The organism is Desulfatiferula olefinivorans (assembly GCF_054657895.1).
Window position 1 is genome coordinate 57,672 of sequence record NZ_BAAHXV010000014.1, and the last position, 57,671, is coordinate 115,342.

Sequence of the window (57,671 nt, forward strand, 5' to 3'; positions counted from 1 at the left end):
GACTATGAATCGCTTGAAGAAACGGCATATCTTTTGCGATCACCGAAAAATGCACAACGTCTTTTAGAGTCAATAGCCCAATTGGAAAATGGGAAGGGGCATGAAAAGGAGCTTATCGATTGAAGCTCATTTTTTCGGACCACGCCTGGGACGATTACCTCTTTTGGCAAAAAACCGACAAACACATTTTACGCCGTATCAACAACCTGATCACAGATACAATGCGTAACCCGTTTGAAGGCATGGGTAAACCTGAGCCTTTAAAACATGCTCTTTCCGGGTATTGGTCCCGACGAATAACCGACGAACACCGCTTTATCTACAAAGCCTCTGAAAATGCAATTGAAATTGCACAACTCAGATACCACTATTGAAACGAATTTCCTCTTCATTCAGCACCCTTGAAACCATCGACCCCGCCGCCGGGAAACCGGGGCTGAACGATTCGCGCTCATCGACCGTGCGGCGACTGAAGACATCCGCCGCGTTTGACGATGGTCCGGCCAGACAAAAATCCGGTTCCCCTGACCACAATGTGACGTTGAAAGTGAGAACCGGAAAGCCGAGCCTATATTTTTTCAGGGGCTGGTGAACCCCGGCCATTTGTCAAGAATAAAGTTTTGACACTGGTCTGACTCTATCGAATTTCAAAGATCTCTCTTATTCCGACGATTCGGATTTATCTATGCACGAGCAAAAAATGGTTGCTGAAATCGATCTGCTATTCTAAAGCACTCTTTCCGCCCATAGTTTAAGCTTCGTCAGATCCGACACCCAAAAGTCAATACAACCTTCAATTATTGGATTGTGCCCCCAAGGTAGAGCAATACGGGCATCTGATTTGAAGCCGATAATATGAATGCCTATGGCTTTTGCATACCCTAATTCGACACATACGCCTTCATCTGGCACCCTGCCGTCCAATACTGCGAGCATGAAATCTGAGGTTTGTATGGCAGCTATATCTTCTTGAAACGCCTGTCGAATAGCGGATTCTTTAGCACAATTAAGGCTCGTAATTTCATCCTCAATAAGTATTCCGTCTCGTTGAGGCAAATACACCTGAAAATATGGCTCCAAAACTTCACAAAGCTGCAGATTAAATGCTCTCTCCATAGGACTAAATAATGGGGATGCTATATAAATTTTCATAACGTACAATCCTGCAAGGATTTGCAAATCAATTGGAAATTTAGTTCTCTATATTCTGCAAATAATATTTCTGATAAAATTCGGCCCACCATTTCTCGTATAGTAAGGTTTGTTGTATCAATCACTGTAGTCTCAGAATCTTTCCAAAAATCTTTTAAAATATTCTGTTGCTGCTCAAGAAGTTCCGAAGTGTATGTTTTGTGGCGATTTGCCAATCGCGTTTTCAAAACAGACTCGTTGCAGATTAAGACTATTAGATGCCCTGGTGCAATTTCTTTAATTGGACTATTTTCTGGAACCATGGCCGCTATCAATTCACCGGCTCTCTTGCTGCATGAGCTACTTTCAGCAATGAAATAAAGTGGGTCTAATGGGCTACGGTCAATCACACTGATACCATGAGATGCCTTGCTGATCCGACGGTTTTTCTTTCGAAATTGTTGATTTATCCAAATATCAATACCACTGCGTTGATCTGGACTAAGTTCCTGATGTGGTTTCGGTAGAAGTGGGTGCTTTCGATCCACCCACTCGTCATAGCTATCAATGCTTCTGATCTGTTCTATGGCAGTGGTTTTACCTGAGCCTACAGCACCAGTAATGTAGTAACGAAAGATTGTGTTGACACCCTTAGGTTCATCGTCGCATTGGGAATCGAATGTATCTTGATCCATCATTACATACTTAACGAGGGCTTTGATCTGCTCTGTGGTTAAAAACAAAGTTACAAGATTGTAAATCGAAAAATTAGCGTCGACTATAGCTTTCTGTTCCTCGATCGAAGGTTTCCCTTCATTACACCAATGGATATAATAATGAAAAGACCCGGGGGCGTTTCGCGCTGAAATCCTCAAAAGATGCTTAAGTGTCGTATCGTGTAATGATAACCCAAGAAATAGAAGTGTGGTCTTGGACATGTGATTGAGCAAGCACGAATAATGCCCGCCCCCCACATCAATCAACTGATCAGCATATTCTTGTTCGAGGAAAACTATATTATCGCTAAATCCGTCTGTTTTTCGTAGCGGCAAAAAACCATTTGGGTGATAGATAACACCTCTATTACGACGAAATTGAGTGGACGGAAGCCAAACTACCTCAAAGCCTTTATCATCTACTCCAGGCTCCACCTGTTCATTAAAAAGATATAGCATTCGTTCAATGCTATCATCAAAGTTGTAGTTAACTGTCATCGTTGATTGTTTAATTAACGGAAGCAAATCCCAGAGATATGGGTGGGCTTGGAGTTCCAAATCTTCAACAATGGCATCTCTATAAAGGCATTTATGAACGATATCGAGAAATCCGAACGAGGCGCGACGATAATCAACCACATCATCACCTGACTTGCCATGGGCTTCCAAAGATTGCTTGTATTTTTGAAAAAGGAACTGAGCCTGGGATGTCAGGCTTTGAGAAACTTCTAATAGACGTGTACCTTGTATTTTCTCATTCTCTGCAATCCTTTTAATAAGCTCTACCCACGTCGGAAATTGAAAATCTGTACTTACCCCTGCCCCAAGACATAGGCCTAGCATGTTATCCCGATGAAGACGTTGCCTCAAGTGGAGAATAAGCCTTATATTTTCAGTTAAAAACGACATAAAATTGCCTCATAGAAAATACGCCTGGGTCAGTGGCACTTGGAGCTCAGCGGAAAGCGTCACCTGAACCCAATTGTTAGCCCTTAATATTCACAATATTTTTAATTAATTTAGATATTTCCATTATTTTTTCTTCATATTCTTCTTTAATCTCACTGAATGGAAATTCGAAATCAAGCTTATAAGGATGTTTTGTAACGAACGCTACCGCATGCAAAACTGCTAAAACACTACATACTGAGGCGGTGAAATGCTGGCGTGGACTTGATGACTGTTTCTTCCATGATCCTTTCAATGAATTACAACGTTCGTTTATGGGATGGGTGTTGAAGTGAATTGGTTTTGGGTTATGTCCAAAATCGTTTCTAATTTTTCGCAATAAATTCAGTTCATCTTTTATTGTTTTACTAATTTTACCAAGTAAAAAAACCATTTCTATTTTTGAAGAAAATGTACCAAGGGGTCCATTAAATGAAAAAATCTTTTCATCAACTTCCGGAGTATCTACCAAGCATTTCTTTAATAGTATTTTCAATTCTTCTTCTAAAAAGGATATTGCAAGCAAAGCACATCCACGATCTGATTCTAAATCAAGAGCCGATCTAAACTCCGCAACTACTTCAAATTGATTATCTAAATATTCTTCAAACATTGATTCCCTTAGGGCTACAGTATTGACAAATGATAATCTTCCATCTATTCCTACGTCATAAACAGCTTTCCATGTATTGCGCGATCAATGGGGCAAACGTGGAAAAACGGTCGGATACTCTCCATGTTTGCCAACAAACTGATTTAGCAAACGCTTTTCCATCTATTCGAATATTCGGGCCAAAACATGGACGATCCGCTAATTCCCGGGACACGTTTTCTGAATCACCGGCTGCACCGACGAATGCCGTGAACCAAGAAACGTGTTTCAGACCCTCACCTGTTTTGCTAAAAGCACTGACCGTGTGAACCCACCCCTATTGCTTGCAGGATTAAAAGTGAAATCCCAATGTCATTAACTTAACGATAAATGTCGTTGTATCAGATGATGGGCACGCGTTGCTTTGCCCATCCTACAATTGTGTCGTCCGTAGGATGGGCAAAGCGCAGCGTGCCCATCAGGGGCTTATGTTACCGGCATTGAGTAAAACTCTTAACCCGATCAGTCGAATCCTGTCCATGATTATTTGACGGGTCCTTCATTTTATTTGCCCTGTGAAATCATGAAGATGGCTTCGGTCTATGTTTTTGGGGGTTTTTCGTTTATGAGACAAATTCCGACCGGTTTAGTGGGAATTATGGAGGACGGGTGTTTCAGGGAATTGTTTGCTCGCCGGTACCTTTTTTTCATGGGGTTGTCATTTACATATCAACGGCCATGCCGGTGACGGGGACGACCGGGCATTCCCGGGTGCGGCATGAAGGCAATGGGACCTCTCCCGAGAAAACCTTTTTTTCCGTATCCCAAAACCTCATCTCTGTCACGGCATGGGGCGTTGCCGTTCGACATGCCCCGGCATGTCCGGCGATTCTCTGTGTCTTTGTGCCTCTGTGAGAGCGGATAAACCGGCGTCGCCGAAGGGGACGGCCTATGTAATTTCTCACGGAGACACGGAGACACAAAGACACAAAGGGGGTGTCGTGTGCTTGCGCGGTGTATTTCCTGCCGGCTATGAATCATGCGATTGCCCTGCCCGCAGGGCAATCGCATGTATGATCTTTAAAACACATGGGCCTTATTCTGCGGGACGGATCATGCCGTTCACGTTTACGGTCACGAGCACGAGCACGTTCACGATGCCGGAAGGCAACACGTAAATGCAACCGTCAAATGGTTCAATCGGCGTGGGATGAGACGGTCGAGCCGGTCTCGGCCTGCCGTGCTCGTGCTCGTGAACGAACAGTACATGCGATTGCCCTGGCCCTGCCCGGAAAAGCGATTGACAAGGCCGGGAGGACTGCATTATGAGAGGATGCTCCCCGGGGAAAACCGGACGTGCCGGAAGATGCCGGGGGGGTGGGGATCGGCGGAGGCCAAGGGCCGGAGACATCGGGGCCGGACCCGCCGGTACGGACGAACCATGAGGTGCGCAGCGCCATGACCGACAGCCGAGTTTCCACATCCGAACCCCTTGCCCGTCTCGGCCGGTTTCGCCTGACCTGTTTCATCGGGCTGTTTCTGGTTCTCAGCGTCGGGACGCCCTGGGTCATTTTCAGACAATGCACGGAACAGGCCGCATCCTGGACGTTTCGCCTGCCCCCCTGGCCCTTCCTGATCGGGGCCGCGGGCCTGCTTGCGGTGTATTTTACCTGTGACGGCCTGCGCCTTCATCACACCCTCAAAGCCCTGGGGCATTCCGTTTCCGGACGCCATATGGGGCGCCTGGTCTTCATCAACATTTTGTTTTCAAACATCACCCCCATGGCAGGCGGCGGCGGCTTCGCCCAGATCTGGTACCTGAGACGGCACGGCGTTCCCCTTGGGGCGGCCACGGCGGCCACCACCCTTCGCACCGTTCTGGCCATGCTCTTCATTTTCATTCCGGCCCCGCTTCTGCTTCGGACCATGCCTTCACTCAAGGACAGTCCGCTGACACAGGGCCTGACCGTTTCCTTTGCCGTCTTCGCCTGTCTGGGCCTTGCTTTGTTTTTCCTGATGATTTTCAGAATCGACGGATTCATCCGGATCATCGACCGCCTTCTCCGGATTGGGGTACTCGGCCGACTGATCGGACCGTCACGCACGGATCGCCTGCGGATTGCCGTGCGTCGCGAACTGCGTCTTTTTTCCCGGGGGATACGCGACTACCTGACCGGGCCGCGGCGTCATGTGCTTTTGTCCGTGGTTTATACGGCGGTCTTCCTTATGACGTTTTTTTCCTTCCCCGCCTTTCTGATGTGGAGCCTGGGGTATCCGGTCGATTACCCGGCCGTGCTTTGCCTGATGATTGCGGCGACCTTTGTCATGTATTTTTCACCGACACCGGGGGCCTCGGGCATCGCCGAAGCGTTGTTCACGCTCTTTTTCGCGTCGATGATCCGCCCCGGCGATCTGGTGCCCGTCATGGTCGGCTGGCGCTTGATGACCATCTATCTGGGCATGCTGATCGGCGTGCCGGTGACCGTCGCGGAAATGGCCCGGCGGAAAGGACGTCATGGCGCGTAAACGGCATCACCTGAAACTGCTTTTTTATTTCAACATCGCCATTGTCGGCCTTCTGATCGGCATCAAGGTCTACCTGCATGTTTTCTCGCAGGACTTCGAGGCGGTCCACGCCGACCAGATCGAACGGATCGAAGCCGCGCTTTCTGGAAAGAGTTCCTATCGGTTCATCGTCGTGGGCAACATCAACAATTCGGTGGGAATTTTCGAGCGGAAAATCCTCCCGCTGATCAACAAAAGCGGCGCGGATTTCATGATCTCCGCCGGCAATGCCGTGAGAAACGGCGGCGATGACAAGTACCGGGCCCTTTACGGCACCCTGTCCCGCCTTTCCATTCCCTATCTTCTGACCTTCGGGGAAAACGAATACAGCGCCATCGGAAGTTTCAGGTTCTACGATCATTTCGGCCCCTACCATTTTTCCTTTTCAGCCGCCGGCAGCCGGTTCATCTTCCTCGACAGCACGGGGAAAACATCCTGGGCCTGGCAGTACCGCTGGCTCGACGAGGAACTGGCCCTTTCAAACAACCACGTCTTCGTCTTCAGCGGACATCCGATCAAGGAGGTGGACCGCACGGGCGTGTTGGATTTCGACAACCGGTATCTTCTTGACGAACGCGCCCGGGACCGGTTTGCCGCCCTGATCGAAGGCGCCGGGGTCGATGCGGTGTTCTCATCCAACCTGCCCCTGTTTTCCAGACAAACCGTCGCCGGAACCGACTACGTGGTCACCGGCGGCGCGGGGGGCTTGGTCCTGAACAACGACCGGAGCTATTACCATTACATTACGGTGGACGTGGACAAGGACCGGGTGGTGATCTCCCCCGAGCGCCTGTCCATCGGCCAGCATCCCGTTTTCCGGACGCTTGAAAGCCTGTGGTTTTTCGTTCATTCCCTGGTCTACGTGGGGTACATGAATTTCCTGCTTCTGATCAGCGTGCTGATCATCGTCGCCATCTGGTTATACGTTCAGATTTTCACCGAACGGGATTACTACCCCAATTTCGACCTGGATATCGAGCCCTTTCTCAACCGACCCCTCAAGGTGGCCATGTTCGCCAACACCCTGCTGCCCTTTGTGGGCGGGGTGCCCGTGTCCGTCGATCGCTTGAGGCAGGGGCTGAAAGCCATGGGCCACAAGGTTCTGGTCGCGGGTCCCCGGTTTCCGGACACGCCCGAAACCGATCGGGAAAACGACACCCTGCGCCTGCCCCTTCTCATCCCTTTCCGGGAAACCAGCGATTACCCCATCGTCAACATCTTTTCGCTCCGGCTGTTCCGGACCGTTTTTGCCTTCCGGCCCGATATCGTTCACCTGCACCATCCGTTCTGGCTGGGGCGCATGGGACTGTTCATCGCCCGGCGTCTCAAGGTTCCCGCGATCTATACCTACCACACCCGGCTTGAGCATTTTTCCCATTTCGTGCCCCTGCCCGAGGCCCTGTTCCGGAACCTCATCTCCCATCGCCTGATCCGGCGGTTCGCCAACCGCTGCGACGGCGTGGTGGTGCCCACCGAAGCCGCCGAAGATTATCTGCGGATAATCGGCGTCAAACGGCCGATCTTTGTCCAGCCCACGGGCATCGACTACGACAGTTTCGCCCGGGTCGACGAAAGGGCCGTGGCCGCCCTGCGCACCCGCCTCGGTTTGAATGACAAGCGGATTGTGATCAGCGTCTCCCGCCTGAGCCGGGAAAAAAACATCGGCTTCATTTTAGACGCCGTCCATGAACTGAGCAGGCGCCAGAGCACGCCGTTTACCCTCTTGATCATCGGTGACGGGCCCGAGCGGGAAGCCCTCGACGAAAAAATCCGGGTCCTGGGCCTTGAAAACCGGGTCCGTCTGCTGGGCGCCGTCTCGCCCATGGACATCCCCGTTTATTACCACCTGGGTGATGTGTTCGTCTTTGCATCCCGCGCCGAAACCCAGGGCATGGTGATCCTCGAAGCCATGGCCGCCGGGCTTCCGGTGGTGGCCGTCCGCTCCTCGGGAATCGACGAATTTGTCCAGAACGACATGAACGGCTACAAAACCCGGCTGAACCCCGCCCTCTGGTGCGAGCCCATCGAGCGGCTTTTAACCGACGAAACCTTACGAAAAACCCTGTCCGACAACGCCGGGCGATTCGCCCGTTCCTACAGCATCGAACGATTCGGCTACGACATGACCCGCGTCTACGCCCACATCTTCTCCGCCCGCGTCAAGCACCCCCTGCCCCAGAAACGTCATCACAAAGACGCAGGCAAATGAGCGGCGGATGAGCACCCCGCCATCATCCCGACAAAACAACCGCATGTGACCGGATTGAAATACGAAACCGGACACATGCCCGCCATTTTTAAAAACGATTGCATTATTCATTCTTATGATTCATTATTTGATAAATCATTCATGAATATCCATGTGAGGTTAAACCATGAGAGCAACATTAAATATTGAAGACGCCCTTGTCGAAAAGGCATCAAAACTGACCGGAATACAAGAAAAAACAGCCCTTGTTCGAAAAGGGCTGGAAACCCTGATCAGCCTGGAAAGCAGTAAGCGCCTCGCCGTGCTTGGCGGGAGTGAGAAAAACATTCAAATGCCACGGCGCCGACGATCGGATTTGTAGCATGATTCTTGCCGATACAAATGTCTGGATCAAACATTTCAGGGAGTCGGATGCCGAGCTAATTTCCCGCTTGAATGTTGGTTTTATCGTTTGCCATCCCTTTATCATTGGAGAATTGGCGTGCGGGAACTTAGGGAATCGGTCTGAAATTCTGACTCTTCTTCAGGCACTTCCCTCAACACCTTTTGTTGAACCATCTGAACTGTTAGCGTTTATTGAAAACAAACAATTGATGGGCCGAGGACTCGGATACGTCGACATTCATTTATTAGCCGCTGCAATAATAGGCAATGTTTTTCTCTGGACTTACGATCGCCGTCTAAACGAAGCCGCTGAAGAACTGGGTATTTCGTATCCACGGACCTGACCCGCCTTTTTTCCCCATATGACGACAACAAAAACGCAATCATTCTCATAATCATCATTCATACATAACGCCGTCCGTCCTGACGCCCCTACCGTTTCCCCTTCACCAACGGGAAATCCATGCCCCGGGAGTCGACGACGGGGAACTGGGCTTCCTGACGGTAGCGCAAGGTCATCTCGGGCAGGGTTTCCTCGATGTAGGCCATGAGTTTGCGGACCGTCACGGGGGAGTCGGGGCCGGCGGCCCTGCCGCTCAGGCCTTCGAGGAGCGTATGGGTGAACACCCCGTGCCCGAGGTCCGTCACTTCGGCGGCGAGCTGATCCCTGGTCGAGGCGGCCACCACATGGACTCCGGCGGCCCGGGACAACTGGGCCAGGGCCTTGCGGTCCTCGAATCCACGGAAGGCTGTCAATGCCGCCCCGGCCTTGCAGGCGTCGATCAGAACCAGCACCTTGCGGGCGGTGATCGTCCGCAGGGCGTCGGCCAGATCCCCCGACGACAGGGCTTTGTCTTTGATCCAGTCTTCCCGTTCGGGATAGATCAGCTCATGGGGCAGGAAATACCAGGCGTCGCCTATGTTTTCGCCGTGCCCGGCCAGATAGATCACCACCGCGTCCTGGGGTTGGGTGAGCGACAGATCGTTCATGCGGGACACCAGGGTCTCGCGGGTGGCCGTCTCATCGTACAGACCTGAAACCTCAACGGTCTTGAACAGCTCATCGCCGTGCTCTTTGAAAAAATCTGCGACGGCCCGGGCGTCGGGCACGGCGTAATTCAGGTTCAGGGCCGGATTTTTATAACGGTTGATGCCCACGGAAAGAACGTAAAGGGTCGACTTTTTTTCCGAAGCGCGCAGGAAAACCGAGATATCCGCCGGGGCGGATTCAATCCGGTCACGGCTGAACCCCACGGCACGAAGGGCGTTTTGCCCGCTCGTCAGGGTGAGGGTATAGGTTTTCCTGACAACCGGATCATCCTCGGCCTTTGTTTTCAAAATGGCCCGGCGATCCTCCCCCACGGCTTTGCCGTTGTGGTAGAGTCTGATCCCGTCGATCCCGCCGCCCATGTCCCGGGCCGATACCGTGACGGTGATCTCATCGGTTTTGACCTCGAGCTGATCTGCGGGCGAATCAATGGCGACCGCAGGCGGGAGCGACACCCCGGAACGGATATCGTCTGTGACCGTTTTTTTCTTTCCGTGAAGAACCGCCGCAACGTACGCCGGATCATAGAAGGTTTCGGCAAACTGATCGATACTGTAGACCCGGTTCCCCACCCGGACGTTCACATAGCCGGCTCCGTTCACCGAGGCGCTGAAGTGGCCGTCCGGGGTGACGGCGATCCACTCGCCGTCTGAAAATGCGACGAACCGGATGACCTCGGCCCCGGTTTCGGGGTCCCAGAGCCGCGTGGTGCCGTCATGGCCGGACGAGCAGAGAAACCGCCCGTCCGCCGTCACGGCAAGCCGGGTAACCGTGTCGGTATGGCCTTTAAAACGGGGGGTGACCTTTTTTTTGTTCACATCGATGTGATACACCGCGTGATTGAGGGTATCGGCAAAAAACAGACTCCCGCCATCGCGACCTGCCGTCAACTGTTTGATGTCGTTGTAATAGTCAATGTAAGTCGTCGCATAATCCTCCCGGACGGTCCCCTGGAAGCCAAAGGAAAACGAATACGTCTCCGTCAGCGTGTCAAGGTCCGTCCCGCGGGCCTCACCTATGGTGTTGGAGGTGATCGACAGCGTGTGCAGGGTTTTTCCGTTCCTGCCGAAGGCGCCCAGGGCGTTCTTGAAGGTTTTCACCAGGGCGCCGGTGTCGGCATCGACCAGAAGTGTTTCCCGAAGACCGTTCAGGACCAGGAAGAAGCGTTCCGACGGATCGGTGGCGATGGACCGTATGTCGCTGAAACCCAGACGATAATGCTTAATCTCATCGCCCGTTATTGAATCGCTGATGATCAGACTCCCGCCTATCGCCCAGGCGATGCGTCGGCCCTGATTCATCCACACCGGAGATTGGGCATGAACACTCATCGGTTCTTTGGGGTACAGCGTGACGAGGTGGGAATTCCCGACCGTATCCCAAATCGACACACAGGCGTTTCGGGTTTCCATGTCCCAGCCGCTGAACGCCGCCTTACGCCCGTCCGGACTGACGGCCGCATCGTTGATCAGGTGGGCCGGGGCATCGATGACCCGTTTGACCATCATGCCGTTTCGGATATCCCAAAAGGCCGCCATGCGGCTGTTTCCGTAGGCGGCCACCAGCGTATCGTCCGCCCCGGTCAGGCCCAGGGCCACGACCTCTCCGCTATATCCGCCGAAGGCGTGACGCCGTGTGCCTGACTCCAGATCCCACAGACCGGGCCGGGGAACCTGATCGCCGACCAGGGCGAAACGGCCGTCGGGGCTGAACCGGATGGACTCGACCCAGTCATGGATCCCCGTCGTGATCGAACGGATCTTTTTTCCCGTTGCAAGTTCGATCAGGTGGGCCTGCATGTACCCGCCGAACAGGGCGTAAGTTCCGTTCGCACTGATATCGATGGCCGAGGCCTCAACATTCTCGAGAGAACGGATCAGGTCCCCGGTCAGCATATCCCAGACCGTGACCGTGCTTTGCCCCCAGTCGCTGGAAAAAAGCGCCCTGCCGTCGGGCGTGAGGCAAAGGGCCACGGTCCACACATGGCCGGTGTTCATGGAAAGCGTGTTCTCGCCGGTCTCGATGTCCCAGACCCGGATCGTCGTCACCTTCCCGGCCTTATCTTCATCATAGCCTCTGTAGGCAGCCACGACGTTTTTTCCATCCGGGGTCAGAACCAGCTGATACACATCACCGTAAATTTCGGTCGGGTACTCCCGGAGCACCCGGCCCGAGGCGATGTCCCACAAGCGTATCAGGCCGTCGTTGCCGCCGCCGAGCAGACGCTTTCCGTCCGGAAGAAAGACCACGGGCGCCCCGTTTATCACATCGATGGAAAAGGTCTGCACCACCTTGCTCGTTATCATGTCCCAGATGGTGATGTTGGAGCCGCGGTTCCGACTGCCTCCGGCCAGATACCGGCCATCGGGGCTGACGGCCAGATAGACCGCCTCGTCCCGGCACCGGAATATTTTCACCTCACGGCCCGATTCCGTTTCCCAGAGCCGGATGGTCCTGTCCTTGCTGCCCGTCACCACATGATGACCGTCCGGGGTGAAGGCGGCCACGGTGTTGGCCGTGTACCCGTCATCCGTATGCCCCATCTGGACGAAAATCTCCGGAACCGCATCGACGCCGTCTGCGGCGGCCGATTTGATGAGAACGGATTCCTGCGGAATCGACACCGCCGCATCGGGAACATAGTCCTCCAGTCTGGTTTTTTTCCCGCATGAACCCCACGCGATGACGAAGCTAAGCATCGCCGCCATGAAAACGCCCTTGAATACATTCACCTGTTTCATAAGGGAACCTTTCAGCATGTTCACGCCAGATGATTGATAAACGCCTGGGACAAATGATTGAAATCTTTTTGGGGAACACCGCATTCGGCATAGACCTTTTTCCATTGAGACAAAAAAAGGTGCTTAAGGGTGTCGATCAATACCCGGGCCTCGTCGTCCGGAAGGCCGAACACCCCGGCAACGCTCAGGGCATTTTCAAGGGTGGCATTCCGCGATCCATCCTTTCCCACGCCCAGGGTCAGCGTCCGTCGCTCGCCCGGGCCCATGTCCGGCTGGGGAACGATGTCAAAGGCCGGTGAAAGGGTCCAGCCCGTCCCAGGCACATACAAAAAGCCGTGATTCCTAAGATGATCATCGGAATTGTTGCACAAAATATTGAACACCATCCGCCTGAAAAGCTCGGCCAGATCGCTCCGAAGACGGTCCGCAGCCAGGTATTTGCGCATCTGGGCCGCCATATCCTGATACGATCCCCCATCCATCTGGCTTGTCCCCAGAAGCGTGGCGGCGGAGATGTAATGGATACGGCCGCAGTCGGGGTCCCGGTCGAACCTGCGGATCAGGTAGACATCGCGGTTCCTTACGGAAAGTGTGCGGGTTTCGGGAACGTTAATTCCGCACATCCCTGCAAGGCGCATGGTTGCATGCTCGATCCGACAGGTGCTCCAGCCTTCCAGCTCCCGGCCGAACTTGACGATCCAGGGCTGCCCCTCGAAAACAGTCGGCGCCTTGGGCTGAGCCCCTCCGAGCGAGGAGCCGCGGAATAGAAAACGACGGTATTCCGGTGGAATATCCCGATCGTCGATAAGGTAATCCGACACATGAATCATCTGTTCGAGATTCAGGGAAACGCCGTCCGGCGGATAGTTTTTCCAGCCGGGATGAATGGGGGCAGGACCGTCCTCCAGCCGTTTCCCGAAGGCCACCGCCCCCACCCGATCGTTATTGGGAATGGCGGTCAGATAGTTGAATTCCGTGGGTTTGGAAGGCTCCGCCGCCCGGTCGAGCAGATGCCTTCCCCAGCTGTCCGGCGCCGTATCCCTCAATCCGCCAAAAACCGCCGTCCCCTGAGGGGTTCGGAACAGGCCGGGGCCCAGGGGCAGCTGAACCGGATCAAGGGAAACGGCATCGGGCCGTTCCAGGTATTTTCGACCGTATTCAAATTCGGAGAACACCGTGCGGGTATCTTCATGAACCGTCAGGTATCCGCAGGGCACCCACCTGCCGCCGAGAAAAATAAAAACATAGGCGCTATCCGTTCTGGCCATCCATCACCTTTCCCGTCAGAAATCCATGTCCACGGTTTTCTTCTTCCGCACGCGTTTTTTCCGGTCGAAGGCTTCCTTTTCAATCACGGCCCCCACATGATCGGCGGAGGGGTCGGCCAGCTTCACCAGATCGCCCTCCATACCCAGAACGAGCAAGGCCGATGCCACAACGCCGAATCCCACCGAGGGCTCACCGTTTTCAAGCCTCTGAAGGGTCTTGCGCGTCACAAACATCCGGTCGGCCATCTCCTCCATGGTCATCCCTCTTTTCTTCCGTGCCAGACGGATCTGCGCCCCCACTTTTTCCACAGCCGTCGTCACCGTCAGGGGAAGGCCCGAACGACTTGCTGAATTTCGTGCCATATATGCCACCTTAAAATTAGTTTATGGGTATTATATAACCCAATATTAGCCAAAAGCCAAGTCCGTTTTTCCCCGACGACCCACCCATCCAAAACATCATGCATCACGCGCTATTGTCGCCGTTCCAGAAAAACCGCACGACGCTTCCTGATAAACAGCCGGGCGACAAGGCCCGGCACGGTGCTGGGATCGCCTTTCCTTATGTGCTCGATGCCCTGACGGATCAGCCAGAGGGCGGTCATGCTTTTGAAGACAACGGCCGGACAGGCGATGTTGCCGCGTCGTCGGTACACGGCAAGCAGATACCGGGCGAGGGGTTTACAATTGGTCGCCTGAATGACCATGATGATGAGCGTCAGAAGACCTCGCGAGTAATTGCCGTAGTGGGAATGGTAGTACCAGGGATCCAGGTCGAAGGCCTTGGCCTTTTCGTAGAGTTCGGTGCCGCAGTACATCCGCAGGGAGTAAAGAATCAGGGTGAACGGCCCGTTGAGGGTCAACAAAAATTCAATGGAATCGACCATGTCCTTTTCCGTATCCACCAGCGGGTTATCGATGATCAGGTCGTAATAGGGAAAGACCATCCGGGGATAGGAGGAAAGCAGGTCATGACATTCGACAAATTTCGAGACCAGCGGGGGCCTCCGGTAGGATTTCAGGGTACCGGGGCAGGCCGACTGAAAACCGGTGCGGGTTCGGATCATCCCGGCCCGGACAAGGCAATCCAGCTTCTTGCGGGTCAGAAAGGAGGGAATGATTCCCATCACGGCAAACGGCAGTCCGATCTCCCGTTTGTAGGCGTCGGAAAACGCCTCGATGTAGCTTTCGTCATGAAAAATGAATCCGTCGTCGGGAATGCTCACAAACTGGAGATCCGGCGACAGACGAAGGGCGTGTTTCAATTCACCGATCACATACTCCACGCTGTGATACCGGAATCTGTCGTAGCCCTTGCCCAGCTTCTTGTAGCGGCTGTTGATGCAGTAACTGCATTCAAAGGGACAGCCGTGGCTGGTGAACACGGAATAATAACGGCCCATGTATTTTCTGAGCAGGCGCCGGTCCAGAGGCATCAGGCGGCTGCCCTGGGCGATGAAATGATTCTCCGGGCCGTAGTCGGGAAAGGGCAGGCTGTCGATGTCGGTGACGGCGGGTCGGATATCGTTCCGGATGATCGACCCGTCTTGCCTTCGGCTCCAGAGATTGGCGATCTGGGCATTATCGGGATCTGTGCACCACTCGTAAAGCGGCTCATACCCCTCCCCGACCACCACATGATCGGCCAGCGTAAGGGCGTCTTCGGGAAAGGAGGACGGATGGACCCCGCCCAGAATGATCGGTTTTCCCAGGGATTTCAGATGCTCGGTCAGACACCTGACCCGGTCCCTGTCCGTACTCATCATGGTGATGCCGATGGCGTCGCATCCGGCCGCACAGGCGCTGACGGCATCGAGAAGCTGCGGGTCGTAAAGCCCGGGCCGGTCCTGATACAGTACGATCTTCCAGATTTCCGCGTATCTGGGCAGGAAAATCATCGTGGTCCGGATGCCCCGGGCCTTCAGATACGCGGACAGGGAACGCAGTCCGTAATTGTCAAAACAGTCCAAAGGACTGATCAAAGCGATGTGCCTGATCATCGATCAGAGATGGGCGCCGTCGTCGCGGATGGGCCGGCCTGCCATGAAATCCAGAATCAGCCGGGCCACCTCGCCTGGTTTTTCCTCCTGGGGCACATGGCCGCATTCGGGAATGACGGCCAGCACCGAATTGACCAGATCCTGACGAAAGCGGTAACCCACGGTCTCCAGGGGAATCCAGGCATCGTCACGCCCCCAGATGATCAGGGCTTTCGTCTGATTGCCCCGGTTGGCTGCCATGACGGGAGATTCCTTGCTGAAATCGATGGACCTTGCCGTCTTGATCTGAACGGCCTGGGCGTTTTCCGTGCACAGCCGACGGTAATAGGCCTCGACCCGTTCGGGCGTGACGGTATCGGCATTGTAGCTGACCTCACGGAGGCTTTTCCGGACCAGCCAGCGCCCGAAAAACAGTTTGGAAAACACACCGGACATGGGCATCCGGGCCATTTTGATCGGGAACGGCAGTTTCATGGGATAGCCCCCGGCATCCAAAAGAACCATGGACGACACCCGCCCCGGATGCTCCCTGGACAACAGGGCGGTGATAGCCCCGCCCATGGAGTTGCCCACCACCACGGCACCGGTGATGTTCATCACCTCCATCCAGTCATCCACGTCTTCCATCAGATCCATCACATGATAGCGCTCATCGAGAGGCTTCTCCGACCAGCCAAAGCCTTTGAGGTCCAGGGCCAGCACCCGATACCCTTCCCGATTCAGAACAGGCGCCACCTTTTCCCAGGTGTAGGCGGACGAGCCGAACCCGTGCAGCAGCACCACGGTCTTACCCTTTCCCGCATACTCGGTGTAATGATAATTCACCCCCTTGACCGACACAAAGCGGTCATGGGGGCCCGTATCCGGCATCTCCCCGGAGGGAAGCCGGGGGTTGAACAGTCCGCAGCCGGTAAAAAGAACAAGCATCCATCCCAGGACAAACCCCGTCATCGCTTTCATATCAACCTCCCTGAATGGTATTCGACAAACGGACTAACCAATACACACAGTTTGCACGAAAATACAACGTTAATCTTGATCCGCGGATGGTCGGCAATTCACCAAAAGGCGCGGAGAATAAACGACTCCGCCGCAAGCGGGCGGGGTATTGGAACAAGGGCAACCGCATGTCGCATTCGTTCACGCGCAAAAGCACGGGAGACCGGCACCTGATCGAGAGTCTCGTCCCACGCCGGTTGCATCGTCGGCCGCCGTCGTGAACGTGCTCGTGACCGTAAACGTGAACGGCATGAATCCGTCCCGCAGGAAGAGGCCCATGTGTTTTATCGATCATAATGAAACAATAGGCCGGGCGGTCGTTTTGGCGTTCGGTGGCGGGGTTGAAACAATCTCCTTCATCTGTGCGTCCCTGTGCGGGATTTTTGTTTGACCTGTTCAGCTCACAGGTATATGATCAAACAGTTCGTTGAACGATCCGCATGACGGATGATCCGTTTTACAGGACACCCGCCCAGCTCACATATCACACAGACGGGATAGCGCCATGATGATAAGAAACCGGTATCTGTTTCTTTTTCTTCTGTTGTTCATGGCCTCCGGTTGTGCCGTCGCCAAATGCGGGGCCACCCGGTCCCTGCCGGCCACGATTTTTCCTCCGGCCGCGGCGGCTGCCGGGAACGCCAAGGCCTTTAAAATCGCCATCAGGCCCTTTTCAACCGAGGCGACGGTGATCAAAGGCGGCCATCACGAAGGCCTGCTCCAGGTCCGGCAGCCCTGGATTTTCGGGCTGTCCGGCGAACAGAAACACGAGTTGTACGGCAGCCTGCGCGATGTGGTCCGCTACGCCTTCATTGACGAATTCGTTCGGCAGGGCGCCTCGGTTTATATTCCTGAATCCTACCTCAAGCACGTCCTGATTCCACGATCCCGCCATCTTGCCGCCGAAGACAAGGCCCGGTTTTCTCTGTCCGGAACGATAAAGTCCATCGAGCTCAATACCTATGGCCGGGGCCTGGGCGGTTCCATGGAAGGCGCGGGAAGCTCGGGCAACTACTGGGAAACGGAAATCGTGTTTGACGATGTGGTCATCACGGACCGGAAAACCGGATCGGAACTTTTTCGGGGCGGCTTCAAAACCTACTGCAAACTCGACAACTGCCCCATGAAACTGGACTGGACCATGACGACCCTTCTCACCCGGAGCCTCGATTCGATCCGGGGCATGAGCGCTGGCCCCCTTGGAACCGTCGATGCGGTCCTCGCCTTCGAGGCGGATTACCTGATGGAACCCTCCGAGCAGAACCCGCCCGACATCGCCGCCCGGCTTGGTGCGATGCGGGTGATGGAGGAGATTCGATGAGGTTCAACTTAATGGCCTGATGGGCACGCTTTGCTTTGCCCATCCTACCTTGTGTCGCCTGTAGATGGGCAAAACAGAGCGCGCCCGTCAACGGGGCGACGCGTTTTTCTTCATATCCCGTCGTACCCTTTCCTAAGTGCAGCGAACGGGTGGTCAACGTGCCCGCCGCTGATAAGGAGGCTCCCCATGATCCTTTCCCGTCTTTTTCATCAACAGGTCCTTCGCGGTGTTTATCCGTTCATGCTTTTCCTCATCCTCGTCGCCCTTTCCGGGTGCGGCAGCAGCGGCGGTGGAGGGGGCGGCGGTGGAAACGGGGGCGGGACAACGCCCACCCAGTACACCCTGACGGTGTCCGTCGTCGGCCAGGGAACGGTTCCCACGGTGCCGCCGGGGACCCGTTTCGATCAGGGAGTCACGGTGATTCTGACGGCGATGCCGGCATCCGGATGGACCTTCCACGGCTGGAGCGGCGACCTGTCAGGCACCACCAGCCCCGCGAACCTTTTGATGAACAGCGACAAATCGGTCACCGCCACCTTTACGGAAATCGTTGCCCAGGACACCGAAGCGCCGAGTTGGGCCGGCGGGAGCGCTCTGTCGGCCGAAGACATCGGAGCCACGTTTCTCACCCTCACCTGGGACGCGGCAACGGACAATGTGGGCGTTTCGACCTATCGCATCTATAAGGATCAGATGCTGATCGATACGGTTTCCGGAACCCTCACCCGCTATTCGGCAATGGGCCTTGCCGTTGATACGGATTACCTTTTTACGGTGGAAGCCTGCGATGCGGCGGGAAATCTGTCCTCGCCCGACCTGTCCCGCACCGTGTCCACCGCCGCCGCCCTCCCCCCTGACCCGGAGACGGTGGCCCCGGAGATCGACCCCAGGACCCCCACACCCATGGCTGAGGCCAGCGCCTTTCTCTATACCGGGCCCGATGCCGTGCAACGGGGTGTGGAAAGCGGGGCCATCGAAACCCGGCGCGTGGCTGTTCTCCGCGGACGGGTCACGAATGAAACCGGTGATGCCCTTTCCGGTGTGACCGTCAGTGTTCTGGGGAGGCCCGAACTTGGCAGAACATCCACCCGGGACGACGGGGCTTACGACCTGGCCGTCAACGGCGGCGGTCTGGTCAAGGTTTTTTTCGAAAAAGAGGGTCTGCTTCCGGTCAAGCGTCAACTGACCGTGCCCTGGCAGAACTATGTGACCGTGGATGATGTGGTGATGATCCCCCGGGACGCAGGCGCCACACCGATTGCCCTGGCTTCGCCGGTGACGGTCCAGGTGGCCGAGGACAATGCCGAAACCGACGCGGACGGCAGCAGGCAGGCACGCCTGCTGGTCCCCGCGGGCACGGCCGGAGAGATGGTTCTGGCCGACGGCACACGGCAGGCCCTTGCCGACATGACCCTTCGCGTGACGGAATACACCGTGGGGGATGAGGGCCCGCGAAAAATGCCCGCCGAAATGCCCCCCAACATCGCCTATACCTACGCCATGGATCTGAGCATCGACGAGGCCGTGGGCGCCGGCGCCGCCGATGTGGTGTTCGACAAGCCCCTTTACTACTACCTTGACAATTTCCTCGGATTCCCTGCAGGCATCCGTGTTCCCACAGGGTATTACGATGAGTCCCGGGGGGTATGGGTCCCCTCCGAAAGCGGCCGGGTCATCAGGATTCTGAATGTCCTTGCCGATACCGTCACCCTGGACACGGACGGGGACGATGTGCCGGATGACGGCGCAACCTTAGCGGCGCTGGGATTTACCGATGAGGAACTGGCCCGGCTCTCAGGGATCTATGTCGCGGGTGACACCCTCTGGCGGGTTCCCATCGATCATTTTTCGTCCTGGGATTGCAATTTCGGCGCCTGGCCCCCGGACGACGCTGATATGCCCTGGTTCAAACCGAACAAGAAAAACCGCCCGGATCCCTGCAAGCAGGCCGGGTCCGTCATCGACACCAGCAACATGGCCCTGGGCGAGGAGCTGCCCCTGGCCGGTCTGCCCTTTCACCTGTGCTACCGGTCCAACCGCATGCCCGCCTTCACCCGGGCCCAGGAGATTCCGATCTGGGACGACACCGTCTCCCCCAGCCTCCAGGGAATCCTGGTGGAACTTGAGGTGGCCGGACAGACCCACACCTTTCATTTCGAGAAAGATACCTTTGGCATCGATCCTCCCTTCCCCGCCTCGCTCACCTTTACCTGGGACGGAAAGGACGCCTATGGCCGGGCGGTTCAGGGCAGTGTGCCCATGATCGTCCGGGTCGGCTATGTGTATGACGGCACCTACGAGGCCAATGATCGCTGGGGCGAAGCCATTCCCGACGATGTGACCGCCACGGAAATCATGGTGGATACCCGCCGGCAGATCGGTCTATGGAACGAATGGACCGTCTACATCGGAGGCATGGATCCCCGGAGCATCGGCCTGGGCGGCTGGGGCCTCGACATCCACCACATCTATGACCCGACTTCCCGGACCCTTTATCGGGGAAACGGGGACCAGAGTACCGCCGACGAAACGAGCCCGCTGGTCATGGTCGCGGCGGGCACGGGCGCGGTGCCCCCCGGTATGGCGATTTATCAGTGGGCTGACGATGGGAAAAAGGCCACGGAGGTGAACCTGGGGCTGATCTACGACATCGCTGCTGGGCCCGACGGCAGTATCTACATTGCCGATCCCTACCGGGGGATCCTCAAGGTCGGACAAAACGGCCTGATCTACCGCGTCACCGGTGATCTGTTCACCGGCAGTCACGAGGACAGCATCGAGGCGAGCCAGGCCTCCGTTTCCCCCCTTGCCCTTGCCGTGGGTCCGGATGAAAGCGTCTACGTTTCCGAAGGCGATCGAATCCGCCGCATTGGACCGGACGGAAGGATCAACACCATGGCAGGTGACGGCGATGCGGTCTACGGACCGGACGGCGGCCCGGCCATGGGAGCCGCCTTCGAGGCCTCGAAAATCGCCCTGGCGTCGGACGGGAATCTGTATATCCTGGATTCCGATGCCCGCGTGGTCCGAAAGATCGGCACCGATGACCGTCTGACACTGTTTGCCGGTATTCCCATGGATCACCCCCTGTATCAGGAAGCCTTCACCGGTGAAGGCGGACGGGCCCGGTCGGCCACCTTCCATCTGCCCATGGCCATGGCACTTTCTGCGGACGGCAGCATGTACATCGGAGACATGGGCGCAAACCGCGTGATCAGGATTGCGCCCAACGGGGTGGTTTCAACCTTTGCCGGCAACGGAACGGTGGTCAGCGACGGGGACGGCGGGCCCGCCGTGGACGCGGGGCTGCCCATGCCGGTATCCCTTTGTACGGGCAGCGACAATACCCTTTACATCGGGTGTGACGGAACCATACGCCACGTGACCGCAAACGGCACCATCGCAACCATCGGCGGCGGCGCATCGGCCACCCGAACCGGTTTCGACATTCCGGCCGTCCAGGCCGTTCTCGGCACCCCCATGAGCCTGTGCATGGGACCGGACCGACAGCTTTACTTTTCCGAGCAGAACGCCTTCGTCAAAAAGATCGGCACCGCCTTCGGTGTTTTCGGTGAAAACGGAGACATCACCGTGGCGGATAGCGGCAGGGTCTACATCTTCGATGCGACCGGCCGCCATGAAAAGACTCTGGACATCTGGACGGCGGCGGAACTGTGGCGTTTCGAATACGATGCCGACGGCGTGTTGTGGAAGATCATCGATGCCGACGGGGATGAGACCGTCATCAGTCATGACGCCATGGGCAACCCCACGGCCATCCGGCCGCCCGACGGAACCCCCACCCTCTTTTCGGTGAATGGCGACGGGCTTCTGTCTGCTCTCGTCGACCCCCTGGGAAACACCTATGCGTTCACTTACATTGACGAGAACGGCAGTCTGGCGTCCATGACCACGCCGAACGGTCACGGGTATGTCTTTGAGTACGACGATTCCGGACGGCTGATCCGGGACACCGGACCGAACGGGGGATTTCAGGCCCTGACCCGCGAGACCCTGCCCGGCAACACGGGGTTCCGGGTCAGCGTGACCACCGCCATGGGCCGGATTACCTCCTATGAGGTCGAAGACCTGGACGACGGGGGGCGAAGGGTCGTCAAGACCTATCCCTTCGGACGGCAAAAGACCATGCTCAGATCCCCCGACGGCATCGATCGGATCCAGTATGTGGACGGCACCCTCGTCACACGGAAACAGGGCCCCGACCCGCGTTACGGCATGCAGGTTCCCGTCAACGAATCCCTTATGGAACAGACCCCCTCGGGCCTGACCCGGGTGACGACGAGGACGCGGGAACAGACCATGGGAACCCTGACGGACACCATGGTGCAAAACGGCCGAACCTTCTCCCTGATGTATGACGACATGGCCGGAAGCCTGACCTTCACCACCCCCGAGGGACGCAGCAAGGTTCTGATCCTCAACAGCGCAGGGCGGGTGGAACTCCTCCAGACCCTGGGCCTTGCGCCGGTTGTCATGGGCTATGACGGCAACGGCCGGGCCGTGACCTTCAGTCTCGGGGACCGGGCCTATCATCTGACCTACGATGAGGGCCTGGTCGCCTCCATCGAGGATCCCGCAGGGGCGATCACTGGGTTCACACGGGACGCGGCCGGACGGATCGAAACCAAAACCCTGCCCGACGGCCGTGTGATCGGTCTTTCCTACGATGCGGACGGCAACGTGACCGGCGTCACCCCGCCGGGAAAATCCCCGCACACCATCGGGTACACCAGCCTGTCCAAATTGGAAAGCTACACGCCTCCAGGTGGGAGCCCCACCACCTTCACCTACAACGATGACGGCAAGGTCAGCGTGGTCACACCGCCCGGCGGCGGCGCCGTTACCATCGATTATGATTCCGCCGGGCGGTTTGCCTCATGCAGCTATCCCGACGACACGGTGACGGCGACCTACGACGGTCCGACCGCCATGCTCACCGAACTTTTAAGCGCAGACGGCATCACCCTCTCCTTCGGATGGGACGGTTTCCTGATGACCGACATGGCCTGGTCCGGCCCGTTTTCAGCCACCGTTCAGGGAACGTACGGCAACGACTTCAAGATTGCCGCCATCACGGTCAACGGCAGTCAGCCGACCCACTTCACCTATGATGATGACGGCCTGCTGGTCGGGGCCGGAGCCCTCGCCGTCACCCGCGACACCAAGGGGCTGGTCACCGGGACGGCCGCCGGTGCCGTCACCACCGCCATCACCTGCAACGAGTACGCCGAGCCCACTCAGATGACCGCCGCATACGGCGGAACAACCCTTCTGGACATCGCCTACGATTATGACGCCGTGGGCCGGATCATGACCCTTACCGAAACCGTCGGCGGCCTGACCACCGACTACCAGTATACCTACGACATCACAGGCCGTCTGACTCAGGTGCACCGGGACGGGGCTTCGGTGGCAGCCCTGACCTTTGACGGCAACAGCAACCGGACCCTCTACATCGGTGAACCGGCCGATGTGTCTTCGACCTATGACGGTCGCGACCGCCTTTTGACCTGCGGCGGGGCCGATTACGGCTACAACGCAGCCGGGGTCCTTCACACGAAAACCGTCGGGGCCGAGGTTACCGCCTATGGCTACGACGCCCTGGGCAACCTGCGAAACGTAACCCTGCCGGACGGCCGGATCATCGGTTATCGAATCGACGAGCTGAACCGACGGATCGGCAAAACCGTGGACGGAACCCCGGTTCAGGGACTGATCTACATGAACGCCCTTTCGCCCATCGCCGAACTCGACGGGGCAGGGACGGTCATCAGCCGCTTCATTTACGGAGCAAAGGCCCATGTGCCCCAGCTGATGATCAAAGGCGGCGTCACCTACCGGATCATCAGCGATCATCTGGGAAGCCCGCGCCTGGTGGTGAACATATCAAACGGCGCCATTGCCCAGCGCATGGACTACGATGCCTTCGGCCGGGTGATCGGAGACACCGCACCGGGATTTCAGCCCTTCGGCTTTGCGGGGGGATTGTATGATGCGGATACGGGGCTGGTCCGTTTCGGAGCCCGGGACTACGACGCCGAAACAGGCCGGTGGACCACGGCGGACCCGTTGCTGTTCAGGGGCGGGGACACCAATCTTTACAGCTATGTCCTGGCCGATCCGGTCAACCGCATCGATCCGACGGGCCTTAATTTCCCGCCGCCTGCGGTCTTCCGGCAACTGGTGGGAACCGCGGTGCTGGACCTGATGCCGTCCAGCCAGGCCGCGGCGGATGCGAGCGGGGCCATCGGTGACTCGGCCCTGGAAACCGTAACGGCGGGCCTGGCGGGCAACGTGGGCAAAGATCTTCGCGAGGCCGCAGGGGTGGACATCGTAAACGAATGTTCCGAGACCTATCAGAAAACCAAAAAAGGGGCGGATATCGTCTTTAAAACCGCCACGGCCGTCCACGGCATGTCCGGCCTTCGAAGCACGATATCGGGCCTGAACCAAGCCGGAGGCGCTGCCGAATTTTTCAGCACCTTCGACAACACCTGGGGCTTCGGCACCGACGTGGCCGGAACCATACAGACGCTCACTCAGTAACGGGGCAAGGGCCGTCATCATTGCCTCCGGCGGCCCTTCCGGGAGACCGGATTTTAAAAATCCGGACAAATGGGATGTGATGAACTTATAAAAAAATCACCTCACGGCAAAGAAAAACGAGCGGGCATAAGGCGTCGAAAATTCATACGGAATGAGGCGTACTTTAAGGTACGCCTCACTGACGAGTGATGAAACACAACGCTTAAAATCGGAGGTTTTACAACGCCGTCATACCTGTTTGTCAAACTTTTCAAAAGTTTGGCCCCCGGCAGGGCCGCCGGAGGCATTCAAACTCTATACATTACAAAGTCAAATCAGCTTTTTCTTCGCCTTTCGTGTTCTTCCGTGAGCGAAGTGAACGGGTGGTCAGCAAACCTAAACGGCCGCCCCGCATTCCGGACAGAATTTGAATGCCGGGTCGGTGACGGGGCTGTTGCAGGAACCGCAGCGTTTGGGGATGGGCCCAAGAACCACCAGAAGTTCGCCGCCCCGGACCGGGACCATGGTTTTGTCGCGTTTGTAGTCGGCGGTTTTCAGCACCCGCTCGACCAGGCCGTCCATGGGGGCCAGCACAGCTTTTTCCTGCTTCATGATGGTGATGTTGAACAGTTCCTCTCCCTTGACCACCGTGTCGCCGGGCTTTACGTACATCATCCACAGATCGCCGTTGCTGGGGGATCCCACATGGCAGGGATTGCTTTTGTCGGCCATTTCAAGGGCGGAGGCTCCGATGCCTAACGGTTCACTGACCTGCACCGCATGGGCAAAGGTCTCGTCATCCAGATTGTACCTTACCAGCCGGACGCCCTGGAGATCCACGGGGGAAATATCGATGATGCTGATCCGGTGGGGCTTGCCCTCCGAATCCCAGAATTCCAGCTCCCGCCCCGCGGTCAGGCCCTCGAACCAGATATCCAGGGGCAGACGGTTGGGGTTGCCGTAGGTGTGCCGGAATTTTATGGTCTTCAGGGCGTCGCCGGGATGATTCAGGTAGAGCACCAATTCCTCATCCGTGGGTTCGCGCTCGATCTGGGCGGCCAGGGCCTTTTTCTCCCCGTCGATGTCGACGGGTTCAAGGGAGGAAAGGGGTGAATTTTCGGTCCGTCGCCCCATAAGCGACCGGTAGTCCGACCCGAAGGCGCTTTCGTAGACCCAGTTCTCGGGGAAGCCCAGGGGCAGTCTCCCGAAACGCCCGAGCAGCAGATCCCGGAAGGCGTCGTTGCTTTCCCGGTAGAGCATCAGGCGGTCCTGCTTCAACTCGGTGCTGATCCTGTCGTCCGGCACACCCGCCACGGATTCCAGAACCCAGAGCAGATGGTTGACCTCCTCCTCCCCGCCCCGTTTGTAGGCGCCGGTCACCGCCAGAAAGGCCGTGTTCCAGGTGATCTGGGAACCGGGGGTCACATCGTGGTAGCGGACGATCTTCCGGGTTCCGGTCAGAAACCTCAGCATGTGGGGCAGAAGGTGGATGTAGCCCTGTTTCATGGCCCCTTCCTGGGACGATGAGGTGGCCCCGCCGGGCATGCCGTGGTGTACCACATCGTGGTCAATGCCCTGAAAATACGGTGAGGCATAACGGTCGTAATAGGGCATGATCTGTTTGAGCACGAAATTGCAGGCGCGGATCTCGTCCCGGTTGAGCGAGACCTTCCGCCCCATTTCCTCCTCGATGTAAGCCGCCGTGGACAGAATTTCACCCTGGCCGTACCATCGCACCGACGCCCCGATGGCCGTGTCCACAATGTGGGCCCCGGCCCGGGCCGCCTCTCCCACCGCCGGAACGAACAGGCCGTCCGTATAGTGCCGGTGGTAATGAATCAACATGTCCGGATAGGCCTTGCGGACGGCCGACACCAGCGCACCGATAAACCGCGGCGGGCAGACCCCCGCCATGTCCTTGAGTCCCAGAATGAAGGTTCGGACGGCTTTGGCTTCGGGAAGTCCGGTAACCCGTGCCATCATGGCCACGATTTCGCCCACCACGCCCATGTAGTGGGGCACGTCGAAGCCCTCTGCCCAGGACAGGGAGATGGCGGGTTCGAACACGTTGGCGGTGTGACTCATCACCACCTCGGCCAGGGGAGCCATGTTCTCCACATGGTTCAGGAAATCGAAACAGCGGATAATGTCGTGGTGTTCGCAGATCATCTCGCCGGTCAGGCGCATCAGGTTCCTCGGCTGGGGTTTGTAGCCCAGAAGGTTGGTCGAACGGACCAGGATCTGCTTCGGGGTCAGCGGAGCGAACTCGTTCCATGCCCTGGCCTCGCTGAAGGGATAGGTCATGTTGGCCATCATGGCCACATGGAAATGGGCCCCGCCGCCGTTTTCGATGGAAAAGAATCCGCAGCGGTCCAGATAGGGTCCGATGATGATGTCCTCGGCCAGACGAAACCTATTCCCGCTGTTGGACTGGGTGATGTCCCGGGGGGTGGTGTCCATGAAATGAACCGCGTTCGAATCCCGGAGGCGATCGAAAAGCGCGGTCCGGTCGCCCCGGGGATAGGGTTCGGAGGGCACGGAACCCTCGATTTTCGGCAGAACCGGTTCGAACAGGGGCATGCGTTTGTCTTCGACTCCCCGGTACTCTCCGAGCTGGACAAAGGGATTGTATCCCCTGGCCGAAATTTCCGCCATCAGACGGGCCAGGCGCACGGATTCCGGATCACGGTCCCGGTAGACCATGAGTTCGGGGGTCTCGGCCACAAAACGGGTGGTAAAATCGCCGGATCGGAACAAGGGATGGCCGATGATGCGCTGATGAAAGGGAATGGTGGTTTTCAGACCGCCGATGATGTATTCGCTCAGGGCCCGGTTGAGTACGGCCAGGGCTTTGTCGAAGGTCTTTCCGTAGGCGATCAGAAGGGCCGCCGCCGAATCGTAGTGGGAGGGGAATTCGTACCCGCCCGCCACGCAGGAATCCAGGCGGATGCCGGGTCCCCCCGGGGAGATGTACCGAGTAATCAGCCCGGCGTTGGGGGCAAAGCCCTGCCTGGGGTCCTCGCAGTTGATTCTCACCTGGATGGCGTGGGACGTGGGCCGGGTGTTCGCTTCATCGAGTCGCAGTTCGGCACCGAAGGCCACGGCGATCTGCTCCTCCACCAGATCGATGCCGTAACGGCATTCGGTGATGCCGTGCTCGACCTGAAGCCGTGTGTTCACCTCGATCAGGTAAGGGTTCCCCTCCCCGTCAACCAGAAATTCCACGGTGGCCAGCGAGCAGTAGTTCACGGCCCGGATCAGTTTTTTGGAGTATTCCTTGAGCCTGTGGCGCAGAGACTCGGTCATCCTCGGCCACGATGAGGGGGTGATTTCCACCAGTTTCTGATGGTTGCGCTGAACGGTGCAGTCCCTCTCGTCAAAGGCGAACACGCTGCCGTAACGGTCGGCGATCACCTGAATTTCGATGTGACGGACCGTGCCGAGCAGTTTTTCCACAAACAGACGGGGGTTGCCAAAGGCCGCGTGGGCCATGGCCGAGGCCTTGGAAAAGGCGCTTTCAAGCTGGGCCATGTCATGGATCTCGTAAATGCCCCGCCCTCCTCCGCCGCCTTCGGCCTTGAGCATGACGGGCAGCCCCATCTCAAGGGCCAGGCTCCGTGCCGTGGGCACATCCACCGCCCCCAGCGAACCGGGCACCACGGGGATATCCAGGCTTCGGGCCAGGTCCCGGACCCGGACCTTGTTACCCAAAAGTTCCATGCCGTTGGTGGACGGGCCGATGAACAGAATCCCGGCGTCTTCGCACTTATCGGGAAATCGGGAATCTTCCGAGGCGAAGCCCCAGCCGGGGTGGATGGCAATGATGCCCTGCTTCCGGGCAAGACTGATGATCCGGTCCAGATCCAGATACCCCATGGGGTTGTCGCCCAGAACGAGCAATTCCCGTGCCCCGGCCGTGAAGGGGGCGGTCTTGTCCACATCGGTGACCGTCATGACGGGCACGGCTTTGAACATCTCCCGAATGGTCCGGCTGATACGCCGTGCGGCGATGCCGCGATTGGCAACCAGGATCTTTTTACCTTTTATTATATTGCAGATATCGTCAAACGATTTCATGGCGTTCCTCCCGGTTCGGTTGAATACGGGTGAATAACAATGACGGCTTAAAGATAAACGCGGATAACGGACAGTGAATGCCGTTTTGTCGGGGTGCTGCTGACATTGAAGAATGTGTGTCATTATCCCCGATCAACCCGACCTTGTCAACAGAGCATTGTTACTTCATCAGTGCGATCGCATGTTCCGCGGTCATGCTTCGGATGTCGATGAGCCGTACCGTGTGACATGCGAAGGCATGCCCGGCTTTACTCTGTGTCTTAGTGTCTCTGTGAGAGCGATTAAACCGGCGTCTCCGAAGGGGACGGTCAATGTGATTTCTCACGGAGACACAAAGTCACAAAGAAGGTGTCGTGTGCTCAAACGGTGTATTTCTTGCCGGCCCTTACGTCGACAGGATTGATCTGAGATCAATCCACTGAGATTCTCACAAAGGCCGTTTTAGTTTTCTTCAACGATATAAAACATGCGATTGCCCTGGTTACGTCAGGAATGCGTCGATATCGTGAAGGGCACTGAACAATTTATGATTGACCTTGGGAAGCGGGATGTCCGCCAGATCGCGGGCCTCGATCCAGCGCAGGGGCTGGTTTTTCAGGGGACGGATGTCGCGGGTGTATTCGTCGATAAGAAACAGGGAGACGCGGATGCGGAAATGGGAATAGACATGAGAGGCCTGGGCGATGCGGCGGCCGACCGTGACATGGACACCGAGTTCCTCCAGGCATTTGCGCTGCAGGGCCTCTTCAACGGTTTCCCCGTCCAGGGCCTTGCCGCCGGGGAATTCCCACATGCCGGCAAGGTGGCCTTCGTCTTTACGTTTCTGGATCAAAAAGCGTCCGTCTCGGACCAGAACGCCAAGCCCCACGCGGTACTCGGGGATCTTGTTTTTTAAAGGAATGACAGGATACCGCATCACCGTGCCGGACACCCGGGCACCACAGGTCATCGCAACCGGGCAGGCCTCGCACCGGGGCTGTTTCGGGGTGCAGACCATGGCCCCGAGTTCCATGATCGCCTGGTTGAAATCCCCCGGAGATTCTGGATCCATCAGATCGGCCATGCGGTTTCTAATGGCTTTCCGGGTAGCGGTTTTCGTGCTGTCGGCGTCGATGCGGTCATGCCGGGTTATCACCCGGATCACATTGCCGTCCACCACCGGCAGGGGCAGGCCGAAGGCGATGCTCATCACGGCGGCCGTGGTGTAGTCGCCGACGCCCGGAAGGCGGGAAAACGTGTCGGGATCAGAAGGGATTCGGCCGCCGTGCTCTCCACAGACCGTTCGCACCGCCGCAAGAAAATGATGACAGCGCCGGTAGTACCCGAGGCCTTCCCAGAGCTTGAGCACCGCTTCGTCAGCGGCTGAAGCCAGGGAGGTCAAATCGGGAAAGCGTTCGAGAAAGCGGTGATAATAAGGAATGACCGTGGCCACCTGGGTCTGCTGGAGCATGACCTCAGACAGCCAGATATGATAGGGATCGCGGCTGTTCCGCCAGGGCATGGGCCGCTTTTCGGTTTGGTACCACTTGAGAAGACACCGGCTGAATTGCATGGGTCAGGAAATCCTCAGGCGAGAATAGTACGCAGCGCCCGGTCCGTGACATGGTCCTGAACGAGGCCCTCTTCCCATTTCCGGACGCTGTCTTCGGCGACATTCAACAGATCGGCCAGTTGTTTGGGGCTAAGCCTCTTTTCCAGGCGAAGTCGCCGGATCTCGTCACCGGTCAGAAGGCCGACCTTCCGGCGGTAAGCCTCGGATACGGCCCGTTGGCAGACGGAGGCCTGGACGGCGGTTCCGGCTTCGATGCCGCAGTGGGCACAGACATAGGCCTCGGACGCCACATTCACATCCTCGCCGTTGAAACGCGCTTTCTTCTCTCGCGTGCAAAGGTGCATCTCCCCTTTTCCGCAGGGACATTTTTTCGTGGTCATGTGCCTTTTCCCTTGTGCCTGTTCCGATGCAGTGAAATCAGCCAGAACGCCTGATCGAACAAGGTGAATTTCAGATAGATCTTGCATGAAAACCGGCTGGAGCCGGTACGGAAGGCGAACAGTTCGCTTTGGATGATTTTGTTTTCGTAGGATCGTGACGGCGGCCGGGCCCCGACATACTGTCCGGGCTTGAGGTCATCGATCAGGGACAAAAGAACGGCTTTGAGTTCATCGTCCATAAGAAAGCCCAGTTGAAGCGCATCGGCGGCCAGGGCTTCGGGATTGATCACATTGACCCGATCGCCCGCAACCGCCTCCCGCGCGTCGCCGATCTTTCTGTCCAGTTCCTTGTATGTCGGTCGTTTCATCGTCCCCCGGCAGTTTGCGTTAAATTCATCGCCGCTTGTACCACAAAACGCAACGGGTGGCAATGAGGGGCGAAACCGTCAGGGCAATCGCTTGTCTGCGACCGGTTGATTGCGTTTTCCTGAAGCGGGGCCATCGCCTGGACCTGCACGTGGCGTGACTCAGCCTGAGGCCGTGGACCATTCCCTTGGCATGGTCTTGTTTTCTCTGTGTCTTGGTGTCTCCGTGAGAAAACAATAAAGACCGGCGTACCTTCGGTGAAGCCGGTTTTAGGGATCTCACCGAGATACTTAAACCGGACATGCCGGGGCATGTCACACGGCAACGCTCCTGTGGGCATCCCATGTCATGACAGAAAAGAGCCGGGGTTCTTTTCCTTCGTGCTCTTCGTGAGCTTCGTGGTCAATCCATTCAACCACCCGGTCGCTGCGCTCCCTGAAGAACACAAAGAGCACGAAGAAATCATGGCTTGTCACAGCCCGGCACCACCATCGTGAACGTGCTCGTGAACGGTATGAATCCCTGCCACAGAATGAGCCCCATGTGTTTTAATGAACATACATGCGATTGCCCTGCTGAAACCGTTAAGAAGTCTTGAAGACCTTCATCATGTCGTCGAGTTCTTTGGCCATGGTGTTCAGTTTTCCGGAGCCGCTGTTGACCGATTCGCTGCTTTTCGCCATGTCTTCGGACAGGTGGTTGACCATGGCGATGTCTCTGGCCACCTCGCTGGCCACGATGGAGGTTTCCGACACGTTGCTGGTCACTTCCTGGATGCCGATGGACGCCTGGGCCACATTGCCGGCGATTTCCTTGGTGGTCTGAGCCTGCTCACCGATGGCCGCGGAGATTTCGCTGACGATGTCGTTGACCTCGGACACGGTATCGGTGATCTGACCGATCTGTGTAATGGTATCGGAGGTGGAGTTCTGAATATCCTGGATCTTCTCTTTGATTTCATAGGTGGCCTGGGCCGTCTGCCTGGCCAGTTCCTTGATCTCGTTGGCGACCACGGCAAAACCCTTGCCTGCTTCTCCGGCCCTTGCCGCCTCGATCGTGGCATTTAAGGCCAAAAGGTTGGTCTGTTCGGATATTTCCGTGATGGCCTCGGTGACCTTGCCGATCTCCCTGGCCGCGTTACCCAGCCTGTCGACCCTGGCCGACGCTTCACGGGCCTTTTCCACGGCATCCCGGGTGCTTCGATTGGCCACATCCGTTTTGCCTGCGATCTCGTCGATGGTTGAAATCATTTCCTCGGCGGCGGCGGCCACGCTGGACACGTTGACCGCTGTCTGTTCCACGGCGGCGGCCACGGAATTCATGCTGGCGCTCATTTCCTCGGCGGCGGCGGCCACGCTGTTCGATTTCCCCAGCGTTTCCTGGGAACTGGACGAAACGGTCCGGGCGATTGTCTGAAGTTCCGCCCCGAACCGGATCAACTGATCCGATTTGTCGCGGACCACGATAATCATCTGTTTGAGTCCGTCACGCATACTGTCCAGGGCCCGGCCCATGTCTCCGAACTCATCGTTGCTGTCGATTCCGGCCTTCCGGGTAATGTCGCCCCTGGCCGCGGCCTGGATGACCTCCTGAAACTTCGTCAGGGGTGTCACCACGTTTTTCTTCATGAGCAACCAGACCGCGGGGACGAGGATGATCAGAAGCACAAGGGTGATCAGAACCACACTGATCCTGGCTTTGGCTACGTTCTCCTCGGCCTTGGCCAGGCTGCTGCTGATCATGAAGGCCCCATGGATTTCACCGGCCTTCCACCCTTCCTTGATGCCTCCCACCGGATCTTTCTCCCCTTTGGGACTCCCGTGGCAGTACAGGCACTCCTCGGTGAGAACGATGGGACGGAAATAAAAGACGTTGTTATCGTCGATGATCACTTTTTCCTTGAGATTGTTCGCCTCGATCTCTTTCAACACCCGGGCCTCGAATTCGGTGGGGGTATTGGCCGGATTCCGGGGGCTGAACTTGGGGGCGCGAAAGGTGTAGTCAAGTTCCCCGGCTTTCTGGGCCGCGGTTCTGAGGGAGGAGACGATGGGCACGGCTTCGAGAAGATGCTCCTTTTCGATGGCATCAAAGGGCTTGATGACACCCAGGTCCAGCTTGCGGTTCATGTTCTCCCGAACGGCCTCGGCCATATGGATCACGGTGCGGCTTTTTTCCACCACCCCGTCAACGGCTCCGGAACGGATATCCCGCACCCTTAAAATCGAAAGAATCAGTGCGACGATGACCGGCCCAACAATAGCGATCAGCAGGATTTTCCCCCGGATGCCCAGCCCTTTTTTCTCCATGAAACAGCCTCCTCTTAGAGAGCGGATGATCGATCCATCACCCCATGTGGATTGAAACAGTTAAAAACAGCACGATGTAAAGCGATTAAGGCCGTCAAGCACCTTTTATATTCGAGATTGGACGGATGGTTCGAAAACGGATTCATTAATAAAGGTCAGCTACTGTGTAAAGTCATACGGTTTTACCATGGTTCCTGAGCCCGCGGCAAGGGGAAACTCCCGGCTCACATTAGATAAAACCTGAAAAAAGAATCCGTACCCTCAACATTCGGGTTGATATAATATGGCGAACAAGATACAAAGAGCGGTTTCATTTTTATTAATCAGGGGCTTGTTTTAACGAAGAATCCTTTGAAAACAATCGCCGGGGACGCTTTGGAGGTGTTCTGCGGCTTAAAATCAGGTCCAAGGCCAATCAGGATACCATGACAAACAAAGTAAGAAACGAAAACATCAGAAATATCGCCATCATCGCCCACGTCGACCACGGAAAGACCACCCTGGTCGACGCCATGTTCAAACAAAGCGGCCTGTTCCGTGAAAACCAGTCCGTGGAGGAGAGGGTCATGGACAGCATGGACCTCGAACGGGAACGGGGCATCACCATCTCCGCCAAGAACTGCTCGGTAAGGCGGGGAGGCATCAAGATCAACATCCTCGACACGCCGGGCCACGCCGATTTCGGCGGGGAAGTGGAGCGGGCCCTGTCCATGGTCGACGGCGCCATCCTCCTGGTTGACGCCTCGGAAGGCCCCCTGCCCCAGACCCGGTTCGTTTTGAAGAAAACCTTCGAGGCGGGCCTCCGGGTCATCGTGGTCATCAACAAGATCGACCGGGCCGACGCACGGCCGGGCGAGGTGCTCGACGAGATCTACGACCTGTTCATCGATCTGGACGCCACCGACGAACAGCTCGATTTCACCTATCTCTACGCCATCGGCCGGGAAGGCATCGCCCAGAAAGATCCGGACGTGCGGGGAGAAAACCTGGACATTCTCTTCGACACCATCATGGAAGAGATTCCCGCACCGGCCTATGATTCGGAAGCCCCGCTTCAGATGCTGATCTCGGACCTGGGCTATTCGGACTATCTGGGCCGTCTGGCCATCGGCAAGGTGTACAACAAGCCCCTGTCGGCCAAAGATCCGTTGATCTGCATCGACAAGGACGGGGAACACATCCCCCTCAAGGTCACCAAGCTTCAGGTCTACGACGGCCTCAATCTTGCCGACTGCGCCCAGGCCGAACCCGGAGACATCGCCGTGGTGGCGGGGATCAGCGAGTTTCACATCGGAGACACCGTCTGCCACAAGCTTTATCCCAAGGCCCTGCGCCGAATTACGGTGGACGAGCCCACGGTGTCCATGCGCTTCAAGATTAACGATTCCCCCTTCGCCGGACAGGAAGGCAAACTGGTTCAGAGTCGGAAGATTCTGGAGAGGCTGGAAAAGGAAACCCTTCTGAACGTGGCCATCCAGCTTGAACTCACCGAGGAAAAGGACAGCTTCATCGTCAAGGGACGCGGAGAATTCCAGCTGGCCATTCTGATCGAGACCATGCGGCGGGAAGGCTTCGAACTCTGCGTGGGACGCCCCAAGGTCATCTTCAAGCACAAGGACGGCAAGACCCTGGAGCCCATGGAACGGCTCTACGTGGACTGCGACGAAAATTTCATGGGAATCGTCACCGAAAAACTGTCGGTACGCAAAGGCAAAATGGTGAATCTGGTCAACAACAACAAAGGCCGGGTCAACATGGAATTTTCCATTCCCTCTCGGTCCCTGATCGGCTACCGGGACGAATTTCTGACCGACACCCGGGGCACGGGCATCATGAATACCCTGTTCGCCGGATACGACGAATACCGGGGCGAATTCCCCAGTAGGTTCACCGGGTCTCTGGTCAGCGACCGGAAAGGCACGGCCGTGCCCTACGCCCTGTTCAACCTGGAGCCCCGCGGCCGCCTGTTCATCCCCCCCGGTGTCCCGGTCTACGAAGGTATGATCATCGGCGAGCACAACAAGGACAACGATTTGAACGTCAATGCCTGCAAGGAAAAGAAGCTGACCAACATGCGGGCCTCGGGCAAGGATGACCACGTGCTGTGCACCCCCGTCAAGCCCATGACCCTGGAGCAGGCCATCAACTTCATCCGCGACGACGAAATGGTGGAGGTCACGCCCCTGTCCATCCGTCTTCGCAAGGCGATCCTGGCCGCCAAAGATCGTTACCGTACGCCCGCCCGGCCGTAATTCCCATCCGCCGCCCGCACAGACCGTGCGGGCGGCGACCTTTCTTTTTAATCCAGTTGCTTCATTCAGCCCTTGACAGCCCGCCGTTGGCCGGTATATGACGGTTGACATATCCGTGATACGAAATCACGGTCGTACCGCACAATCCGTTAACACACATTTTTAGATCGATATACTGAAAGCCAGGAAGGCCGGGACTTTGAAAGTCCGTCTTTCTGGCTTTTTTGTTTTTATTTCAGTTCATTCAGGGTGAAATGTGAATAACGCAGCTTTATCCCGTCATCGTCTGTTCGTTCCGCTGATCCTGGTGTGTTTTTTCATGTCCGGCACGGCGGGGCTGGTGTACGAAGTGCTGTGGGTCCGGATGATCGGTCGGATCATGGGCGGATCGGCCCTGACGGTTTCCGCCGTCCTGACCGTATTCATGGCCGGCCTGGCTCTGGGCAGCGTCCTTTTCGGACGGCGCGTGGACGGCGTTAGGCAACGACGGAGCCTGATTCGGCTTTACGGTTTTTTGGAAATAGGCATCGGGGCTTACGCCCTCCTCCTTCCCCGGTTGATCGAGGGCCTGCTTCCCCTTTACCGATGGATTTACAATCATGAGCATCTCGCCTCCATGGTCTATCCGGCGGCGACGTTTGCGGGCTGCGCTCTCCTGTTGATCGTGCCCACCACCCTCATGGGCGGCACCCTGCCCCTTTTGTGCCGGTATTACGTGTCCCGGCCCGAACATCTGGGATCGCGGACCGGGGCTCTCTACGGCCTCAACACCCTGGGGGCCGCCTTCGGAACCCTTGCCTGCGGTTTTGTCCTGATTCCCGTTTACGGGGTTTCAAACACCCTGTTCATGACGGCGTCCGTCAACATCACGGCGGGCCTCGCCTGCCTTCTGGCCTCAGGATTGGAAAAGGGTCTGAACACGGTCCCTGCGTTTACCGGACCCGTCGACACAAAAAAGACCGGCCAGAACATCGGCTTCCATCGGGTGACCCTGGCCCTTGTGCTGTTCGGCGTATCCGGCTTCTGCGCCATGGCCCACCAGGTGTTCTGGACCCGGCTGATCGGCCTTCTGATCGGCCCCACCCATTACTCGTTCACCCTGGTCGTGGCCACGTTCATTATCGGGCTTGCGGCGGGCAGCGTCCTGTTCGGATGGGTGGCGGACCGGACCAGGCGTCCCCTTTTGGTTTTGGCCCTGACCCAGTCCGCCGCCGCCGTTTCGGCCCTTCTGGTCAGCCAGATGCTGGGAAACACGACGCTTTTGTTTGCCAAGCTCATCGACCGCTTCCAGCATGATTTCGCCCTGCTCCTTCCGGCCCAGTCCCTCGTTCTTTTCACGTTCATGCTTCTGCCCACCCTGTTTCTCGGGGCAGCCTTCCCCCTGGTCAACCGCATCGTGACCCGATCCGGAACGGTCCTTGGCAAAACCATCGGCACCGGTTACGCCGTCAACACCCTGGGGGCCATCGCCGGATCATTCACGGCGGGGTTCGTTCTGGTGCCCGGACTGGGCATGGCCAAGTCCATGTCCCTGGTCTTTGTAATCCAGTTCACTGCGGCGGCCTTCATCCTTTGCACGCGCCTTCTCCCACCGACCCGGCTGAGGCGCCCGGCCGTCATCGCCTGCTGCTCTGCGGGGATTTTCATGGCGGTGATGCTGCCGTCCTGGAACGGGGACCATCTTTCCCGGGGCTGGTACAGGGATTTCGCCTCGATTCGGCCCCTTTTGGCTCGGACATCCTGGTTCGAAGCCCTGTTCAACGGAGCCGCCCTTCTCCAAAAACAGCGCGAGGGTGTCGATGTGGTATTCAAAGGCGAAGGCGCCGGTGGATTCACCACCGTTGAAAAAGAAATCACCAGCGTGGGCACGGTGGAATACGCCATGTTCAACAGCGGCAAGGCAGACGCCTCCTCCCACGGTGACCGGTCCACCCAGACCCTGTCGGCCCATCTTCCCATGCTTTTTCACCCCAACGCCGAAAGGGTGATGGTCCTGGGGCTGGCCAGCGGCATGACCCCCGGCGAGGTTCTGCATTACCCGGTCCGTCACCTGGATGTCGTGGAATTGAACCGCCAGGTGGTCAAAGCCTGCGGCCAATTTTTCTCACCCTGGAACAATCGTTGCCTTTCGGACCCACGAACCCGCGTCATCGTCCAGGATGGCCGGAACCATCTGACCTTGACCGACCGGCACTATGATGTGATCATCTCGGAACCGTCGAACCCCTGGATGGCGGGCCTTTCCGATCTCTACACCCGGGAATTTTTCCAGTGCGTCCGCACGCGCCTGACCGAACAGGGTATCTTCGCCCAGTGGATCCAGAGTTATGAACTGGATTGGGACACCTTCGCCCTTCTGGGCCGAACCTTTGTCACGGTCTTTCCCCAGGGCGCTTTGATCAAAATCGGTCCGGTGGATTATCTGATGATGGCCAGAGCCGACAACCAGCCCCTGTCATGGTCCAACGTGTTCGCCAACCATTCCCATGCCCTGCGTTCGGTCCAGGCCGATTTTTCCAATGTCCGCTGCCTGGCCCGTCTGGTTGTCACCGAAGACCTTAAGGCCCTGTTCGGCCCCGGAGACATTCACACGGACACACGGCCCCATCTGGAATATACCGCACCGAAACATCTGAACGGCGGGACGCTTTGCATCGAAGAGCAGGCTGCGCCGGTCAGACGTCTTTCCGCCGCCACCAAAAGCATCATGGACAGCCTCGATCACAACGAGGCACGGCTCGATCTTCTGGCCTTCGCAGCCTCGCTGAACGCACCGCTGTTCAACACCCTTGACTACGAGTCGTTGAACGATAAGGAGAAACAACGCTACCTTGCCGTCACCTGTGATTACTGCCAAAGGGAGACCCTTCCCGGATACGGCATTTTCGATGACCCCGAACCCCGGTCTGCCTGCGCCGACATCCAGGCCAGGCGCATTATCGCACAGATTGAACGCGCAGGAGAGCGGGCCATGGACCGATACAACCTGGCCCTCTCCCGACTGGCCTCAGGCAAAAAACGCGAGGCCCTTGACGAATTGATCAGGGCGCTGAAACTGGATGAACACCATACCGATGCCCGAATCGCTCTGGGGCTTTTATACGCCGAATCCGGTCGACTCCGGGATGCGGAATCGTGTTTCCAGCGCGTGATCGACGCCTTGCCCACCCATCATGGCGTCCACGGCTACCTGGGCATGGTCCAGGCCCGCCTGGGTCTGACGGAAAAAGCTCTTACAAGCCTTAACAAAGCCCTTGAACTTTTCCCCGCCGATGCAGCGGTTCTCAACGAACGGGCAGAGCTCTGGCTTCACATGGGACGGGTTGACGAAGCGGGCCGGGATATCGAAAGGGCCCTTGCCGTCAATCCCAATGATCCTTTGTCCCACACGGCCATGGCCCGTGTTCTCGTACGACGCGGAGATAAAACAAGTGCAAGCCGTCACCTTGAAAAGGCGATCGAATTGAGCCCTGATAACGACCAGCTCCGTCACAATCCGGAATGGCTCACCCGGTCATCCGGGGTAACGATGTAATCTGAAACCGTCATGACATGAAAAAGAAAGGAGAAAACGATCGACACGCAACCGTTTTTGGAAAGGAGATGGGAACCGGCCGAAACCGGCCAAGGCAAGCGACCGGCTCCCCATGGGCCCCGTGATGAACAAGGCGCATACCTGTTCTTATCACCCGGCCGCAACCACGTCAATCATCGGAAGGTGCCCCTCCGATGATCATCAAACGAGGAAAGAGGAACATGAAATCACTGATCACGGGAATCCTGCTCATCTGCTCCGGGTTCCTTTCAGCCCTACCTGCAGGCGTCACCTTCGCCGATGAAACCCAAACCGATGTCAGCACGCTCGCCCCCATCGTCGTCGAAGAAAAAGGCGATCAGCGGGAGCTGGTGCTCAAACCCGACAGCACCGTCATTTACACCGACGACCATGAAATCATCGGAGAAGCGTCAAGCGTTCTCGATTACCTGGGGGCATTGGCCATCATCGATCTTCGATCGATCACGGACCTGACCCCGGAAGAGGACAGCATTACCATGCGGGGCTTTTCCAGCACCCGCTTCGTGTCGGCCATCGACGGCCTGACCGTGCAGAAGACCGGAGGGCGCAAGGGCTCCCACATTGTGGACTACGCCCTGACGCCTGCCTTTCTGATCGAAAAAGTGGAAATCCTGCCCGGCCCCCATTCGGCACTGTATGACGCCAAGGCCATCGGCGGGGTCATCAACATGGTCACCAGGGCTCCGAAAAAACACGAGAGCCTTGTGCCCGATGTGTCGCTCACCACCAGCTACAGTTCGTTCAACACCCTGAACAGCAACCTGTCCATGCAGGGGTCCGCCGGATTTCTGACCTACGATGTGGGGTATCAGAAAAACAGCACCGACGGTTACCTGCGCCAGAGCGCAACCGATATCCAGACGATCTTCACACGGCTGGGGTTTCTTCTGCCCATGGACGGGTATGTGACCTTAAGCGGTTCCTACAGCACCGCCGACCGGGAAACACCAGTCAACAACAACCCCTTGATCAGCGGTTTTGATCCGGATTACCCGACAACAGATGCCACGGTCGACGAGCATGGCGACATAGACGAAAAAGCAAGCCTCTTCGACCCCATCCAGGACCCCACCTGGGACAAGAAGGCCTGGGCCTACCGGCTCAACTATCTCCAGAACCTGCCCATCGGCAAGGTCAGTTTCGGGGCCTACCTGAGCATGGAGGACCGGGAGCGGGCGTCCTGGAACGTGGATGCGAGCGATCCCCCCCAGCGCACCACCTACTCATCGAGCCTCACCACCTGGCGCCAGCACGGGGGCAAGGTCATGGACGAATACCGGTGGAACGAAAACCACGCCACCACCATCGGCTTCGACATGGTCCAGCTCTATGACGGCGATGAAGGCCACGGCGACGAGCGGGTCGACAAGAAAGGCACCTTTGTCCAGCACCAGTGGGGCATTCTCAAAACCCTGGACCTGAAACTGGGTCTCCGGTACGAGGACCTTCAGATCCACGTGAGCAACAATCCGGCCACCCAGATTCCGAACAAGGGCAGCTGGATTGTCCGTAAATGGGACGAGGTCATCCCCAAATCCTTCCTCACCTGGGACATGTCCTCCCTGTCCGAAAGTTTCCGGGACACCAGCCTGTCTGTGGGCGTCAGCCGGATCTGGCACGCCCCCGACGCCCACGGGGACTACAACCCCCAGGGTCGCCCCGCCGGGGCCTGGCTGGACCCCGAGCACGGCATGGGCTACGACCTGGTGTTCATGCGGCGGCTTCTGGGTGACGTGAACCTGAAACTCAACTACTCGTTCTACGCCATCGAGGACTACATCGTCTCCAACAGTCAATATGCCGAATTATCAGGCGGCTCAGCCGGTAACCTCCGGTTCAGTGACTACAAGATCAACCTCGAGGAAGTCTACCGCCACGGCGTGGAGTTGGAACTGGACGGCAAGCTGACCCGTGACCTGTCCTTCTACCTAACCCATGCCTGGCAGAAATTCGACAATCAGGGTGACGAACCGGCGGGACGGGACAATCTGGACGACGCCCCCGAGCACCGGTTCAGCTGCGGTCTGCGCTACAAGCTCTTCACCCCCACCACCCTGATGCTCGACTACCAGTATCAGACCAAGGAGGTCATGGAGGTATCCGACGAATCTGATCACGACAATGACCCGGCAACCGACGACATCCTCGTCTGGCGCCAGGTTGAAAACCCGGCCTACAGCCTGGTCAACCTGGGTCTCAAACAGACCCTGTTCAAAAACAAGGGTTTCATGAAAGACGGAAGCCTGTCTCTGTTCGTGAAAAACGTGTTCGACGAAACCTATTACAACAGCCGGGGCTACCCGTCCACCGAACGGACCTACGGCGCCTCGTTCACGTTCAGCATGTAACAATGACGGCTTCGTAAAATGTCCGATATCTGCGTTACGCATCAGCCCTCGTCACTGCGGCGTACCCTAAGTACGCCTCATTCCTCGGGCTTCGCAAGCCTTGATCTCGAACATTTTACGAAGCCGTCCAAAAACTTACTTTTTACGAGATCATCAAAAATCAGTCACTGACGTCCACCTGGTCCACCCCGTCCGTGTCTGTCCATAACCGTTTGAACGTTTAACCATATGCACACCCACAAAGGAGGAAACGCACCATGAATATCCTGAAGAAACTCTCATTCGCCTGCCTGGGCCTCGTCCTTTCGGTCCTGCTGACGGCGGGATGCACCTCCCGTCCGGAGACGGCGTCGAATCAGGCGCCTGCCGCCGAACCGGGAACCTACCACGTGGTGGGCACCGGTCCCGGCGACGCGGATCTGATCACCCAGCGGGGCCTTGACCTGATCCGCAGGGCCGATGTGGTGTACTGCCATGAACGGTCCCGCGAGGCCCTGTCGTCTTTGGTGGATTTCACCGGCAAAGAGGTGATTGCAGGCTACAACGTTCTGTTCCGCTATTACGGCAAGGACTGTAGCGCCCTTACCGACGAGCAGAAGAAAAACCCCCGAAGCCGGATGAGCTGCGAGGAATACCAGGCCAAACAGAAGGAGTTCGCGCAAAAGGTGAGATCCGCCGTGGCAAAGGGTCGCCATGTGGTGCTTTTAAGCGGCGGAGACCCCACCATCTACGGCCCGGATATCTGGTCCCTCCGGGAACTTTCCGACCTCAATCCCGTGCTGGTACCGGGCCTGAGTTCCTTCAACGCCGCCACGGCGGCCCTCAAGGTCAGCTTGGGGGAAGTGATCATCACCGCCCCGTTTAAAAGCAAGAACGGCGAGCCGGCCGCCGACAGCCTGGAAAACCTGGTCAAAAAAGACAAGGCCACCATCGTGATTTTCATGCCCCGGGACATCGATGACGTGATGGCCCGTCTTTCAGCCTCCTGCCCGGCGGACACGCCCATGGCCGCCGTCAGCCACGCGGGCATCGTCGGGAAGGAAAAGGTTATCCTGGGAACCGTGGGCGACATGAAACAAAAATTAGAAGGTGAAGACACCAACATGTGCCTGCTCTACGTGGGCAAGGCCCTTGCAAAGGCCCATGCGGCTGACCGGCCGGAAACAAAGGCGGGTCAGGGCAAGTTCTTTCTGGTGGGCGGAGGCCCCGGTGACGGAGACCTGGCCACGGTGCGTGCCGTTTCCGTGCTTCAGGACGCGGACATGATTTTCGCCGCCAAAAAAATCAGTGAACGGTTCAGCAGGGAACTTTCAGGCAAAACCGTCATCGACGGATACCATCGCCTCTTTCCTTTTTATAAAAAAGACTGCAAGGACATGACCGAAAACGATCGGAAGCGGGAGAAGATGAGCTGCGAGGACTACCACCGGAAGCAGGCCGAGCTGGCATCCATGGTCCGGAAAGCCGTGGCCGAGGGGAAAAAGGTCGCCATGCTCGACAGCGGTGATCCCCTGATCTACGGCCCCTGCTCCTGGACCTTGGAGGAATTTTCCGACATCGACACCGAGGTGGTGACCGGACTCAGCTGCTTCAACGCGGCCAATGCCGCTCTGGCCCAGGGCGTGACCGAGGGGAAAAGCTCCCATTCGGTGATTCTGGCCTCGGGATGGACCGTGGATGAGATGGCCGAACTCAAAGGCACCATGGTCTTGTTTACCATGCGCACGGAATTTCAGACCTTCATCGACACCCTCTCCCGGCATTACCCGGCCGACACGCCGGTGGCCATCGTCCAGAGTGCCGGATACAAGGAAAAAGAAAAGGTGCTTCGCGCCAGCCTTGGAACGGTCCTGAGCGAAACCAAAGACCGCCTGCCCTTCGAGTACCTGCTCTACGTGGGTGACTTTTTGAGCGGCGACACCCGAATCTAACCCAACCATTCATTAATGGCAGGGCCGTTACGGCCCTGCCCCCGGAGGACACCATCAAATGACCAGACGCATCGTTTCAACCTTCTGTTTAACAGTTGTTTTCCTGTCATTTACATGCGGGGCGTTCGCCCACAATCTGTGGATCAATCCCTCCGACCATTTCCCCAAAGTCGGCGACACGGTGACCATCGACATCGCCTGGGGCCACACCTACAAGGCGAATCGGAAAGACCAGGAGATGAAAGCCGGCAAGCTTGCCTTTATCCGGGTGATCGATCCGGACGGCGCCGAGGTCACACCGACCACCCTCAGCGAAACGCAATACACCCTTCCCGTCACCAAGGCCGGAGCCTATCAGGTGACGGCGGGCATCACACCGGGCGTGTTCACCAAAACCACCAAGGGACGTCAGTGGTGCGACAAAAAAGGCGTGAAAAATCCCCTTTCCTGCACCAGCTTCGCCATCGAGGCCAAGACACTGATCGTGGCGGGACAAAGCGCTGCGGGTCTGGACCGAACGGCCGGTCAGCCCCTGGAAGTCGTCGCCCTGTCCAATCCGGAAACGGTGAAGCCGGGAGGCGCCTTTGATGTCAAGGTCCTGTTCCGTGACCAGCCCGCCGAAGGCGTGACCGTCAATGCCGTTTACGCCGGATTCGCCGAAGAGATGGATGTGGCTCCCCACAATCCCGAAGCCGCCAAAGGCGACAAGACCAAAGGGCCTCGCTTTCCGGTCAGCGCCGTTACCGATAACACAGGGAAGGCATCCCTTCCCCTGACGAAAAAAGGATACTGGATGATCAGCATCTGTCACAAAACGCCCTATCCCGATCCGGACGTCTGCGACGAGTACATGAACAACATGGCCTTTACCTTTGAAATCTGATCGAGGAGACAGCACATGAGCCCTGATCCCCAAGGAAACGGTCTCTCCCGGGACATCGGTCTGTTTACCGCCACGGTGCTGGTCATCGCCAACATGGTGGGAACAGGCATCTTCACCACCTCGGGATTCATCATGGCCGAGCTGAAAAGTCCTGCGGCCCTTCTGATCTGCTGGGCCGCAGGAGGACTCTTCGCCCTGTGCGGCGCCCTGTCTTACGGAGAATTGGGTGCCCGCTTTCCCAAAGCCGGCGGGGAATATGTGTTTCTCCGTGAATGCTTCGGACCGCCCCTGGGTTTTCTGTCCGGCTGGATATCCCTGATCGTGGGATTTTCCGCACCCATCGCGGCGGCGGCCCTGGCCTTTGCCACCTATGGTTTTCAGGTGCTGGGAATCGATGGGTCACACGCCCTTGTTTCCGTGTCGGGTGTTGCGCTGATAAGCCCCCGGACCCTTTCGGCTGTCGGGGTCATCGTGCTGATGTCGCTGGTTCACGCCTCCGGCCTGAAACGCGGCAGTCGGGTTCAAAATGCCCTGACCGTATTCAAAGCCGCCCTGATCGTCTGCTTCATCGCAGCCGGGTTGATCTGGGGACGGGGCTCGTTCGATCAGGCCTTTTCGGCGGGATTCACCGTTAAAGGGCTTTCAGCCGAATCCTTCGCCGTATCGCTGATCTTTGTCAGCTTCGCCTACAGCGGATGGAACGCGTCCGCCTACATGGGATCGGAGATCATCAACCCCAGACGAAGCATTCCCCTTTCATTGTTCTGGGGCACCCTGATCGTGGCGGCGCTTTACGTTCTTTTAAATGTGGTTTATCTCTACGCCCTGCCCCCTTCCGCCATGATGGGCGTCATGGAGATCGGCGCCGTGTCGGCGGTGGCCCTGTTCGGAGACGGAATAAGCCGGCTGTTCAGCGCCGCCGTGACCCTGGGCCTGCTGTCCGTCATCAGCGCCATGATTTTGACCGGCCCCCGGATCTATTACGCCATGGCCGAAGACGGAGTCTTTTTCAGTACATTCATGCGTATCGACTCCAAACGGAAAACACCGACCCGGTCCATCATGCTCCAGGCGGGCATCGCCATCGTCCTGGTTATGTCCGCTTCCTTTGAAGCCCTGCTGATCTACATCGGGTTCACCCTCTCGCTGTTCGCCATGCTGACGGTGGCGGGACTGATGCGTCTGAGGATGCGGGGGGAAGGGAAAAATCACCGGGGATACACCACCTTCGCCTACCCCCTGACGCCCCTTTTGTTCATCGCCGGGAACCTCTGGATTATCGTCTTTTCAGTCAAAAGCCGCCCGATGGGCGCCCTGTTCGGCCTGGCCACCATGGGCATCGGCCTTCTGGCCTATGGCCTGTTCACCAGGAAAACAAGGCTTCGGACAATCGGACCCGGCTACCCGGCACCCGCCCTTCCACAGGCAGGCGGCGACCCGCGCCTCTGATCCCGTTTGGACTTCTCCCGGAAACCCGCATCCTCCCGTCGGGTTTCCGGGATCACCTGCTTTCGTCCGAATGCTGCAACTGCGCCTGGACGCGTCAACATCCCTGAACACTCATACACTGACGGTTTCCCATCCTGCGTCTTCCAAAAAATCAATTTTTTTTTGCCCTTCCTATTGCACTGCACCATAATCGGATTATATTAGGTTCAACAATTGACAATGACCATCTTCGATGGATTCAATAGGAGGACGTTATGAATACGATTCGCAGAGAAATTGAAAAAAGCGTTAAACTGATCAACATCATCCCCAAAACAGTCAAGACCATTGAAAACGAATTCCTGAACCCGGCCTTCAACTGGCCCCCCAAAGCCTTTTAGCGGCTTTTATAAATAAGGTATGAATGCAAAGGCCCCGCTTTATGCGGGGCCTTTTTTTATCAGCATGGTCGACAGGAATCAGGACCTCAACGCCTCGTTCACCCGGATGGCCAGATCCCGCTGCGAGAACGGTTTCTGGACAAAATTCATCCCCGATCCCAACACGCCCCGATGGGCGATCACGTCGTCCGTATAGCCGGACATGAACAGAATCTTGATCTCCGGGTAGCGGCTGTGAAGCTGTTCGGCCAGACTCCGGCCGTTCATCTCAGGCATGACCACGTCGGTGATCAAAAGATCGATTTCACCGGCATGGGCCTCGGCAAGGGACAGGGCCTGGACGGGAGACGCGGCTCCGAGAACCGTATAGCCCAATCGCGTCAGAATGGTTTGGGCCAGATTGAGCATGGCAATCTCGTCTTCGACAATCAGCAGGGTCTCACCCTTGCCAACGGGAATTTCGAAGGTTTCCTCGAGAACCGTCCGGTTCTTGCCGGCCTCATGACGCGGCAGATAGAGCCTGAAGGTGGAGCCGCTCGAGGGCTCGCTTTCAACCTGGATAACCCCCCCGTTTTGCTTGACAATGCCGTAGACTGTGGCAAGCCCCAGACCCGTTCCCTTGCCCATGTCCTTGGTGGTGTAATAAGGCTCGAACAGGTTCTCCAGGGTATGCATGTCCATGCCGCAACCATCGTCACTGACGGCCAGCATCACGTAATCGCCCGGTGTGAACCCATGATGTTCGGCACAAAAGGCCTCGTCAAAGCGGACATTGTCTGTCTCGATGCTGAGTTTTCCCACCCCGCCGATGGCATCCCGGGCATTCACACACAAATTGGCCAGAATCTGATCGATCTGGGACGGATCCATATTGACGAACCCCAGCCGGCAGGCGGGTTGCCACTTCAGATCGATATCTTCCCCGATCAGCCTCCGAAGGATCTTGAGCATCCCCTCGACGGTGTCATTGAGGTCAATGATCCTTGGGGCGATGGCCTGCTTTCTGGCAAAGGCCAGAAGCTGTCGGGTGATATCGGCGGAACGCCTGGCCGCGTTGAGAATCTCCGACAAATCGTGCTGCAGCGGATCATCCGGGGCTGCCCTGTCCATGATCAGTTCCGTATAACCGATAATCACGCCCAGCATATTGTTGTAATCATGAGCCACGCCCCCGGCCAGACGACCCACCGACTCCATTTTCTGAGCCTGATTCAATTGGGCCTTCAGTTCCAGGTGTTCGAATTCCCTGCGTTTGAGCTCTGTAATATTCTGAAGTGCGACAAAAAATTCCGGCTGTCGTCCGGCCTCGCGCCTTATGGTGCCGACCATACGAACGATGATCTCCTCCCCGTTTTTATGCATGAGGCGGCATTCAACGGGAGCAAGCTCACGGCTGTCGGAGTCGATGCCCGCATGAAGCCATCGGGTGACGGACTCCCGATCGTCCGGATGTTGAAACCGGTTGTAAATGTCGTGATAATCAATGGCATCGGTTTTTTCATATCCCAGCATATCGAACAGGGCATCGGACCATGAAACCTCACCGGTTTCAACATCCCAGGTAAAATCACCCATGCCGGCCAGCCGCTGGGCCCTGATCAGCCGGTCCTGGCTTTTCAAAAGGGCTTTTTCCGCCATGGTGCGGCCGTGAATCTCTGCCTGAAGCCTGGCCCATTCACGCTGAAGCAGCAGATACAAAATAACGGCGGTGATGGTGACAAACCCCCATCCTTTATAGGTCTGGAGAAAGGTCAGTTTGTCCGGATCACTGGTCATAAGGCTGATGGCGCGATCGGAAAGAACGATCCAGAGCCCGGCAAAGAGGGCATACATCATGGAAACGAAAAGAGGAAAACGAAGGGAAAACCGTTTCATCATTTCAGAGCCTCTCGGATTTTAACCGCAAGATCGTGTTTGGAAAACGGTTTTTGAATAAAATTTGTCCCCGTTCCCAAAACGCCCCGATGGGCGATCACATCGGCGGTGTAGCCGGACATGTAAAGGACGCGCATGGCGGGATGAAATCTTTTCAGCCGTTCCGCCAGATCCCGTCCGTTCATTTCGGGCATAACCACGTCGGTGATCATCAGATGGATGCGGCCCTCATGGGCCCCGGCCGCCTCCAGAGCCTTTGCAGGCGACGGGGCCGTGATCACGTCATAGCCGAGACGGGCCAGAATGGCTTCGGTCAGTTTCAGGATGGATGGTTCATCTTCGACAATCAGAACCGTTTCACCGTGTCCCAAAGGAACGTCATCCTTTTCCGGCTTCGGTTCCATATCCTTCTGACCCTGGTGGCTCGGCAGGTAAATCGTGAATGTCGACCCGTTTCCCGGCTCGCTGTTCACCTGGATAAACCCGCCGTTTTGTTTCACGATACCGTAAACCGTGGCCAGGCCAAGCCCCGTGCCTTTGCCCATACCCTTGGTGGTAAAATAGGGTTCAAAAAGATTCTCCAGGGTATCCGGGGCCATGCCGCAGCCGTCGTCGCTGACGACCAGCATCACGAAGTCTCCGGGAACGGCACCCGGACAGCCGGCGCAGTCGTCTTCATCAAACCGGGCATGATTTGTTTCGATGGTCAGTTTCCCCACCCCGCCGATGGCGTCCCGTGCGTTCACGCAAAGGTTGGCCAGGATCTGGTCGATCTGGGTGGGATCCATATTCACCATACCGGGTTCATGGGCGGGATGCCAGGTCAGATCGATGTCCTCACCGATCAGACGCCGAAGCATCCTGAGCATGCCCTCGACGGTTTCGTTCAGGTCGATCACCCTGGGGGCGATGGTCTGCTTTCTGGCAAAGGCCAGAAGCTGACGGGTGATGTCACTCGAACGGCGGGCCGCCTTCATGATTTCGGAAAGATCGTCCTGAAGCGGGTCGCCCGGCGACAGTCTGGCCATGGCCATCTCGGCATAACCGATGATAACGCCCAGCATATTGTTGTAATCGTGGGCGACCCCTCCGGCCAGGCGTCCCACGGATTCGATCTTGCGGGCCTGAATCAGCTGGGCCTGGAGTCTGGCCTGTTCGTTTTCAGCCCGGATCCGATCGGTGATATCCTCGACCGCCCCCATGATTCCGATGATAAGGCCTTTCGCATCGCGGATGGGGGCCACGGAAAGACTGGCGTCGAACAGACTGCCGTCTTTTCGCCTCCGAATCAGGTGTCTGTTTGAAAACCCATCCCCGGCAAGGACGTAGTCACGCAAATGCTGAAACTCTTCACGTTTGTCGTCGGGAACGATGGGCAGGGGGCGGCCCACGACCTCGTCCTTGTTCCACCCGAAAATGCGTTGGGCGCTTGCACTCCAGGCCGCCACCTTGCCGTCGAGATCGACGCAGTAAATGGCCACGGGCGAGCAGGTGATCATGGCGCGCTGGAACTCCTCACCGGCCCGAAGTTCTTCGGTTCGGGCAGCCACCTGGCGTTTCAGGAAAAATGACCACAGAAAAACAATCAGAAGAACAAGGGTAAGGGGGACGATGACCATGGCCGAATAGGCCAGCGCATCCCTAAGGGAGACCGGCTTTTCAGCGAATACGCCCAGCCACCTGTCACTGATTTTCCGGTATTCGCCGTTTTCCTCCAGAACCTTCAGTCCCTCGCCGAACTGGGCGAGAAGGGCGGATCGTCCCTTGCGGACGGCAAAGGCGTAATCACCGGCGTAAAGGCTCTTTTTACCAAACACCAGGTTGTCCCACGCCTGGGATTCGATCAGGTGCATGCTGCTGATGCGGGGAACAATCGAGCCGTCATATTGGCCTTCGGCCACGGCCTTCAGCACATCGTACTGGCTCTGGACCAGAGCGGGGTGAAGATCCGGTTTTTTTTCAGACAGAACATCCGAGATGATATCTCCTTCCTGGATGACCAGACTAAGACCGTCCAGGTCGTCGAAGGATTCGGGAGGATCTCCGGCCCCACGCCGGACGACGCTCACATAGTGCGAGACCAGATACGGGGGGGAAAAGTCAAAATTCCGGTTGCGCTTCAGGGAATAGAACATGCCGCCGATGACGTCGATTTCTCCGCTTTTCAGCGCTTCGATGATGTCAGCCCAGGGACCCAGGCGGATCTGGATGTTCATGTTCATCTCACGGGCAACCGCCCGGGCCATATCCACGGTGAAGCCCGCAGGCCGTCCGGAATCATCAAGAAATTCGAAGGGCGGATAACGGTGATCGCCGCCGATGATGATGGGGCGGTCCGACGGCAGTTGAAGGGCGGCAAACCATTTGGCGTGAAGACGGCGAAAGGTGCCGTCGGCCATGACCAGGGCAAGCCCTTCATTGAGAAGCGCAAGGTTTTTCCGATCGCCCTCACGGACGGCAAAGCAGAAATCCTGGCGAAAGCCCTCGATGGGCGTATCGATTATCCTCAGGTTGCCCAGTCCGGACTCCTGAATCAGGCGCACCGCCAACAGCCGCTGGACAACCACCGCGTCATGGAGCCCGCTGGAGAGTTCCTGAACGGCCGTCTCAAAACTGGGCGTTGTCACAATATCAATCCCGCGATCCTTGCGGCGAAGAAATTCTTCGGCATTGTCCCCTTTCATCACGGCGACACGACGGCCGGCCAGATCGTCGATGGAATCAATGCCTTTGGTATCGTCACGCACCACAATGGCGCCGTGGAGGGACATATAAGGAAAGGTAAAATCAAAGAGGTCCTCCCGCTCGGGCGTCCGGCCCACCAGAGGCAGCGCTTCGACCTCTCCCCTCTCGAGCAGGCCCCTGATCTCGGGCCAGGGTCCGGTTCGATAGACCGCCGTCCGCCCCATGGCCGCAAGGGCCGCGTTCATCAATTCCACTGAAAATCCGGTGGGTTCCCCGGCTTGGTCAATCAGACAAAAGGGCGGATAGTCCGTCTCCGATGCCGCCGAAATCGGTTGAATCGCACGGCCCCGGACCGGAAAAAACAGCATCGCCGCAACCATAACGAAAAACATCACGATCATCGATCCGCGGTTGTGCCTGCACCTGAATTTGCATGGGACATCAATCATATCGGGTTCGCCATGGATGCCTGGGTTCAACATTGATGATCTCGTAAAAAACAAGTTTTTGGACGGCTTCGTAAAATGTTCGAGATCAAGGCTTGCGAATCCCGAGGAATGAGGCGTACTTAGGGTACGCCGCAGTGACGAGGGATGACGCGTAACGCAGAGATCGGACATTTTACGAAGCCGTCAACATTGATTACGAAAGCGTGAAGGGCCTTCGCTTGCTGCGTTGGGACGTGTGAAGAATAACAACAGTCTAAAGGATGCGATGCGAAATGTCAATTCATGCAGCCCTTCCGGTCATGGCAATCGCATGCGTGTTTCCTTTTCAACGCGATCGGTATCGGTATCGACGACAATCACACCGTTCGATACGGGCAACGCGGTCAGGGGGTATGATGATCCCCGCCGTTGTAACGGATCACCGTGACTTTTTCGAGGGTGATCATGCCGCCGTTCATCATGGTGTCGATCCGGGGCATGACGGCATCGATCTTTTCCTGGGTGTCGACCACCTCGACGATCAGCGGCAGATCCGAGGACAGGGTCAAAAGCTTCTGGGTGTGGCAGACGCTGTGGGCGCCAAAGCCCGTGATCCCGCGAAGAACCGTGGCCCCGGCGAAACCCTCTTTACGAAACATCTCGACCAGGGCGTCGTAAAGGGGCCTGCCGTCAAACCGGTCGTTTTCCCCGATGAAGATCCGCATCAGAACCTGTTCTCCCACCAGTTTGGTCATGGCATTCCTCCTTGAGCGATCATGCGCGCGGCGACGATGCCCGCCCAGGTAAACACAAGGCAGATCGCGACGCTGGCCAGAATGTTGACAAGGGCCGCCGGCAGGCGGCCGTCTTCGAGCAGGACAAAGGTTTCGTAGCTGAAGGTCGAAAAGGTGGTGAGCCCGCCCATGAAGCCCACGGTGAGGCCCACACGAAGGGTCGCCGGAATCAGGGTGCTGTTGAGGCCGACTTCCATGATCACGCCGATCAGAAAGGCCCCGATGACATTGACCGCAAGGGTGCCGTAGGGAAAGGACCGTCCGAAAACGGTGTAGACGAAAGACGACAGGTAATATCGGGTCAAACCACCCCCCGCGCAAAACAGGGCGATGGCGGCTGCGGTTTTCAAGGGTCAGGGGTTCCTTTCGTGAAAAGAGGCGTTCAAACAAGGTAGAACGTAGCAATTTCGGGGTGGGAATTCAAGTGGACAATGTGGACGGTGTGGACAGGGTGGACGAAGTGGACGTCGGCGCTTCCCAAGATAAGGTGGATTTTTGCCTTGACGGGGAAAAAGTATATTACTATATTCCAATTCAGCGATTTAATGGAGGTGTTTTATGAAAAAAATTACCCGGGTGATGAAGGCTCTGTCCGACCCGAACCGGTTGCGTATTATGAAAATTCTGACGATGAAGACCATGTGCGTGTGCGAGCTAAGATACAGCCTGGGGCTGGCCCAGAGTTCGATTTCAAAGCATCTGAAAATCCTCGAGGACGCCGATCTGGTCACGTCCCGGAAAGACGGGCTGTGGGTCAACTATTCGTTGGCGGAGCACCCGGAAAGCCCCTATGCCGACGACATGCTGGACCTTCTCGGCCGGTGGCTGGACGGGGATACGGGGTTTGAAGACATTCTGGACAAGGCGAAAACGGCGGATCGGATGATCCTCACACGGAACTGATGTTTCTAAACCGAAAGAGACAAAGGCAGGATAATGAAAGAACGTTATAAACTGATGTGGCTGATTCTTATTTTTCTTGGGTGTTATTACATTCCCTGGGATTCTGAATTGATAAGGACCTCGGGCCTCGAAGCCTTTATGATGCTTCAGGAATACGCCCGGGAGCATGTACTGACCTGTCTGATTCCGGCCTTTTTCATTGCCGGGGCCATTGCCGTCTTCGTGTCCCAGGCCTCGGTATTGAAATATTTCGGAGCCAAGGCCGGCAAAATCCTGTCCTATTCCGTGGCCTCGGTGTCCGGAACCATTCTGGCGGTCTGTTCGTGCACGGTGCTGCCCCTGTTCGCCGGAATCTACACCCGGGGGGCGGGCATCGGTCCGGCCACGGCCTTTTTGTATTCGGGACCGGCCGTCAACGTGCTGGCCATCACCCTCACCGCAAAAATCCTCGGATGGCAGCTTGGGCTGGCCCGGGCCGTGGGGGCCATTTTCTTCGCCATTGTCACGGGCCTTCTGATGGCCTTTATTTTCCGAAAAGACGATGCGGCCCGAACCACCGGTCAAATTTATGTGCCGGACCATGACGGCGAGTCGCGCACCCTGTTTCAGGACTCTCTTTTTGTTGGGACCATGGTGCTGATTCTTATTTTCGCCGCCTTTGCAAAACCCTCGGCGGACGCACAGGGCCTATGGCCCCTGATTTTTTCCGTCAAATGGTACGTGACCGGCGGCCTTTTGATCGCCCTTGGGGTCATGCTCACGGCCTGGTTTTCCAAAGACGAGGCCAAAGACTGGGTGGATTCGACCTGGGGTTTCATGAAGCAGATCTTTCCTTTGCTGTTTGCCGGTGTTCTGGTGGCGGGATTTTTACTGGGACGTCCCGGCCGGCCGGCTCTGATTCCCGAGCATTATATCCAGGCTCTGGTGGGCGGCAATTCCCTGTGGGCCAACCTGTTCGCCTCGGTGGCCGGGGCCCTGATGTACTTCGCCACCCTTACCGAAGTTCCGATTCTCCAGGGCCTGATCGGTTCGGGCATGGGACAGGGACCGGCCCTGGCCCTGCTTCTCGCAGGTCCGGCCCTGTCTTTGCCGAACATGATCGTCATATCAAGCGTGATGGGCGTCAAAAAAACCGCTGCGTTTTGCACGATCATCGTCATCCTGTCGACCGTTGCAGGGATGATGTACGGCATGATCGTGGGAGGATAAGAACATGGGCGTTAACGACATCCGCCAGATCAAAGTCGGCGCGAACACGGTGGGGATCATTGGCCTTAAACAGGCGCTGGCCGACCTGGCAGCCGAAAAAGACACCCTTTCGGACGAAGAGATCACACAACGGCTGATGCAGGCCCTCGGGAAAAAGAACTACATCGCGCCCCCGGCTCGGGAACGCTATGAACAGGCGTTTTTCCGTGAATACTGCCTGGCCGTGGGCAGACCGGTGGAACCGGAAGTTACAGAGCCCGGCGTCATCGACATTAAAATTCTCGGACCGGGGTGCACGAGGTGCGATCAACTGGAGCGGGAGGTTATGGCCATCGTGGCCGACCTCAAAATCCGTGCGGCCATCGACCATGTCCGGGATATCAAAACCATCGCCGAATACGGCGTTTTGGGGTCTCCGGCCCTGGTGATCAACGGAGACGTCAAGGCCGTGGGCCGCGTTCCGCCTCGGCAGAAAATCATCACCTGGATCAACGACATCACACAAGCAAACACATGAAAGGAGAACACCATGGATATTAAAGTACTGGGACCGGGCTGCGCGAAATGCAAAAAAACCGCCGAGCTGATTCAGGAGGTTCTGACGGAAACCGGCGTTGCGGCCACCATGGAAAAAGTCACCGACCTGATCCAGATCGCCGGTTACGGCGTGTTCGGCACCCCGGCGGTGGTCATCGACGGCGAGGTGAAAAGTGTGGGCAAGGTGCCGACCAAAGATGCCGTCAAAGGCTGGCTGAAATAATCTCAAGGACAGACAGGAACACACCATGAAAAAAACAATTCTCGGCTTGATCGCCGGACTGGCCTGCGTTTTGCTGGTCACCCCTTTCGTCTTTTCTGTGGAAAAGACCGCCGACTTCAACACCATTCCGGCCAACGGCACCGTCACCATGATCGACCTGGGGGCCAAGAAATGCATCCCCTGCAAGATGATGGCCCCCATTCTGGTCAAACTCGAAGAGGCCTATCGGGGCAAGGCGGACATCGTGTTCATCGATGTCTGGGAGAACAACGAACAGGCCAGACGTTTCGGCATCCGGAGTATTCCCACCCAGATCTTTTTCGATGCGGAGGGTAGGGAAATATACCGCCATACCGGTTTCATGGACGAAACCGCCATCATCGGCCAGCTCTCGAAAATGGGGATTCCGGCGCCAGAAACAGCTCCTGTAGACGACAAAGGATAAAAAATGGAATCATTTTTTATCACCGTCAACCAATGGATCACAAGCGGCACCTTGCTGGCCGCTTTGGGCTGCTTCATCTGGGGTCTGATCAGCGTCCTTCTCAGCCCCTGCCACCTGGCGTCCATCCCCTTGATCATCGCTTACGTGGGCGGCCAGGATAACGCCGTCAAACCCCGCCAGGCCGGAGTCTACGCCCTGGCCTTTTCTATCGGTCTGTTCATCACCATTGCCGTCATCGGTATTGTTTGCTCCCTTCTGGGCCGGATGATGGGGGACGTGGGGATTTATTTTGAAGTGCTTGTGGGGATCATCCTGATCTGGGTGGCCCTGGGCATGCTGGGGGTGGAGTCCTGCTCCATGTCCGGCAGCCTGCTTTACCGCCTCAAAGTCCGGGGTCTTTTCGGCGCGTTGATTCTCGGCCTGGCCTACGGTTTTCTCTCAGGATCATGCACCTTTGGATTCATCGCCCCCATTCTGGCCATCGTCACGGTTCAGCAGCAGGTGATGACCGGCATTCTCCTGATCATTCTCTTCGCCCTCGGCCATTGCCTGCCCATCGTCATCGCGGGAAGCTCCACGGCCCTGGTGCGCCGTCTGCTGGAAAACAGCGCCTTTCAGAGCACCGGCGCCTGGTTCAAAAAAGGCGCGGGCGTCGTCATCGTGATCCTGGGGATTTATTTTATCGCAAGCCCCTTTCTCGGTACGTAAAGGGTTATGAATAAAGATCAACCAACGATCTGATTATTTTAAGATCATCGAGATCCTCAAACGCCTGCCCAACAAAGCCGGGTTCAGGCAATGCAAGGAGTCCACCTGCATGGTTTTCGCCACCCGGATCACCGAAGGAGCCAAAGGCCCGGAAGACTGCCCGGTCATGGACGCTGCGGCCCGACAGAAACTCGCCGATTACATGGGCCCTTTCAACCTGATCCTCTGACACTCTGACCCATTGCAAGGGATTATGTAAAACATGGACATCCTCTCAGAAATGCCCAACCACAAAACACCCCAAGGCCCTGCCCGCCGTTCACCCTTTGGCCATCTGTTCCGTTTCATCGGCAAATGGTTCGGATTCACCGGTCTTTATGCCGCGTTTTCCGTTTGCCCGTTCTGCGGTCAGGCGGGATGCCCGGTCGGTGTCGGTCTCGCAGGCTCGGTGGGGGCTTTTTTCGCCCTGTGCGCCACCGACTGGAAACAGTTGCTTGGCTTCATCCGCAGCCGACTCAAAAAAACAACAAACACCAGATAACAAATTGGAGGGCATCATGACCGACAAAGACATTCTCAAACAAACCTTTCATTTCCATGGACATATCTGCTGGGCCAGTGCGGCCGGTGCACGGGCAGGCATGATCGCCTTGAGGGAACTGGGTGTGAAACGCACGGGCTCCTCAGGTGAATTGCACTGCATCCTCGAAATCGGAAACAACCACGGGGCACAATGTTTTGCCGACGGGGTTCAGTTTACGACGGGCTGCACACTCGGAAAGGGAAACATCGATAAGGCAGGCTGGGGAAAACTGGCGTTTGTCCTGATCGATAAAAAGAAAGAACAGTGTGTGCGCGTATCCTATAAAAACGGCCCCCATCATAAAAAGGTCAGCGAATCTTCTTTCATGAGAAAACGCGGCCAGGGCATACCGCCCACGGAGATTCCCGAACAGGAAGCCTGGGACATGGCGGATATGATCTGGGATGCGCCGGAAACCGATGCCTTCATTGTCGGCACGGTGAAACCTTATGAATGGGGCGATGATTTCGGTGAAATCATGGGCCTTATCCCCTGCGATCAATGCGGGGAACTGACGGCCAAAGCCTACTTGCGGGTGGTTGGGGAAAAACACATGTGTATCCCCTGCTCCGGGTATGAGAAATAGATTATTGTAATCGGGAGGTGAGGCATGACCGTTTTTGCCGTTGCAGGATTCATCACACTATTCTTCACCACCCTTCTGACCATTGCCGGGGTTGGCGCGGCGTTTATCCTGATTCCGGTATTCATGACCATGGGGATCGACCTCCATGTGGCCATGGCCACCGCGCTTCTGCTCAATGCCATTGCCATGATGTTCGCGTCGTATCGCTTTTATAAAAAAGATCTGATCCTTTGGAGCGTGGCCATCCCCATTCTTTTTGTGGCCACACCGCTATCACCCTTGGGGGCATTTGTCAGCAAGGGACTCGACCGCAGTCTGTTGCTCTGGTTGTTTGTGGCGTTTCTGGTGTTTGCCGCAGGAATGATGCTGTTCTACAAACCCAAACCCCAAAAGAACCAGGCAACGAAAACACGACAGCTTGTTTATGGCTGCGGGATCGGCGCCTTCGCCGGTTTTCTTGGCGGATTGCTGGGCGTGGGCGGTGGTAATTTTATTGTACCGGTTTTGATCGGGCTGGGTGTGGATCCAAAAAAAGCGTCTGCCACCACGTCTTTCATTGTGATTTTTTCGTCGCTGTCCGGGTTTTTAGGCCATGCCACCATCGGGAATATCAGCGCCCCGCTTCTGGGTTTTACCGCGCTGGGCTCTGCCCTTGGCGCGGTGGTCGGCGCCTGGCTGATGACCGACAAACTCAACCAGACCCAGGTCAAACGAATGGTCGGTGTC

The 57,671-nt window shown here is 57.0% G+C and carries 43 protein-coding genes (2 of these 43 cut by a window edge); 26 read left to right on the forward strand and 17 right to left on the reverse strand.

Going from position 1 to position 57,671, the window contains the following annotated elements; translation table 11 throughout:
* Together yefM and ACYQ11_RS11675 are read left to right on the forward strand one after the other, a co-directional pair.
* Positions 1-123: the end of a YoeB-YefM toxin-antitoxin system antitoxin YefM gene (gene yefM / locus ACYQ11_RS11670; protein WP_459923962.1), read on the forward strand. 129 nt of this gene lie to the left of the window's left edge; the window shows 123 of its 252 coding nt (coding positions 130-252); the start codon falls outside the window, past its left edge; the stop codon is at positions 121-123.
* The gene (locus ACYQ11_RS11675) at positions 120-374 is read left to right on the forward strand and encodes a Txe/YoeB family addiction module toxin (RefSeq protein WP_459923963.1); all 255 of its coding nucleotides are present in this window, start codon (positions 120-122) and stop codon (positions 372-374) included. Before yefM ends, ACYQ11_RS11675 begins: the two co-directional genes overlap by 4 nt.
* A 352-nt stretch (positions 375-726) precedes the next feature.
* On the opposite strand, the gene ACYQ11_RS11680 is transcribed toward ACYQ11_RS11675, so the two are convergent.
* The 3 genes from ACYQ11_RS11680 to ACYQ11_RS11690 form a co-directional block, all read right to left on the reverse strand.
* Positions 727-1,152 (reverse strand): nucleoside 2-deoxyribosyltransferase, encoded by a 426-nt coding sequence (locus ACYQ11_RS11680; protein ID WP_459923964.1) that lies wholly within the window; start codon positions 1,150-1,152, stop codon positions 727-729.
* Positions 1,149-2,756, reverse strand: a complete 1,608-nt coding sequence (locus ACYQ11_RS11685) for an SIR2 family protein (protein ID WP_459923965.1) — start codon at positions 2,754-2,756, stop codon at positions 1,149-1,151. The genes ACYQ11_RS11680 and ACYQ11_RS11685 overlap by 4 nt, the downstream gene beginning before the upstream one ends.
* A 76-nt stretch (positions 2,757-2,832) precedes the next feature.
* On the reverse strand, positions 2,833-3,408 hold the full coding sequence (locus tag ACYQ11_RS11690; protein WP_459923966.1) for an MltR family transcriptional regulator: 576 nt from the start codon (positions 3,406-3,408) through the stop codon (positions 2,833-2,835).
* Positions 3,409-4,845: 1,437 nt separating this feature from the next.
* Between ACYQ11_RS11690 and ACYQ11_RS11695 the strand changes: the two genes are divergently transcribed.
* The 4 genes from ACYQ11_RS11695 (at position 4,846) to ACYQ11_RS11710 (ending at position 8,889) form a co-directional block, all read left to right on the forward strand.
* Entirely contained in the window at positions 4,846-5,913 is a 1,068-nt protein-coding gene (locus ACYQ11_RS11695; RefSeq protein WP_459923967.1) for a lysylphosphatidylglycerol synthase transmembrane domain-containing protein, read from the forward strand.
* Complete coding sequence (locus ACYQ11_RS11700; RefSeq protein WP_459923968.1) at positions 5,903-8,161, forward strand: glycosyltransferase; 2,259 nt, start codon at positions 5,903-5,905, stop codon at positions 8,159-8,161. The genes ACYQ11_RS11695 and ACYQ11_RS11700 overlap by 11 nt, the downstream gene beginning before the upstream one ends.
* Positions 8,162-8,327: 166 nt before the next feature.
* On the forward strand, positions 8,328-8,522 hold the full coding sequence (locus ACYQ11_RS11705; RefSeq protein WP_459923969.1) for a type II toxin-antitoxin system VapB family antitoxin: 195 nt from the start codon (positions 8,328-8,330) through the stop codon (positions 8,520-8,522).
* Position 8,523: 1 nt separating this feature from the next.
* Positions 8,524-8,889: a type II toxin-antitoxin system VapC family toxin gene (locus ACYQ11_RS11710; protein WP_459923970.1), complete on the forward strand. Its 366-nt coding sequence runs from the start codon at positions 8,524-8,526 to the stop codon at positions 8,887-8,889.
* An 88-nt stretch (positions 8,890-8,977) separates the two neighbouring features.
* Here ACYQ11_RS11710 and ACYQ11_RS11715 read toward each other — a convergent pair whose 3' ends face one another.
* The 5 genes from ACYQ11_RS11715 to ACYQ11_RS11735 all read right to left on the reverse strand — a co-directional run bounded on the left by ACYQ11_RS11715 (position 8,978) and on the right by ACYQ11_RS11735 (position 16,562).
* Positions 8,978-12,334, reverse strand: coding sequence for a caspase family protein (locus ACYQ11_RS11715; RefSeq protein ID WP_459923971.1), 3,357 nt, complete (start codon positions 12,332-12,334; stop codon positions 8,978-8,980).
* 20 nt (positions 12,335-12,354) lie between these two features.
* Entirely contained in the window at positions 12,355-13,602 is a 1,248-nt protein-coding gene (locus tag ACYQ11_RS11720) for a type II toxin-antitoxin system HipA family toxin (RefSeq protein ID WP_459923972.1), read from the reverse strand.
* Positions 13,603-13,617: 15 nt separating this feature from the next.
* Positions 13,618-13,965 (reverse strand): helix-turn-helix domain-containing protein, encoded by a 348-nt coding sequence (locus ACYQ11_RS11725; protein ID WP_459923973.1) that lies wholly within the window; start codon positions 13,963-13,965, stop codon positions 13,618-13,620.
* 110 nt (positions 13,966-14,075) lie between these two features.
* Positions 14,076-15,602: a B12-binding domain-containing radical SAM protein gene (locus tag ACYQ11_RS11730; RefSeq protein ID WP_459923974.1), complete on the reverse strand. Its 1,527-nt coding sequence runs from the start codon at positions 15,600-15,602 to the stop codon at positions 14,076-14,078.
* Positions 15,603-15,605: 3 nt separating this feature from the next.
* A complete protein-coding gene (locus tag ACYQ11_RS11735; RefSeq protein WP_459923975.1) occupies positions 15,606-16,562 on the reverse strand; it encodes an alpha/beta fold hydrolase in 957 nt (318 codons plus the stop codon).
* A gap of 544 nt (positions 16,563-17,106) precedes the next feature.
* On the opposite strand from ACYQ11_RS11735, the gene ACYQ11_RS11740 reads away from it, so the two are divergent.
* Both ACYQ11_RS11740 and ACYQ11_RS11745 read left to right on the forward strand, forming a co-directional pair.
* Positions 17,107-17,922 carry a hypothetical protein gene (locus ACYQ11_RS11740; protein ID WP_459923976.1) on the forward strand — a complete coding sequence of 272 codons (816 nt, stop codon included), beginning with the start codon at positions 17,107-17,109 and terminating at the stop codon, positions 17,920-17,922.
* Between the two features lie 186 nt (positions 17,923-18,108).
* The gene (locus ACYQ11_RS11745) at positions 18,109-24,489 is read left to right on the forward strand and encodes an NHL domain-containing protein (protein ID WP_459923977.1); all 6,381 of its coding nucleotides are present in this window, start codon (positions 18,109-18,111) and stop codon (positions 24,487-24,489) included.
* A 375-nt stretch (positions 24,490-24,864) separates the two neighbouring features.
* Here the strand turns inward: ACYQ11_RS11745 and ACYQ11_RS11750 are convergent, their stop codons facing one another.
* The 4 genes from ACYQ11_RS11750 to ACYQ11_RS11765 form a co-directional block, all read right to left on the reverse strand.
* The gene (locus tag ACYQ11_RS11750; protein WP_459923978.1) at positions 24,865-28,545 is read right to left on the reverse strand and encodes a pyruvate carboxylase; all 3,681 of its coding nucleotides are present in this window, start codon (positions 28,543-28,545) and stop codon (positions 24,865-24,867) included.
* Between the two features lie 481 nt (positions 28,546-29,026).
* Positions 29,027-30,097, reverse strand: a complete 1,071-nt coding sequence (gene mutY, locus ACYQ11_RS11755; protein WP_459923979.1) for an A/G-specific adenine glycosylase — start codon at positions 30,095-30,097, stop codon at positions 29,027-29,029.
* Between the two features lie 14 nt (positions 30,098-30,111).
* Positions 30,112-30,477 carry a type II TA system antitoxin MqsA family protein gene (locus tag ACYQ11_RS11760; protein WP_459923980.1) on the reverse strand — a complete coding sequence of 122 codons (366 nt, stop codon included), beginning with the start codon at positions 30,475-30,477 and terminating at the stop codon, positions 30,112-30,114.
* Positions 30,474-30,845 carry a hypothetical protein gene (locus ACYQ11_RS11765; RefSeq protein ID WP_459923981.1) on the reverse strand — a complete coding sequence of 124 codons (372 nt, stop codon included), beginning with the start codon at positions 30,843-30,845 and terminating at the stop codon, positions 30,474-30,476. Before ACYQ11_RS11765 ends, ACYQ11_RS11760 begins: the two co-directional genes overlap by 4 nt.
* 309 nt (positions 30,846-31,154) lie before the next feature.
* On the opposite strand from ACYQ11_RS11765, the gene ACYQ11_RS11770 reads away from it, so the two are divergent.
* On the forward strand, positions 31,155-31,340 hold the full coding sequence (locus ACYQ11_RS11770; protein ID WP_459923982.1) for a hypothetical protein: 186 nt from the start codon (positions 31,155-31,157) through the stop codon (positions 31,338-31,340).
* A gap of 87 nt (positions 31,341-31,427) precedes the next feature.
* Here ACYQ11_RS11770 and ACYQ11_RS11775 read toward each other — a convergent pair whose 3' ends face one another.
* Positions 31,428-33,149, reverse strand: coding sequence for a methyl-accepting chemotaxis protein (locus ACYQ11_RS11775; protein ID WP_459923983.1), 1,722 nt, complete (start codon positions 33,147-33,149; stop codon positions 31,428-31,430).
* A 425-nt stretch (positions 33,150-33,574) separates the two neighbouring features.
* Here ACYQ11_RS11775 and typA point away from each other — a divergent pair, with 425 nt between their 5' ends.
* From typA to ACYQ11_RS11810, 7 genes are all read left to right on the forward strand, one after another.
* Positions 33,575-35,401 carry a translational GTPase TypA gene (gene typA / locus ACYQ11_RS11780; RefSeq protein WP_459923984.1) on the forward strand — a complete coding sequence of 609 codons (1,827 nt, stop codon included), beginning with the start codon at positions 33,575-33,577 and terminating at the stop codon, positions 35,399-35,401.
* Between the two features lie 256 nt (positions 35,402-35,657).
* Positions 35,658-38,936: a fused MFS/spermidine synthase gene (locus tag ACYQ11_RS11785; protein ID WP_459923985.1), complete on the forward strand. Its 3,279-nt coding sequence runs from the start codon at positions 35,658-35,660 to the stop codon at positions 38,934-38,936.
* Between the two features lie 221 nt (positions 38,937-39,157).
* On the forward strand, positions 39,158-41,326 hold the full coding sequence (locus tag ACYQ11_RS11790; RefSeq protein ID WP_459923986.1) for a TonB-dependent receptor: 2,169 nt from the start codon (positions 39,158-39,160) through the stop codon (positions 41,324-41,326).
* Positions 41,327-41,583: 257 nt separating this feature from the next.
* Positions 41,584-43,257 carry an SAM-dependent methyltransferase gene (locus ACYQ11_RS11795; RefSeq protein ID WP_459923987.1) on the forward strand — a complete coding sequence of 558 codons (1,674 nt, stop codon included), beginning with the start codon at positions 41,584-41,586 and terminating at the stop codon, positions 43,255-43,257.
* Positions 43,258-43,315: 58 nt separating this feature from the next.
* The gene (locus ACYQ11_RS11800; RefSeq protein WP_459923988.1) at positions 43,316-44,140 is read left to right on the forward strand and encodes a DUF4198 domain-containing protein; all 825 of its coding nucleotides are present in this window, start codon (positions 43,316-43,318) and stop codon (positions 44,138-44,140) included.
* 15 nt (positions 44,141-44,155) lie between these two features.
* Positions 44,156-45,589, forward strand: coding sequence for an APC family permease (locus tag ACYQ11_RS11805; RefSeq protein ID WP_459923989.1), 1,434 nt, complete (start codon positions 44,156-44,158; stop codon positions 45,587-45,589).
* Positions 45,590-45,843: 254 nt separating this feature from the next.
* Positions 45,844-45,969: a hypothetical protein gene (locus ACYQ11_RS11810; protein WP_459923990.1), complete on the forward strand. Its 126-nt coding sequence runs from the start codon at positions 45,844-45,846 to the stop codon at positions 45,967-45,969.
* A 78-nt stretch (positions 45,970-46,047) separates the two neighbouring features.
* On the opposite strand, the gene ACYQ11_RS11815 is transcribed toward ACYQ11_RS11810, so the two are convergent.
* From ACYQ11_RS11815 to crcB, 4 genes are all read right to left on the reverse strand, one after another.
* Positions 46,048-47,847: an ATP-binding protein gene (locus ACYQ11_RS11815; protein ID WP_459923991.1), complete on the reverse strand. Its 1,800-nt coding sequence runs from the start codon at positions 47,845-47,847 to the stop codon at positions 46,048-46,050.
* Entirely contained in the window at positions 47,844-50,921 is a 3,078-nt protein-coding gene (locus ACYQ11_RS11820; protein WP_459924003.1) for a transporter substrate-binding domain-containing protein, read from the reverse strand. The genes ACYQ11_RS11815 and ACYQ11_RS11820 overlap by 4 nt, the downstream gene beginning before the upstream one ends.
* Positions 50,922-51,361: 440 nt before the next feature.
* Positions 51,362-51,712, reverse strand: a complete 351-nt coding sequence (locus tag ACYQ11_RS11825; protein ID WP_459923992.1) for a DUF190 domain-containing protein — start codon at positions 51,710-51,712, stop codon at positions 51,362-51,364.
* Positions 51,709-52,101 (reverse strand): fluoride efflux transporter CrcB, encoded by a 393-nt coding sequence (gene crcB, locus ACYQ11_RS11830; RefSeq protein WP_459923993.1) that lies wholly within the window; start codon positions 52,099-52,101, stop codon positions 51,709-51,711. Before crcB ends, ACYQ11_RS11825 begins: the two co-directional genes overlap by 4 nt.
* Positions 52,102-52,309: 208 nt before the next feature.
* On the opposite strand from crcB, the gene ACYQ11_RS11835 reads away from it, so the two are divergent.
* The 10 genes from ACYQ11_RS11835 to ACYQ11_RS11880 all read left to right on the forward strand — a co-directional run.
* Positions 52,310-52,654 carry an ArsR/SmtB family transcription factor gene (locus tag ACYQ11_RS11835; protein WP_459923994.1) on the forward strand — a complete coding sequence of 115 codons (345 nt, stop codon included), beginning with the start codon at positions 52,310-52,312 and terminating at the stop codon, positions 52,652-52,654.
* Between the two features lie 33 nt (positions 52,655-52,687).
* A complete protein-coding gene (locus ACYQ11_RS11840) occupies positions 52,688-53,863 on the forward strand; it encodes a permease (RefSeq protein WP_459923995.1) in 1,176 nt (391 codons plus the stop codon).
* A 4-nt stretch (positions 53,864-53,867) separates the two neighbouring features.
* Positions 53,868-54,380 (forward strand): thioredoxin family protein, encoded by a 513-nt coding sequence (locus ACYQ11_RS11845; RefSeq protein WP_459923996.1) that lies wholly within the window; start codon positions 53,868-53,870, stop codon positions 54,378-54,380.
* A 12-nt stretch (positions 54,381-54,392) separates the two neighbouring features.
* Positions 54,393-54,623 (forward strand): thioredoxin family protein, encoded by a 231-nt coding sequence (locus tag ACYQ11_RS11850; RefSeq protein ID WP_459923997.1) that lies wholly within the window; start codon positions 54,393-54,395, stop codon positions 54,621-54,623.
* Positions 54,624-54,648: 25 nt separating this feature from the next.
* Positions 54,649-55,068 (forward strand): thioredoxin family protein, encoded by a 420-nt coding sequence (locus ACYQ11_RS11855; RefSeq protein WP_459923998.1) that lies wholly within the window; start codon positions 54,649-54,651, stop codon positions 55,066-55,068.
* 3 nt (positions 55,069-55,071) lie between these two features.
* Positions 55,072-55,776 carry a cytochrome c biogenesis CcdA family protein gene (locus ACYQ11_RS11860; protein WP_459923999.1) on the forward strand — a complete coding sequence of 235 codons (705 nt, stop codon included), beginning with the start codon at positions 55,072-55,074 and terminating at the stop codon, positions 55,774-55,776.
* A 64-nt stretch (positions 55,777-55,840) separates the two neighbouring features.
* Positions 55,841-56,005 (forward strand): (Fe-S)-binding protein, encoded by a 165-nt coding sequence (locus ACYQ11_RS11865; RefSeq protein ID WP_459924004.1) that lies wholly within the window; start codon positions 55,841-55,843, stop codon positions 56,003-56,005.
* 33 nt (positions 56,006-56,038) lie between these two features.
* Positions 56,039-56,317 (forward strand): hypothetical protein, encoded by a 279-nt coding sequence (locus ACYQ11_RS11870; protein WP_459924000.1) that lies wholly within the window; start codon positions 56,039-56,041, stop codon positions 56,315-56,317.
* Positions 56,318-56,333: 16 nt separating this feature from the next.
* Entirely contained in the window at positions 56,334-56,945 is a 612-nt protein-coding gene (locus tag ACYQ11_RS11875; protein WP_459924001.1) for an FmdE family protein, read from the forward strand.
* Between the two features lie 24 nt (positions 56,946-56,969).
* On the forward strand, positions 56,970-57,671 hold the 5' portion of the coding sequence (locus ACYQ11_RS11880; RefSeq protein ID WP_459924002.1) for a sulfite exporter TauE/SafE family protein. 54 nt of this gene lie beyond the right edge of the window; 702 of the gene's 756 nt are visible here — the first part of the coding sequence; it begins with the start codon at positions 56,970-56,972; its stop codon lies beyond the right edge, outside the window.

Coding starts and splice junctions, on each gene's coding strand:
- ACYQ11_RS11680 (WP_459923964.1), bottom strand. CDS start 1,152: ATGAAAATTTATATAGCATCCCCATTATTTAGTCCTATGGAGAGAGCA.
- ACYQ11_RS11685 (WP_459923965.1), bottom strand. CDS start 2,756: ATGTCGTTTTTAACTGAAAATATAAGGCTTATTCTCCACTTGAGGCAA.
- ACYQ11_RS11690 (WP_459923966.1), bottom strand. CDS start 3,408: ATGTTTGAAGAATATTTAGATAATCAATTTGAAGTAGTTGCGGAGTTT.
- ACYQ11_RS11695 (WP_459923967.1), top strand. CDS start 4,846: ATGACCGACAGCCGAGTTTCCACATCCGAACCCCTTGCCCGTCTCGGC.
- ACYQ11_RS11700 (WP_459923968.1), top strand. CDS start 5,903: ATGGCGCGTAAACGGCATCACCTGAAACTGCTTTTTTATTTCAACATC.
- ACYQ11_RS11705 (WP_459923969.1), top strand. CDS start 8,328: ATGAGAGCAACATTAAATATTGAAGACGCCCTTGTCGAAAAGGCATCA.
- ACYQ11_RS11710 (WP_459923970.1), top strand. CDS start 8,524: ATGATTCTTGCCGATACAAATGTCTGGATCAAACATTTCAGGGAGTCG.
- ACYQ11_RS11715 (WP_459923971.1), bottom strand. CDS start 12,334: ATGAAACAGGTGAATGTATTCAAGGGCGTTTTCATGGCGGCGATGCTT.
- ACYQ11_RS11720 (WP_459923972.1), bottom strand. CDS start 13,602: ATGGCCAGAACGGATAGCGCCTATGTTTTTATTTTTCTCGGCGGCAGG.
- ACYQ11_RS11725 (WP_459923973.1), bottom strand. CDS start 13,965: ATGGCACGAAATTCAGCAAGTCGTTCGGGCCTTCCCCTGACGGTGACG.
- ACYQ11_RS11730 (WP_459923974.1), bottom strand. CDS start 15,602: ATGATCAGGCACATCGCTTTGATCAGTCCTTTGGACTGTTTTGACAAT.
- ACYQ11_RS11735 (WP_459923975.1), bottom strand. CDS start 16,562: ATGAAAGCGATGACGGGGTTTGTCCTGGGATGGATGCTTGTTCTTTTT.
- ACYQ11_RS11740 (WP_459923976.1), top strand. CDS start 17,107: ATGATGATAAGAAACCGGTATCTGTTTCTTTTTCTTCTGTTGTTCATG.
- ACYQ11_RS11745 (WP_459923977.1), top strand. CDS start 18,109: ATGATCCTTTCCCGTCTTTTTCATCAACAGGTCCTTCGCGGTGTTTAT.
- ACYQ11_RS11750 (WP_459923978.1), bottom strand. CDS start 28,545: ATGAAATCGTTTGACGATATCTGCAATATAATAAAAGGTAAAAAGATC.
- mutY (WP_459923979.1), bottom strand. CDS start 30,097: ATGCAATTCAGCCGGTGTCTTCTCAAGTGGTACCAAACCGAAAAGCGG.
- ACYQ11_RS11760 (WP_459923980.1), bottom strand. CDS start 30,477: ATGACCACGAAAAAATGTCCCTGCGGAAAAGGGGAGATGCACCTTTGC.
- ACYQ11_RS11765 (WP_459923981.1), bottom strand. CDS start 30,845: ATGAAACGACCGACATACAAGGAACTGGACAGAAAGATCGGCGACGCG.
- ACYQ11_RS11770 (WP_459923982.1), top strand. CDS start 31,155: ATGTCACACGGCAACGCTCCTGTGGGCATCCCATGTCATGACAGAAAA.
- ACYQ11_RS11775 (WP_459923983.1), bottom strand. CDS start 33,149: ATGGAGAAAAAAGGGCTGGGCATCCGGGGGAAAATCCTGCTGATCGCT.
- typA (WP_459923984.1), top strand. CDS start 33,575: ATGACAAACAAAGTAAGAAACGAAAACATCAGAAATATCGCCATCATC.
- ACYQ11_RS11790 (WP_459923986.1), top strand. CDS start 39,158: ATGAAATCACTGATCACGGGAATCCTGCTCATCTGCTCCGGGTTCCTT.
- ACYQ11_RS11795 (WP_459923987.1), top strand. CDS start 41,584: ATGAATATCCTGAAGAAACTCTCATTCGCCTGCCTGGGCCTCGTCCTT.
- ACYQ11_RS11800 (WP_459923988.1), top strand. CDS start 43,316: ATGACCAGACGCATCGTTTCAACCTTCTGTTTAACAGTTGTTTTCCTG.
- ACYQ11_RS11805 (WP_459923989.1), top strand. CDS start 44,156: ATGAGCCCTGATCCCCAAGGAAACGGTCTCTCCCGGGACATCGGTCTG.
- ACYQ11_RS11810 (WP_459923990.1), top strand. CDS start 45,844: ATGAATACGATTCGCAGAGAAATTGAAAAAAGCGTTAAACTGATCAAC.
- ACYQ11_RS11815 (WP_459923991.1), bottom strand. CDS start 47,847: ATGATGAAACGGTTTTCCCTTCGTTTTCCTCTTTTCGTTTCCATGATG.
- ACYQ11_RS11820 (WP_459924003.1), bottom strand. CDS start 50,921: ATGTTTTTCGTTATGGTTGCGGCGATGCTGTTTTTTCCGGTCCGGGGC.
- ACYQ11_RS11825 (WP_459923992.1), bottom strand. CDS start 51,712: ATGACCAAACTGGTGGGAGAACAGGTTCTGATGCGGATCTTCATCGGG.
- ACYQ11_RS11835 (WP_459923994.1), top strand. CDS start 52,310: ATGAAAAAAATTACCCGGGTGATGAAGGCTCTGTCCGACCCGAACCGG.
- ACYQ11_RS11840 (WP_459923995.1), top strand. CDS start 52,688: ATGAAAGAACGTTATAAACTGATGTGGCTGATTCTTATTTTTCTTGGG.
- ACYQ11_RS11845 (WP_459923996.1), top strand. CDS start 53,868: ATGGGCGTTAACGACATCCGCCAGATCAAAGTCGGCGCGAACACGGTG.
- ACYQ11_RS11850 (WP_459923997.1), top strand. CDS start 54,393: ATGGATATTAAAGTACTGGGACCGGGCTGCGCGAAATGCAAAAAAACC.
- ACYQ11_RS11855 (WP_459923998.1), top strand. CDS start 54,649: ATGAAAAAAACAATTCTCGGCTTGATCGCCGGACTGGCCTGCGTTTTG.
- ACYQ11_RS11860 (WP_459923999.1), top strand. CDS start 55,072: ATGGAATCATTTTTTATCACCGTCAACCAATGGATCACAAGCGGCACC.
- ACYQ11_RS11870 (WP_459924000.1), top strand. CDS start 56,039: ATGGACATCCTCTCAGAAATGCCCAACCACAAAACACCCCAAGGCCCT.
- ACYQ11_RS11875 (WP_459924001.1), top strand. CDS start 56,334: ATGACCGACAAAGACATTCTCAAACAAACCTTTCATTTCCATGGACAT.